This is a genomic window from Neisseria sp. P0004.S004 (genome assembly GCF_051963335.1).
Classification (GTDB): domain Bacteria; phylum Pseudomonadota; class Gammaproteobacteria; order Burkholderiales; family Neisseriaceae; genus Neisseria.
The window spans coordinates 57,672-113,717 of record NZ_JBQCUK010000001.1 but is presented as its reverse complement, the minus strand read 5'-3'; the positions used below and the strand labels follow the sequence as shown (position 1 = coordinate 113,717).

Genomic DNA, 56,046 nt, shown 5'->3' with positions numbered 1-56,046 from the left:
TTTCCTGAGCTCTCACGCCCCATAACCGCCCATACAATGTTTTTGTCCAAACGCTGTAATGCCGCATGCTTTTCAACTAATGCAGCGTATTGAGGGTATGGAGCGTCGGCAATCGCTGATGTTTGGTAAAAAGCAAAGAGTGATGTTGTCAGTATCAATATTCTCTTCATGTTTTTTTCACATCCCTTCCTTTATTTATTCTGAAAAGAAAAAACGAAAATCAAAGCAAATTGAGTAAAAATGCTTGGATTTTCGTTCTGTGGTATGTGTCCGGTTTGTGCCGAGATAAGGCAAAATTAAACTGTATCAGACTGAAGGTGCTGGCTTCAACTCTGTTTAGAAACAATTATTTATATTTTATTATTTGGACTTTTAATCCGTTGGTCGAGCGTTCGAATCGCTCACGACCCACCAAATATGAAAAACCTGCTTTGAAAAAAGCAGGTTTTTTTGCGTTTGGATTTTAGAATTTTGTTGAGCATATTTTGTTATTGAAACAATCCATAGCACATCAAGCATCAGGCCGTCTGAAAGATATTTTCAGACGGCCTGAAGTTTTATAGGAATGGTTTTGAGAAATAAGTTTGTCTACTTAGGGTAGACAAACGTTTAAAACCTAACTTGAGTCTGCAACTGCCTACGATAAACCAATACGGCAGCAGTCAGCGTGACAAAAGAGAATGCTGACAGTAGAAGCAGATAACGGCTGATCCCGTCCAAGCCGCTGCGGTTGAGCAGCAGTTCTTGAAAAGCCTTTAAGCCCCATGCCATCGGGGAAATCCAGGTGAGTTGCTGCATGGTTTCAGGCATGACGTGTGCAGGGACCATAATGCCGCCGATTGCCGCCATCAGGATGATGCCGCCGCCGCCGAGTACGACAGCGTGTTCGGTAGATTTGGCGCAGACGCTGATTAACAGCGCGTAGCCGAGTGCGGCGGCGCTGACGGCGGCGGACAGCAGCGCGTAGGAAACAAGGCTGCCGTTGAGTATGAGGGCGGGGACGCCGATTTCGGGCAGCAGGTAGCGGCCGAGCAGCAGCATTCCGACAAATTGAAGCTGGTTAATCAGGAAGTAGGGAACCAGTTTGGCGGCAATCAGGCTGGACGCAGAGGCGCGGGCGAGGCGCAGGCGGGTGATGGTGTTGGTCTGGCGTTCCAGCGCCATGACGTTCGACAGCGGTATCATGATGAAAAACATACCGAAAATCAGCCATGCGGGTACGCTGTGCTGTACGGCGTTGGGTTTTTCCACCGTGCCGCTGCCTGCGCTCAGATAGTGTTCTTCCAGCATTTTTTTATCTAAAAAGCTGCGCACGGCGGTGAATTGTTCGTCGTTTTTTTCATCGACTTTTTTCTGGATGTCTTTGCGGATGGAGCGGGGCAGTTTTTTATTGTCGATTTTGATGCCGTCGTTGTTGTCGAAATAGGCGTCCAGCCGCGTTTCGGTGTAGTGCTGCTGCAAAACGCCTTTGACCGCCGCCAGCCATGAAGGCTCGGTATCGGGCGGTACATAGATTTGCAGGGCTTTGTTGTCGGCGATTTTGCCGGAAGCGGGGTTCGGGTTGTGCAGCACCAGTTGGAAACGCTTGTCGTGCAGGCCGTTTTGCGCGTCGGTCAGTTTTTCAGACGACATCCGCGTAACATGAATCTGCTCTTTTTCCAGCGCAGCGGCCAGTGCGGTATTGACGCTGTCGTCTGCCGCGCCGACCAGCGCGATGCGGCTGTCGGTGTGCGGGTCTTGGTCGCGGCTCAGCGCCAACGACATAATCAGCATAAAGGCGATGGGCATCACAAACAACACGGCCAAACCGTGCAGGTCGCGGCAGAGTAGTTTGAGTTCTTTGAGGAGGGAAGAGGTTGTCATTGTGGGTTTTGCTTATCTGTTGCCGGTTCGTCTTTGCGCAGGAAATCAAGGTAAAACGTTTCCAGCGAACCGTGTCCCTGCTGGAAGTAGCGGATTTGCGCGCCGCTTTGTTGCAGGGCGGCGTAAACGGCGGCGGCATCGTGCGCCGTTTCCATCATGCTGCGGCTGTCTACTTGCTTTGCACCCAAGGCGGCCAGCGTTTGAGGCGGCAGCGGCGGTTCGACGGTAAAGCGCACGACACCGGTTTGCGTACTTAAAAGCTCGTCCAAACCGCCGTGGTACACCAGCTTGCCGTGTTGCAGCAGCGCGATTTTGTCGCAAAGCTGCTCGATTTCCGACAGATAGTGCGAGGTGTAAACCACTGTTACCCCCTGCCGCGTCAAATCCGCCACGCTATCGAGGATAAAGCGGCGCGACTGCGGATCGATGCCGACCGTGATTTCGTCGAGGAACACCAGTTGCGGCGTGTTAATCAGGCCGATGGCAAAATTCAGACGACGTTTAAGCCCGCCCGAAAGATGCTTCGCCGCTTTGTTTTTATGGGCGGTCAGGTCGGTCTGTTCCAACAGCGCGTTCAGACGACCTTTGTCGCGCACTTTGTAAAGCGAGGCAAAAAACAGCAGGTTGTCCCACACCGAAAGCTGCGGATAAAACGCAAAATCCTGCGGCACCAAACCGATTTTCTGCCGCTCGCTGCGGCTCAACAGGCGCAAAGGCTTGCCGTCAAACAAAATTTCGCCCTGCCGTACTTCCTGCAAGCCTGCCAAAAGCGACATCAGCGTCGTTTTCCCCGCACCGTTGTGACCGAGCAGCCCCAAACATTCGCCGTCGGCAATGTCGAACGACACATTGTCCAGCGCGGCGGTTTCGGCTTTGGGATAACGGTGGGAGAGGGATTGGATTTGAATCATGGTTTCAGACGGCCTTTCAAGCGATATTTAAATCGCAGCACCCCATAAATAGCGGCGCTGGAATTTGCCGTCCTTAAATATAAAGCAAACGTTGAAAGGACTGCCGTCCGAACCTTGTCTGCCAAACAGATAAAGCGTCTTATCGCTGCCGCGGTAATAGGCTTCCCAGCCTTGATATACATTGCTGCCGCGTGCGGTGGCCGCAAAATCGGGCGAGAACAGTCCTTGCAGTTCGGCAGCGGGAACCGCTTGACCGTTTAGCGTGATGCGTTCAAGCGCGAACACGCTTTTGGGAATGTCGTAGTCTGTACCATAGAAAGGTTTGCCTCGATAGAGCCGCGCGGTGTATTTGTCTTTGTTGATGCCCGAGAAGTCGCTGAGTTTTGGATAGATGCGGCGGGCTACGATGTGTACCGTTTGTCCGTTGCCGGACAAAGTCAGTGTATCGTCATGACCGGATTGTTCGCGCAGGCGGACGAAGTTTTTGTCGGAGGCGGGAAATATCAGACGGCTGTAATGGATGAAACCGTAGTCTTCTGCGGCAGGTTGTTGCAGCTGGGCAGTACAGAAACTCAGGCTGCCTTCACCGCCGTCACCCAAACATTCCAACGGTGTGCCGTTGGGGATTTTTGCCAAAACTTTGGCTTTCAAATCGGGGCTTTCGCGTAAGTTGGTGTGTCCGTCGGCATCATGAACCAAGGCAAAGCCGTCCGGCGGCGCGGCATGGGTTAAGGCGGAACACAAGAATAAGACAGTAGCTAGGTAACGCATTTTTAATTTCTTTTAGTTTTCAGACGGCCTGTAATGTCAAAATAATTCACGGTAGATTAATTAGTACCGCATAAATCTCCATTATTTCAACAATCCCCGCCACAACGCTTCTTCATCATCCGCAATCTTGCGCAAAAACGCGGCAATGTTGCGGCAGCCGTTTTCGGACGGTTTTTTGCATTGTTTCACGCACATGGCTGCGAATTGGCGCCATTGGTCGCCGATGGCGGTCATTTGTTCTGAGGCCTTCTGAAACGCAGGTTCGTTGCAGATATGGGTGGCCTGCTCGAGGAAGTAGGCGTAGATGTAGCGGAAACCTGCGCCGCCTGTGCCGATTTCTTCCTGCATCCGCACCAAATGGCCGAGAAACAGTTTTTGGTATTTTTCATTTTGTTTGGCGGGCAGGGATTCGATTTTTTTGGCTAGTGTGCGGATGCCTTTGACGCCGATGAAAAAGACCGGCGCGAGCATGTGTTTGGCGTTTTTGCGTATGGCTTTGCGGATAATGGCGGGCAAGTCTGCCATGATTTGTTCAGACGGCCTGTTGTCTTCCAAGGTGTACATCATGCCTTTTGCCGCCAATACGCCTTTGGCAAAGCGCGCCCGCTGCAAATCTTCGGCGGCGCAGCGTTGTACGGTTTCAAATACGGGGTCGCTGATGAGGTAGTCGTTGCCGTCTTTGCCGTACACCAAAAGATTGTGTGCGTTGAAATGGAAGCGCATTTGCGGCGGGAAGTAGGGCAGCCAGAAGACGGAGGTTTGCAAACCGGCCAGTTTGCCTGAAGACAGCGCGGCATCCAATGCGGCTTGTCCGCTTTGTGCGTCGGAAAATTTGCGGATGGATAATTTCAGCCCCAATGCTTTGCAGGTGTTTTTGATGATGCTGCGCGGCGCGGTACGGTAGGAAACCAGCGGCATGCCGTTTAATTTGATCAGCGGCATCCAGACAAACGTCAGCGCGTGGGCAATGCCGAAAATCATGGCTTCGTCTAAATTGTGGCCATGGTATTTGAGCAGAGTGGACATCACACCGCTTTCGCAATGGGCAGTATGCTGGTGTGGAAATTCTTGTGTGGTCATAAAGTATTGGTTTTCGTGCAATGTTTTCAGACGGCCTGAAGCGGTCGGAATGGGTTTGTTGTTTTGGAAATCAGCGGGCTTCTTTGGCCGCTTCCTGCTCGGCTTTGTGGCGGCGCAGAAATTCGATGGCGGCGGCTTTTTCGGCTTCGTTGCCGTATTTGGCATCACGTTGGGCGCGGCGCAGTTCGGCGCGTTCTTTGGCTTCTTCGATTTGGCGCGCTTTGAAGTCTTCGCGGTTGTCGGAGGAGACGAGTTTGTCCTGTTGCGATTGCGCTTTGGCCATGGCTTTGGCAATCAAATCCATGGGGTTGAATGCAGCGCTTGGTGCGGCTGTTTGGGTTTGTGCCTGTGCGGCCTGTTTAGCTTTGACGGCAGCTTCGCGTTGCGCCAGCAGGGCTTTGCGTTCGGCATCGTCGCGCTGTTTGCGCGCGGTATGGCGTTCAAAACGGCTTTGTGCGTGTTCGGCGGCAGCAAAGCGCGGTTCGGCAGAGGTGCTGAAACGGCGTGCTGACGGCAGGAAGGGCTGCGATACGGGAACCATGTCGATGCAGTCGACGGGGCAGGGGGTAACGCACAAGCCGCAGCCGGTGCATTCGTCGCTGATGACGGTGTGCATCAGTTTGGATGCTCCCATAATGGCATCGACAGGGCAGGCGCGGATGCAGGCGGTACAGCCGATGCAGACGGCTTCGTCAATCAGGGCTACGGCTTTGATTTGTGTTTTTGCCGGCGCGAGGTAGGGTTTGCCCAACAGGTCGGCAATGTCTTTCATGACGGTCTCCCCACCCGGCGCGCACAGGTTTACCGGCGCTTCCCCTGCCAACAGGGCGCGCGCATAGGGTAAGCAGCCTTCATAGCCGCACTCACGGCATTGGGTTTGCGGCAACAGGCGGCTGATGCTTTGGATGGGAATGGTCATCATGGATAGTCAAAATCGAAAAGGCGCATTATATCAGATTGTTGCGTTTATTTTGGCGAAACCTGTTTTGCTTATTTTAGCGAAACTTGCTACGCTCGTTTTAGCGAAACTCGCTGCGCTCGTTTTCAGACGGCCTGAGTCGGGTTTGCATTATAATTTTAAAATTGATTTATTCGGGTAATTAGAAATGACGGCTACACTTTGCCCTTGTCAGTCGGGGCGTGTTTATACGGAATGTTGCGCACCGTTTCATGCGTGTGAGGCGGCGGCCTCGACGGCGGAAGAGTTGATGCGTTCGCGTTACAGTGCGTATGTTTTGCAGGAGATTGACTATATCGTGGACACGACCGTCCCTGTGCAGCAGAATTTGTTGGACAAGCAGGATTTGGCGGCATGGAGTAAGCAAACGCAGTGGTCGGGATTGAAGGTTGTCCGTCATGTACCGTTTGGCAAGCTGCATGCTTTGGTCGAGTTTGAGGCGTATTTTGAAGAGAACGGGCAAACCGAGTGCCATCATGAGTTGTCGGCGTTCGTGAAAATAGACGAACGTTGGTATTTTATTGATCCGACCGTTGCTTTGCCGACGATGAAACAGCCTTGTTTGTGCGGTTCGGGCAAAAAGTTTAAGGCGTGTTGCGGACAGTTTTTCAAGTAGTGATGTGAACAGGCCGTCTGAATGTTCAGACGGCCTGAGCTGTTTTTGCAGATAAAAAAAACCATTCATACTAAGGGAGAAGTATGAATGGCCAATACATTGCGGGAAAACGTCTTACTTGCTGCACCGCCCAAAAGGGATGAAAGAGCGGTGTTGTGTCAGCAATTGGTATTCTACCGTTTTTAGTATTAAATGCTGTTAAGAAGTGAAATTATTTCAATAAATTGCAAGATAATCGTGATATTTTGAAGATAAACGGTATCTTCACTGATTTTCGCGAATCCATTTCACCCATTGTTTGAACAGCTCGGGTTGCAAAGCGGCGATGACGGAACGCTTGAAAACGTGCTCGCCGCTCCAGAAATCATCGCCTTCCAAAGTGGTCAGGCAGCCGCCGGCTTCTTCAAAAATCAATGCGCCGGCAGCGTAGTCCCACAGTTTTTGTCCGCCGTGGATGTAAATATCGTAGCGGCCGCTGGCAAGGTAGCACCAATCGAGCGTGCTGCTGCCCATGCTGCGTATCGTGCCGAATGGAGCGAGGGTGTTCATGCGGCTGGCGAGTTTGCCCGAGCGCAGGTATTTAATTTCCACGCCGGCAATGGATTCGCTGAGTTTTTTTTCTACCGAACGCAGCGGCAGCGGCGTACCGTTGAGAAATGCGCCTTTGCCGTGTTCGGCATAGAAACATTCGCCGCTGACCGGATTGTAAATCACGCCCAGCTCGGTGCGCCCGTTTTTAACCAGTGCGACGGATACGGCAAAATGCGGCAAACCGTTGACGAAGTTGTTTGTGCCGTCGATGGGGTCGACAATCCACAGGCCGTCTGAATGTTCGTTCCACAATCGGGTTTGCTCCTGAACGCTCATCTCTTCACCCAACATCGGACAATCTTCCAATAAGGGCAGGGCGGCGGCAAAGGCGGTTTGTGCGGCCAAATCTGCTTCACTCAAAACCGAACCGTCTTCCTTGCGTCGTGACGGCGTGTTCAGAAAACGCGGCATGACTTCGGTTTGGGCGATGTGGCGGACGACTTTCTGTAAACGGTATAGCACGGCATATCCTTGTTTTTTGCAGTTTTGCGCGACAGTGGATTAAAATTCGGGAAGTTTTCAAATTATAGTGGATGAAAGCGAAAGCAGGCAGGAGCATATCGCCGTGTTTCAACTTCATTCATGAAATTTTAAATTTAAATTATATACATGAATAAAGCAGGAAACCATGCCCCGATTTTATGTTGATTTTGCCTTAAGCCCCGACAGCGTGGTCGAATTGCCCGATAATGTGGTGCGCCATCTGAATGTATTGCGCGTGAAAAATACGGAAGAAATCGTGTTGTTCAACGGCAATGGCAAGGCATATCCGGCTTTGCCCGAGGTTTTGGAAAAGCGCCGCGCCAGCGTGCAGATTTTGCGTGAAGAGGCAACGGACAACGAATCGCCGCTGAACATTACTTTGGTGCAGGCGGTATCCGCCGCCGAGCGCATGGATTTCACTTTGCAAAAAAGCGTGGAATTGGGCGTGGCGGAAATTCGCCCGGTCATCAGCGAACGCTGTGTCGTGCGCTTAAGCGGCGAGCGCGCTGAAAAGCGGGTGGCGCGTTGGCAGGAAATCGTCGTTTCGGCGTGTGAACAAAGCGGCCGCAATATTGTGCCGAAGGTTTTGCCGCTGGTGACTTATGCGCAGGCTCTGCAGCAGTTGCCGCAGGAAACGGCCAAACTGTTAATGAGCTTGAACCGCGCTCAAAAACTGAGCGATGTTCAGCCGCAATCCGGCAAAGTCGTGTTTATGGTCGGCCCGGAAGGCGGTTGGACGGAGAAGGAAGAGCAACAGGCGTTTGATGCCGGTTTTCAATCCGTTACGCTCGGCAAACGGGTGTTGCGTACCGAAACCGCCTCACTTGCGGCCATCGCCGCCATGCAGACGCTTTGGGGCGATTTTGCATAAAGTTCGGGCCGTCTGAAAACGAGCGTAGCGAGTTTCGCTAAAACAAGTTGTTGCTTCATGATATAAAAATGGGAGTTTAAAAAATGTCTTACACCTTTACGCTGGCCGAGCACGAGCTGGAAGCGGAATTGAAAAAGTTAATTGTGCAAGAGGCCGATAAGGCCGACGATGTGGATATGGATGATTTCACCGACGATGCGCTTTTGTTTGGCGATGACAGTCCGGTCGGTTTGGATTCGCTTGATGCGCTGCAAATCAGCGTCGCCTTGCAACAGTATTTCCAAGTGCGCCTGCAGGGCGACCGTATGGTGCGCAAACATATGATGTGCGTACGCGATTTGGCAGCGTTTATCCGCGCGGAGCATGGCGCGTGAGTTGGGTTTGCGGTACGGCGGCCACGTTTGCCTTGAATCCGCAAACGGATTTCAGACGGCCTGATGCGGTGTCTTATACGTTTTTAAACCAACCGCAGCAGGCTGCTTATTTCCGTGCATTTGCCGGCAATCACTTGGGGCGGAAGGAACTTGCGGATATTGCCGAACAACATTTGCGTCGAGCCGCCGAACATGCAGGCTGGCCGTCTGAAAGTTGGCATGATGCGCCGGTGTTTATCGGTTCCAGTTCCTATTCCATCTCCGAATATGAAAATGACTATCTTGCGGGCAATAGGGCGGCAGAAGAACACAGTCTGCTTTATCTTGCCGAAGATTTGCGCCGTCGCAGCGGCAATCGGCAGATTTTCAGTTTCGCTACTGCCTGCACTTCATCCGCCCATGCGCTGATTCAGGCAGATAACTGTTTGCGCGGCGGGGCGGAGCGTGCCTTTGTGCTTGGTATTGAAAACCTCAACCGGCTGACTTTGCTGCATTTTCACAGCTTGGGTTTGCTGGCCGAACAGTATCAGCCTTTTGGCGGAAACGGTTTGATTTTAGGCGAAGGTGTTGCCGCACTTGCCTTGTCTTCCGTCGCGCCCGAATCTTCTTCAGGCCGTCTGAAACTTATCGGACACGCTGCCAATACAGGCAATGACCTGATTCAAAGCGATGGCCAAGCGCAAGAACAGGTGATGCGCCGCGCTTTGGGTGTTGCAGGCATCGCTCCTGAAAACATTGCAGCCGTTAAAACACACGGCATCGGCACGGCTGACAGCGATGCCGCTGAATTGGCCGCGCTGGAAAATATATTCGGTACGCTGCCGCCTCTGATGGCGTTCAAGCCGCAAATCGGACACACGCTTGGCGCCACGGCAGCCCTTGAAACAGCCCTGCTTTTATCTGCTTTAAAACAAGGTGGAAGCAGCGATTATCAGGGGCGGGGAATTCGTTTTTCCGAGTACGCGGCTTCACCTAAAGGCGGCTTTTTCTGTTTGGCCAATCAGTTTGGCTTTGGCGGCAGCAACACATCTTTGGTATGGCAATGGCAACCGTAAATCCTAATATCCGTATTACTGCCGCCGTGCGTTTTGATACGGACGCCGGCACCGGCAGTAAAATCCTCAAACAAACGTTAAAGCAGCAAAGTGGTATAGATACCCGCCGTCTTAGCCGGTTGAGTTTGATTGCCGCGCTTGGTGCAGGGCAACTGAAAGAGCAATGCAAAATTCATTCTGATTGCGCCGTTTTTCTCGGTACGCCGTTTTCTTCACCATCCGTGTTTGAAAAAATGGCGGATAATGTATTGAACCATCACGCCGCGATGCCGTTTGACTTCATTGCCAATCTGCACAACGCCCCCGTTTTTCATGCCGCGCAAGCGTTAGGAACGCATGGTGCAACTTTGGTCGTAGCTGTCGACATAGATACTTGCTTTCATCCATTGTTGCTGGCGATGCAATCTTTGCAAAATGGCGGACAAGCTGCGGTTGGTTGGGCATATGAACATCAAGCAGCTCATGCCGATACTCATGAAGGCAGTATTTGGATGTTGCTTGAATCCGGTGTAGAGCAGGGTGTTCCCGTTGTGTTGAATGATGAAGGCACTCAGACTGATAGGCCGTCTGAAAAGCCGCAATATTATTGGCAAAGTATCGCTGATTGGATAGAAGCAGTAATGGCGCACGAGGGTAGGGATGTGAAAAAATGTACTTTGGTGTGATCGACAAATGATTTTAGAGAAAGTATTTGTCTTTTGAATAAATAAGGTTTATACCATTAAAAAGGCCGTCTGAAAATATTTTCAGACGGCCTTTTTGTATCAAAAACCAATTAACGAGACATCTCGCCTTGAATAGCGCGGATATTCGCTTGACGGGCGTTGATGGTACGGGTCAGTTGTTGGATTTTAATCTGATCACCTTTTTGTTTGGCCGCATTCAGCTGTGTTTGAAGGCGGGTAATAGCGGCCTGTTCGTTGCGTACTTCGGTTTGCAATATTTGTTTGCGGGTTTCCTTAGGACTTGGCTTAGGTGCCGGCGTAACCACAGGGGCAGTGCGGATCACAGGGGCTTTGTATTTGCTGTATGAAGGAGCGCGTGATTTGTCCGGACGGTTGCGCAAGATAATATTCAGACGCGGATTGGCGGCTTCGGCTGTGTTGGTTACGCTGGTAATCGGAATATGGGGCAGAATTTTGATATCGTTGTAAACATTGCTCGGATCGAACGGAATATCGGCAGCCGGCTTATATGCCTTAGGGAAAGGCGTTTGCGCAGAGGTTTTGCTTTGATCTACCGGGGAAACCGTTGCAGCCGGTTTATTTGGTACATTTGATTCTACTGTTGGCGTAACAACGGTTTTAATCGTTTGTTCGTTAGCCGTGTTTGTGACGGCTGTTTTTACAGTTTTGGTGTTTTTTGCATTACGTCGGGTCGGAGTTTGGGCTTTGCCTTTACGCTTGGTTTCAACTTTGATAGGTGTTTTGTCAAGTATTTCATCTGAGGCAGTTACGGTTTGGTTATTTTGTTTGGCCGTAGTGCGATCAGGTGTTTTCGGTAAAACAACAGGATTCTGAATAATTGTTTGGGGGGCTTGAATCGCAGATGCTGTCGGGTGGGTTTGCGTAATAGGAATGGTAATGGAGTCGGGTATATTGTTTGGAGTTTGATCAGCCACAGTTTGAGGTTGTGTGGTATCAGGTATGACGTTGAGAACGTCAGTAGTGTCAATTTCAGGTTTTATTGTAGATGGGGTTGTATCACCGAGAATGGCAAGGCCATCAGCAACATTTTTATCAATTTGAGAAGTTAGACGTGCTTGTGCCATCGGAATGGAAATAGGTGCAGGAATACCGTTTTTATTTCGAACAGCTATAACAGGGGTTTGTACGGCAGGTGTTGCACGGGGGGTATTGATGTAGTCAGCGGCGGTGGCTTTGAATTCCGTTGTCTGTACTGTTTTTAAAACCGGCGTGTCGCTTGGAATTGTAACGGTTTTACCGCTTGCTGTTTCAGATTCGGTGAATACGTTTGGTTCTGCAGCAACGCTGCTTTCCACGGTGTTGTTTGTGTCAACTGCGCGGCAGGTATTGTTGAGTGGGTATGAAGCATAAACAGAGATGCCTTCAACATTGCAGACATACTCGGCAGCGTTGGCGGCGGCGGGGAGGGTCAGGCTGAGGGCAATAGCGGTTTTGCAGAAAAACGGTTTCATAAAAGCAATAGAATCAGGTTGTTTGTTTAAAGTGCAATTATACTATGTACATTGTCAGCAACAGCCAACTTATTTTTAGGCGGTGTAAAACTGCGGCTGAAAGGTTGAAAATCGAAATAAAAGGTCTTAGGCCGTCTGAAATTTTCTTTCTCTAAAGTTTCAGACGGCCTTTGTTTTCATCGAGTATTAAGCGTTCAACAGGCTTTCGTCCAATGTCAGCTCTTCGTTTTTATTGACGGCTACTTTGCGTGCCAAAACGTTTTGGGCGATTTCGTGCGCTTCGGCAAGCGAGTGCATCAAGTAGGTGCCGCATTGGTATTCGTTCAACTCGGGGATTTTGCTTTGGTCTTGAACGGTCAAAACATCCTGCATTGAAGCGAGCCATGCGACGGCTACTTTTTGCTCGTCGGGCGTGCCGATGAGGCTCATGTAGAAACCGGTGCGGCAGCCCATCGGGGAAATGTCGATGATTTCGACGCCGTTGTCGTTTAAGTGGTCGCGCATAAAGCCGGCGAACAAATGCTCCAGCGTGTGAATGCCTTTTTCGGGCAGGATTTCTTTGTTGGGAATGCAAAAACGCAGGTCAAATACGGTAATGGTGTCGCCTTTGGGCGTGGTCATGGTTTTGGCCACGCGTACGGCAGGGGCGTGCATACGGGTGTGGTCGACTTTGAAACTGTCTAGTAGGGGCATTTGGGTATCCTTTGAGGTAAATAGATTTTTAGCGGGTGAGATTTAAAGATTCAATCACAATTCGGCAATATTGACTGCTTCGCCCGAAGCCGCGCTCAGTGCTTCGTTCAAAACATCGTAGAAATCCCGTCCGTCGCGTGTTGCCAGCCATTTGCCGTTTTGCTCGGCGAAATGGTAGCCGCCGCTTTTGGCGGCAATCCACAATTCTTGGTTGGGCGTGTGGCGGTTGACGATGATTTGCGTGCCGTCTTCGGCTTCGATGGTCAGCACGTTTCCTGCAAACTGGCAGTCGAAATCCCAGCCGTTTTCATCGATTTGGTCTTCAATGTGTTCAAACAATTCTTCGCTCAGGCGGATGAATTCGCTTTCGGTCATCATGGCTTTTTGTGTGGTTTTTGTTTAAGATACCGAATCTTGCCACATTCGTAATGATGAAGAAAGTTTTACTGATGAAATACGGCGTATTTTTTGCAGCGGCAACGGCTCTGCTGCTCTCTGCCTGCGGCTACAAAGGCGATCTCTACCTGCCCAAAGAAGGCGACAAGGCGCGCTTCGGCGTGATTCAGACCGGCTTGAAATTCGATACGGCAAAAGAGCCGATCACTCAAACCAACGATTAAAAAAGACTTCACAAACATGACCTTATCCTGCGAACAAATCCCTTATTCCCACCTTGCCGAGGAATTCGGCACGCCGCTTTATGTGTACAGCAAATCTGCGCTGACCGAGGCGTTTGAAAACTACCAAACCGCGTTTGCTGCTTTGAATCCGCTTGTCTGCTACGCGGTTAAAGCCAATGGCAACCTGAGCATCATCAAACACTTTGCTTCTTTGGGGAGCGGGTTTGACATTGTGTCCGGCGGCGAGTTGGCGCGTGTTTTGGCGGCCGGCGGCGATGCGGCGAAAACGATTTTTTCCGGTGTGGGCAAGAGTGAGGCAGAAATTGAATTTGCGCTGAATGCAGGCGTGAAATGTTTCAATATGGAAAGCATTCCCGAAATCGACCGTATTCAGAAAGTTGCTGCGCGTTTGGGTAAAGTCGCTCCGGTTTCCCTGCGCGTCAATCCTGATGTCGATGCCAAAACCCACCCTTATATCTCCACCGGTTTGAAAGCCAACAAATTCGGTATTGCCTATGCCGATGCGCTTGAGGCCTATCGTCATGCTTCCCGACAAAGCCATTTGAAAATCATCGGTATCGACTGCCATATCGGCTCGCAATTGACCGACCTCAGCCCGCTCATCGAAGCCTGCGAACGTATCTTGGCCTTGGTCGACCAACTGGCAGACGAAGGCATTGTGTTGGAACACTTGGACTTGGGCGGCGGTGTCGGCATTGTTTACCAAGACGAAAATGTGCCTGATTTGGGTGCGTATGCCAAAGAAGTTCAAAAACTGATCGGCACACGCCGTCTGAAACTGGTCCTCGAGCCAGGCCGCAGCTTGGTCGGCAATGCCGGTTCGTTGTTGACGCGCGTCGAATTCGTCAAACATGGCGAAGAGAAAAACTTTGTGATGGTCGATGCAGCGATGAACGATTTGATGCGTCCGGCGCTTTATGACGCCTATCATCACATTGAAGCGGTCGAAACCAAAGACATTGAGCCTCTAAAGGCCAATATCGTCGGCCCGATTTGCGAAACCGGCGACTTCCTCGGCAAAGACCGAACCATCGCCTGCGAAGAAGGGGATTTACTGCTTATCCGCAGCGCCGGTGCGTATGGTTCAAGCATGGCGAGCAACTACAACACGCGTAACCGTGCGGCGGAAGTATTGGTTGACGGCAGCGGATACAAACTTATCCGCCAACGTGAAACCGTCGAGCAGCAAATGGCCAACGAATTGGCTTGTTTGTAAGGTTTGATTGTTTAAAAGGCCGTCTGAAAGCTTGATTGACTTTCAGACGGCCTTTGTTATGAAAGAAAAGGGCATGTATCCAACACGCCCTTTTTTAGGTCATCAATAATGCGGCGGAATCTCGTCGCGCAGGCTGTACGGTTCGCGTTCGCCGTTTGCACCTTTGTCCTGCATCCGTTGATACAGCAGCCGCAACTGGCCTTGCTGCAAATCCAAAACCTGCTGCATCTTGGCGATGGTGTCGTTCAGGCTGCCGATTAAATCTTCCTGCAAGGCCGTCTGAATTTCCAGCTCGGTGACGCGGTGTTCCAATTCCTGAATATCGCTCATATTACAGCACCATCGCGGCAATCCAGCCTGCAACCATCAGCGGGATATTGTAGTGGATAAAGGTCGGGATAACCGAATCGCGGATGTGGTCGTGTTGACCGTCGGCGTTCAAACCCATGGTCGGGCCGAGCGTTGAGTCGGAAGCGGGGGAGCCGGCATCGCCCAGCGCGCCTGCCGTGCCGACAATGGCCACGGTAGCCATTGGGGAGAAACCCAAGCTGATGCACAAAGGCACATAAATCGCGGTAATAATCGGCAAAGTGGAGAAAGACGAGCCGATGCCCATGGTTACCAGCAGGCCGACAAACAGCATGGTAAAGGCGGCCATGCCTTTATTGCTTCCGAACAAAGCCATGCTGCGTTCGACCAAAGGCTGGATGTCGCCGGTCGCGTTCATGACGGCGGCGAAACCTTGTGCCGCAATCATAATAAAGCCGACCATGGCCATCATTTTGATGCCTTCGCCGAACACATCGCTGGCGGCGGAACGGTTCATCACGCCCAACATCATAAACACGGCAAAGCCCAACATCGCACCCAATACCAACGAGTTTTCATACAAAAGCTGGATGGCAAAGCACACGGCAATCGCTACGGCCGCTACCAAGCTGCGATAGGTTGACGGCTCTTGTTGTTGCACCGCTTCACGGTTGTCTTCCGTATCGGCGGCGTTGTTTTGATAAATGCGCGGCTTGCGGTAGTGCAAGAAGGCCAGTAGCAAACCGGACACCATGCCCAAAGCCGGAATCGCCATTGCGTGCATCACATTGATGCCGCCGGTGTCCATGCCTGCCGAGCGGATGTTGCCCAACATGATGTCGTTCAAGAAGATGGCGCCAAAACCGTAAGGCAGGAACATATAAGTCGTTACCAAGCCAAACGTAATCACGCAGGCTACCAAGCGGCGGTCGAGCTTCAAGCGGTTGAACACCAACAGCAGCGGCGGAATAATCATCGGGATAAACGCGATATGAATCGGCACAACGTTTTGGCTCATCACGCCCATGCACAAAATAATCGCCAGCAGCATCCATTTGACCGCGCCTTCGCCTTTCGCATTGCCTTCGCCGCCGTTGAGCTTGCGGATAATCACGCCGGCGAGCTGTTGCGGCAGGCCGGAATGCGTGATGGCCATGGCAAACGCGCCGAGCATGGCATAAGACAGCGCGATTTGCGCCCCGCCTTTCAAGCCTTCGTTAAAAACAGGAATAATCCCTTGCTGCACCACATCGCCGGCCGCGTTGGTCACATTCTCCAAAGGCATACCGGCCACCAATCCGCCGACAAACGCGCCGACAGCCAAGCTGAGCACCACATGCACGCGCGATAAAGACAGCGCCAGCATGATGATGACCGCAATTACAACCGCATTCATATCGTTCTCCGTTGTTTCAGACGGCCTGTTATGTAAAAACAGGCAATCGTCTGTTTACATATTACAAATAAACATCATAACCCAAGCAGGAAGCCTTTGCAAAAAACGGCAGGCCGTCTGAAACCCGGAGCATCGGTTTCAGACGGCCTGCCGTGAACCCTTATTCTGCGTTTTAATATGGCGTGCGGTTTTTGCGATAAAAATAGCCAAAAAACACGCGCTTCCTATTCTTTGCATAGGGTACCAATGTTAAAATCGACACAATGTCTCGGTTTCAGGTTTGTCACTGAAATTAAAGCATTTATTGCTAAAACCCAATTCAATCATACACAAACAAAGGAAAGAAGTGATGGATATTCTGACGCGGCTGCACAATCTTCCGCCCTCCCGCTTTCATTACAAACTTCTGGTTTTGGTCGGCATAGGCTGGCTGTTTGATGCCATGGATACAGGCTTGGTGTCGTTTGTATTGCCGGCTTTGGGCAAAGATTGGGCGCTGGCTCCGGCGCAGTTGGGTTGGATTGTCAGCATTGCCTTTGTCGGCATGGCTCTGGGCGCGGTATTCAGCGGCTGGCTGGCGGACAGGTTCGGACGGAAAACCGTTTTTGCCGGCACGATGGTGGTGTACAGCATTGCCACAGGTTTGTGTGCGCTCGCGCCTGATTTGACGGTTTTGCTGGTGTGCCGCTTTTTTGTCGGCGTCGGCTTGGGCGGCCAACTGCCCGTCGCCGTGTCGCTGGTTAGCGAATATGCACCGCCGAAAGTACGCGGCCGTTTTATTGTATTGCTGGAAAGCTTTTGGGGCTTGGGCTGGCTCTCGGCCGCGCTGGTGTCTTATTTCTTTATTCCGCAAACCGGCTGGCACAGCGCGTTTTTATTCGGCGCCTTGCCCCTGTTTTATGTGCCGTTGGTGTTGAAATTCGTTCCCGAATCCGTGCCTTACCTGCTTTCCCGCGGCAAAACCAACGAAGCGCACCAGTTGGTATCCGCGCTGGAAATTCAATCGGGCATCACGCCGCCGACACAAGCTGTTGCCGCACCGGCCGCCCCGCGCGAACGCATCCGCTTTGTCCAACTTTGGCAACATCCGTTTGCACGGCGCACGCTGATGCTGTGGCTGGTTTGGTTCGGCATCGTGTTTTCGTATTACGGCATTTTCACTTGGTTGCCCAAATTGCTGGTCGAGCAGGGCAATACCGTGGTTAAAACCTTTGAATATGTGCTGGTGATGATTGTTGCGCAACTGCCCGGCTATATTGCCGCCGCGGCTTTGGTGGAAAGAATCGGCCGCAAAGCAACGCTGGCAGGCTTTTTGGCCGCGTGCGCCGCGTGCGCATGGTTTTTCGGGCAAAGCACCACGGCGGCCGAAGTCATGATTTGGGGTAGCCTGATGTCCTTCTTCAACTTGGGCGCATGGGGCGTTTTGTACACCTACACCCCCGAACTCTACCCCTTGCGCTTCCGAGCCTTCGCATCCGGCTGGGCAGGTGCCATCGGCCGCGTCGGCGGCATACTCGCGCCTATGGTAGTGGCGGCGATGGTGGGCAACAGCGGCGGCTTCGGCAATATCTTTATGATGTTTGCGCTGGTTATGCTGCTGATTGTGGCGGTAATCTTGGTATTGGGTGAAGAAACCAAAGGCCGTACGCTGGAAGACATCAGCCAATAAAAGATAGATATGAAAAGGCCGTCTGAAAAATATTTTCAGACGGCCTTTTTCATTTGCGTTTGTAATTTTAATACATCTATTTTCTGTTTTTATCTTAATTATCGAGGAAAGCGACGAAGAATGACCGTCTTTGTTTTTGTATAGATAAAATATTATACTTCAGAGAATTAAAATGAATAAACGATAAAATGGCCGTCTGAAAAGTTCAATCATGGTTTGTGATGTAGGTCAAAGCAAAATGTAACTAAATTACCTATAGTTATCGTAGTGAAAATTTATTGACCTTATCGCCACCTTTTATTAAGGAGATACACCATGAACGCATCAGCCGACAACGTCGTCAGCCCAGCCGTAGCCGAGGTAAACAGCCTGGTTGACAAGGGTTTACGGGCATTGGACGAGTTTCTTAAGCTCGATCAGGAGCAGATTGACTTTATTGTTGCCAAAGCCTCTATCGCCGCGCTGGACAAACATGGTGTGCTCGCCATGCACGCGGTGGAAGAAACGGGACGCGGCGTGTTTGAGGATAAGGCGACGAAAAACCTGTTTGCCTGCGAAAACGTCGTGCGCCGCCTGCGCGATTTGAAAACCGTGGGCGTCATCAGCGAAAACGATGTAACCGGCATTACCGAAATCGCCGATCCGGTCGGCGTGGTTTGCGGTATCGTGCCGACAACCAATCCGACTTCCACTACCATTTTCAAATCCCTGATTGCACTGAAAACCCGCAATCCGATTATTTTCTCGTTCCACCCGTCCGCCCAGCAGTGTTCCGCCCATGCAGCGCGTATCGTGCGCGATGCGGCGATTGCGGCCGGTGCGCCGGAAAACTGTATCCAGTGGATTGAAAAGCCGTCTATGGAAGGCACTTCCGCGCTGATGAAGCATCCGGGCGTGGCAACGATTTTGGCGACCGGCGGCAATGCGATGGTGGAAGCCGCGTATTCTTGCGGCAAACCTGCGCTCGGCGTCGGGGCGGGCAACGTACCTGCTTATGTTGAAAAAACGGCGGACATCAAACAGGTGGCGCACGATATTGTGATGTCGAAATCTTTCGACAACGGCATGGTGTGCGCCAGCGAGCAAGCGGTGATTGCCGATAAAGAGATTTACAAAGAGTTGGCCGAAGAGTTCAAATCCTACGGCGTGTACTTTGCCAACAAAAAAGAAAAAGCCATGCTCGAAGAGTTTATCTTCGGCGTAACGGCGAATTGCGCCAGCTGCGGCGGCGCGAAACTCAATTCTGCCGTCGTGGGCAAACCGGCGGCATGGATTGCCGAGCAGGCCGGGTTTAAAGTACCTGAAAAAACCAACATCATCATCGCCGAATGCCGCGAAGTCGGCCCGAACGAGCCGCTGACCCGTGAAAAACTTTCGCCTGTTTTGGCCATGATTAAGGCGGATTCGACCGAACAAGGTTTGAAGTTCGCCGAAGAAATGGTTGCCTTTGACGGCTTGGGACACTCCGCCGCCATCCATACCGCCGACGAAGAATTGGTCAAAACGTTCGGCTCCCGCGTCAAAGCGCTGCGCGTGATTTGGAATTCGCCTTCCACCTTCGGCGGCATCGGCGACGTGTACAACGCCTTCCTGCCTTCTCTGACCCTCGGTTGCGGCTCTTACGGTAAAAACGCCGTCGGCGGCAACGTCAGCGCAGTCAATCTGTTAAACATCAAAAAAGTAGGCCGTCGGAGAAACAACATGCAATGGTTCAAAGTGCCCGCCAAAATCTATTTTGAACGCGATTCCATCCAATATCTGCAAGACATGAAAGACTGCGAAAAAGTCATGATTGTGACCGACCGTTCGATGGTTGATCTGGGCTTTGTCGATAAAATCACCTACCAGCTCCACCAACGCAAAAACAAAGTGACCATCCAGCTGTTTACCGATGTCGAAGCCGATCCGAGCGTCCAAACCGTCTATAAAGGCACGGATTTGATGCGCAGCTTTCAGCCAGACACAATCATCGCGTTGGGCGGCGGCTCGCCGATGGACGCGGCCAAAGCCATGTGGCTTTTCTACGAGCAGCCGCAAGTCGATTTTGAAGACTTGGTGCAAAAATTCATGGACATCCGCAAACGTGCCTTCCGCTTCCCTGAATTGGGCCGCAAAGCCAAATTCATCGGCATCCCTACCACATCGGGCACAGGCTCCGAAGTCACGCCGTTTACCGTCATCAGCGACGGCGACAAAAAATACCCCATCGCCGACTACTCGCTGACCCCAACCATTTCGATTGTCGATCCTGCGTTTACCATGACCGTACCGGCAAGCGTAACCGCCGATACCGGTTTGGACGTATTGACCCACGCGGTAGAAGCGTACGTTTCCGTACTGGCGAACGACTTTACAGACGGCCTCGCCCTGCAAGCCATCAAGCTCGTGTTCCAATACCTCGAACGCTCCTACAAACACGGTGCGGCCGATCCAGAAGCGCGCGAGCATATGCACAACGCCTCCACCATCGCAGGCATGGCGTTTGCCAATGCGTTCTTGGGCATCAACCACTCGATGGCACACAAAATCGGCGGCAAATATCATGTTCCGCACGGCCGTGCCAACGCCATCCTGCTGCCGCACGTCATCCGCTACAACGGCACGCGCCCGCAGAAAACCGCCACTTGGCCGAAGTACAACTACTACAAAGCCGACCTGAAATATCAGGAAATCGCCCGTACCTTAGGCCTGCCATGCAGCACACCGGCAGAAGGCGTCGAATCCTTCGCCCGTGCTTGCCACGAACTGGCGGTCAACGTTGGCATCAAAATGTCGTTTAAAGAGCAGGGCATCGATGAGAAAACCTTCCTCGACGGCAGAAAAGAGCTGGCCATGATGTCTTTTGAAGACCAATGCACCCCGGCCAACCCGCGCCTCGCCATGGTGGCCGATATGGAAGAAATCCTGACCAAAGCCTATTACGGCGAATAAAATCGGTGAGTTAAAAAGGCCGTCTGAAACCTGAATATAGGGTTTCAGACGGCCTTTCGTATTAGAACTAAAGTTGATACTTATTGTATGTGGAATTTAATTTGCAAACATTAAGAATAGTCATCATGAAATCAGAAATTTTAAAACAATTTGGCAAACATGTTCGTCATTTAAGACAACTCCAGGATTTAAGTCAGGAAGCATTGGCTGAAAAAGCGAATATGCACCGGACTTATATCGGAATGATAGAACGTGGAGAGCGTAACCCCGCCCTATTAAATCTTATTCGTTTGGCTAGCGCATTAGATATTTCTTTACCTGAACTTTTAACTTTTAAGGACCATGTTAATGACGGAAACTGTGATAATGAATCTAACTGATTCATATGGTTTTTTTAGAGAAAACGTCGGAAGGACGCTAGGAGATCTAAAACTTGAATATCAAACCAGATTCCCCAAGTTCACCTCTGAAATGAAGATAAATAAAGGCGGCGTAGGGCAGTTTATCGAGAAATTGATAGGACTTAAGAATACAAATGCTTTGACAGATTTTTCTGATGGTGAGCTAAAAACCAATAAAGCAGATAAAGATGGTGCGCCACTAGAGACTATGTTTATCTCGCAGATTTCTAGTAACTTTGATCAGTTAATCAGCGATCAGATAAGCTTTGAAGATAGTTGGATATACCAAAAAATAAAGAATTTGCTATATGTTCCTATTTGTAAAGTCGACAACAATCCTGACAAATGGTACATACAGTCAGCCTATCATGTGCAAATAAATGAAAGGGGTGAACTTTTCAGACAGTTATCTGCTGATTTCACGCAAATTAAAAGTAAGCTGTTAGCTGATATTAATTCCGGCGACGGATACATTCATACATCAAACGGTAGTTTTATACAAATCAGATCAAAAGATTCCAAGCCATACCATCCTATATTTTCTGCACAATATAATCGGAATATTTCAAATAAGAATCATGCATTTTATTTTAAAAAAGAATTCATGCGGGAAGTTCGTGAAATGGCCAGACAGGGTAGGGATGGTGTTGTTCGAATAATTTAAAATAAGATGGGGCTACAGCTTTTGTTGTAGCCTTTTCTTTGCCAATTCAAAAAAATCTTCTTCTAGTTCGCAACCACAAAATTTCCGACCATGTTTTAAGGCAGCAACGCCTGTCGTGCCGCTGCCCATGAAAGGGTCAAAAATTAAATCTCCGATGTTTGAAGCTGAGAGTATGCAGCGTTCAAGCAAGGGGAGTGGTTTTTGTGTCGGATGTTTGCCGAATGTTTTTTCGGCTTTATTGGGAGGAGGGAATGTCCAAACACATTTCATCTGTTTGCCATTATTTTGTGCTTTCATCATTTCATAATGAAACGTATGTTTGGCTTTTTTATTTTTCTTTGCCCATAAGATTGTTTCTGTCGAATGGGTAAAAAAACGGCAGGACAAATTAGGGGGAGGATTGGGTTTTTCCCAAGTAATATTGTTCAAAATATGGTATCCGATGGTTTGCATCAGGTAGCCGATTAAATAGACATTATGGAATGTGCCGCAAACCCAAATTGTGCCATTTGGTTTTAATAAGGCGTAACACAGTCGAAGCCATTCTTCGTAGAATTCCAAATCTGCCGCCATTCCTTTGGATTTATCCCAGTTACCCTTATTAACGGAAACCATTTGTCCACTTTGACAACTGAAGCCATCATTGGAAAGAAAGTAAGGCGGGTCTGCGAAAATCATATCAAAACAGCCGTTTGGATGTTTTTCCAATATCTTCCGCATGACGTTAAGGGAATTTTCGTTGTAGAGGACAAGGTCGTCTGAAACAAATTTTTTCAAACGACTTTGATAAATGGCAGCTTCTTCAGCCAGTTTGTCAAAATCACTCATAAATTGCCAATAATTCTCCGACTTTCTTACGACTGCTGCCTTTGGCGGCAATATTGCGCTGTACTTCAACCGTTTTTAGAATGGCAGAAGAATAAATATCTCTCGTAAATTCAGTATCATGATTTGAAATCAAAACGCCTTGAGAGTTAGGCGCAATTTGTTGGGCTGACTGGGCAAGACGGATTTGATCGTCTAAATTGAAACCTTCTTTGGCGTAAGTGGTAAATGAAGCGGTTGGGCTTAAAGGTGCATAAGGAGGATCACAATAAACAATATCTGTATTGTTTGTCAGAGATAGGATTGTTTGAAAATCTCCGCACATTAATTCAACTCTGTCAGATTTTTGAATGAAACCTTCCATTTCTTGTTGGGGAAAGTAAGGAGATTTGTAGCGTCCAAACGGCACATTGAATGCCCCTTTGCTGTTGTAACGGCATAAACCGTTAAAAGCATGGCGGTTCAAATAAATAAATAGCGCTGAACGTTCGTGTAGATCTTGGCTGAAGTTGAATTGTTCCCGCAATTCATAGAATCTTGAATCGCTATTGTTTTCAGAAGTAAAGAAAGAGCGGGCATAGTCTATGAATCCGAATTTTTCTTCTTTTAGGATACGGAATAAGCCGATTAAGTCAGCGTTAATATCATTGAGCAGATAATGTTCGAAATCCAATGCAAGAGATAAAGCGGCAGAACCGCAAAAGGGTTCAATCAGACGTTTTCGTGCAGGAGTAGGTAGATTGTGTTCGATAAAGGGGACAAGTTTATGTTTGCCACCAGCCCATTTTAGGAAGGGTTTTGAAGCCATTAGGATGCCAAGTACAAGCGTGGTTGATTGGCTTCGAATTGTGCCAAAACATCGTGAGGAATACAACGGATTTATGTTTTTGGGACGTGTGTAGAGTGATTCTAAATCCAATGGAATCTTTCCATACCAATGTGTTATTGGACTTATCAGCTTAATCTACCTTAAAAAGGCCGTCTGAAAACCTGTTTCCAAGTTTCAGACGGCCTTTATCTATGTGGCTAAACCTTAAAAGCGGTTTAGACGACGATATTCACCAAGCGTCCGGGAACGACGATGATTTTCTTCGCAGGCTTGCCTTCCATGAATTTCACTGCGCCTTCGTTGGCGAGGGCGGCGGCTTCGAGGTCGGCTTTGGAGGCGTCGGCGGCGACGGTGATTTTGCCGCGCAGTTTGCCGTTGACTTGAACCATCACTTCGATTTCGGATTTAACCAAAGCGGCTTCATCGACTGTCGGCCAGCCTGCTTCCCACAGTTTCGCGCTGTTCAATTCGCTCCACAGGGTTTCGCAGATGTGCGGCACGATGGGCCACAGCAGGCGTACGACGGCTTCCAATACTTCTTGGGCGACGGTTCGGCCTTGTTCGCCGCCGGTGTCGGTTTTGTCGTATTGGTTGAGCAGTTCCATCACGGCGGCGATGGCGGTGTTGAACTGCTGGCGGCGGCCGTAGTCGTCGCTGACTTTGGCGATGGTGGAATGCAGTTTGTGGCGCAGGTCTTTGAGTTCTTTAGACAAACCGTCTTGGCTGCCTGCAAACGCTTTGACCGCTTCGCCTTGTTTCAGGTATTCGTAAACGGTACGCCACAGACGACGCAGGAAGCGGTGCGCGCCTTCGACGCCGCTGTCGCTCCATTCGAGAGACTGTTCGGGCGGTGCGGCGAACATCATAAACAGGCGGGCGGTGTCCGCGCCGTAGGCATTAATCAGTTCTTGCGGATCGACGCCATTGTTTTTGGACTTGGACATTTTTTCCGTGCCGCTGATGACGACGGGCAGTCCGTCGGCTTTGAGGACGGCGGAAACGGGGCGGCCTTTGTCGTCGAAAGTCAGCTCGACATCGGCAGGGTTGATCCAGTCTTTGCCGCCTTTGTCGTTTTCACGGTAGTAGGTTTCGCAGACGACCATGCCTTGCGTGAGCAGGCGTTCAAACGGTTCGTCCACGCTGACCAAGCCTTCGTCGCGCATCAGTTTGGTGAAGAAGCGCGCGTATAAGAGGTGCAAAATCGCGTGTTCGATGCCGCCGATGTATTGGTCGACCGCGCCCCAGTATTTCGCGGCTTCAGTCGATACCATGCCTTCTGCGAACTTGGGCGACATGTAGCGGAAGAAATACCAGCTCGATTCCATGAAGGTGTCCATGGTGTCGGTTTCGCGTTTTGCCGCACCGCCACAGCATGGGCAGGTGGTTTCGTAAAACTCGGGCATTTTTGCTAGCGGCGAACCCATGCCGTCGGGTACGACGTTTTCAGGCAGGACGACGGGCAGTTGGTCGGCAGGGACGGGGACGTCGCCGCATTTTTCGCAATGGACGATGGGAATCGGGCAGCCCCAGTAGCGTTGGCGCGAAATACCCCAGTCGCGCAGGCGGTATTGGGTTTTCGGTTCGCCTGCGTTTTGGCTTTGCAGCTTGGCGGCGATGACGTCGAAGGCCGTCTGAAAATTCATGCCGTCCAAGTCGCCGCTGTTGACCAATACGCCGTTTTCTTTGTCGCCGTACCACTCTTGCCATTGGTTTGCGTCGAATGCGTTGTCACCGACGGCAATGACTTGTTTTTTCGGAAGATTGTATTTGGTGGCGAACTCAAAATCGCGTTCGTCGTGCGCCGGAACCGCCATCACCGCGCCGTCGCCGTAGCCCCACAATACATAGTTGGCAATCCACACTTCCAGCTTGTCGCCGTTGAGCGGGTTGACGACGTAGCGGCCGGTCGGCACGCCTTTTTTCTCCATCGTCGCCATATCGGCTTCGGCAACCGAGCCGGCTTTGCATTCGGCGATAAACTCTTGCAATTCGGGTTTGTCGGCGGCTGCGGCGGTTGCCAGCGGATGCTCGGCGGCAACGGCAACATAAGTCGCGCCCATCAGCGTGTCGGGACGGGTGGTATAAACTTGCAGGAATTTCGCGTAATCGCCTTCCAAGCCTTGTTTGCTGTCGTCTGAAACGGCGAAGCGCACGGTCATACCGCGTGATTTACCGATCCAGTTGCGCTGCATGGTTTTAACTTGTTCCGGCCAGTGTTCCAGCTTGTCCAAATCGTTGAGCAGCTCTTCGGCGTAATCCGTGATTTTGAAGTAATACATCGGGATTTCGCGTTTTTCGATCAACGCACCCGAACGCCAGCCGCGCCCATCGATGACTTGCTCGTTGGCAAGGACGGTTTGGTCGACCGGGTCCCAGTTTACCGTGCCGTTTTTGCGATAGACGATGCCTTTTTCAAACAGCTTGGTAAACAGCCATTGTTCCCAGCGGTAGTATTCGGGTTTGCAGGTGGCGACTTCGCGTTCCCAGTCAATCGCAAAACCCAGGCTTTTGAGCTGGGTTTTCATGTATTCGATGTTGTCGTACGTCCATGCGGCAGGGGCGACATTGTTTTTCATCGCCGCGTTTTCCGCCGGCATGCCGAACGCGTCCCAACCCATAGGCTGCATGACGTTGAAGCCGTTTAAGCGTTTGAAGCGGCTCAATACGTCGCCGATGGTGTAGTTGCGCACATGCCCCATGTGCAGCTTGCCGCTGGGGTAGGGGAACATGGAGAGGCAGTAGTATTTGGGTTTGGAAGCGTCTTCGGAGACGTTGAAAATACGCTCGTCGTCCCATTTTTTCTGCGCCGCAGGCTCGATGGCGGCGGGTTGGTAATGTTCTTGCATGGTCATTCTGTTTTTCGCTTGAAAACGTTGGAAAAAATAAAGATGGGATTATAGCAGGTTGTCGGGCCTGTCGGTTTGACAAAGGCCGTCTGAATGTTTGGATGTCGGAAAAGCACAATTTCAGACGGCCTTGAAAATACTGACTTGAGTTTTTGATACTCGCCCACATATCCCACCCAGTTTGAATTCATTCTTAACACTATCAAAATTATGAGCAATAAAGATTTTTACGAAACACTTGGTGTTGCCCGCAGCGCTAGCGACGATGAAATCAAAAAAGCCTACCGCAAGCTGGCAATGAAATACCATCCCGACCGCAACCCTGACAACAAAGAAGCGGAAGAAAAATTTAAAGAAGTCCAAAAAGCTTACGATACCTTGTCAGACAAGGAAAAACGCGCCATGTACGACCAATACGGCCATGCCGCGTTTGAGCAGGGCATGGGCGGCGGCGCGGGCGGATTCGGCGGTTTTGGCGGGTTCGGCGGCGCGCAAGGCTTCGATTTTTCCGATATTTTCAGCCAAATGTTCGGCGGCGGTGCCGGCGGCCGCCAGCCGGATTACAGCGGCGCGGACTTGCAGGTCGGCATAGAAATTTCGCTTGAAGAAGCCGCCAAAGGCGTGAAAAAACGCATCAACATTCCGACTTACGAAGAATGTGATGTCTGCCACGGCTCAGGTGCCAAACCGGGTACATCCGCATCGACTTGTTCTACCTGTCACGGCTCAGGTACGGTACACGTCCGCCAAGCCATTTTCCAAATGCAGCAGACTTGTCCGACTTGTCACGGTACAGGCAAAGAAATCAAAGATCCTTGCGTCAAATGCCGTGGCGAAGGCCGCACCAAAACCAGCAAAACGGTTGAAGTCAACATTCCGGCAGGCATCGACGATGGTCAACGCATCCGCTTGAGCGGCGAGGGCGAGCCGGGTCAACACGGCGCGCCGGCAGGCGATTTGTACGTCAATGTCCGCGTGAGACAGCACAAAATCTTCGAGCGCAACGGCTTGGACTTGCATTGCGAATTACCGATCAGCTTTGCTATTGCCGCATTGGGTGGTGAAGTCGAAGTGCCGACTTTGGACGGCAAAGTCAAACTGCACATTCCGAAAGAAACGCAAACCGGCCGCCGTATGCGCGTGAAAGGCAAAGGCATCAAGTCTCTGCGTTCCAGCTCGACCGGCGATTTGTACTGCCACATTTTGGTTGAAACTCCGGTTAACCTGACCGACCGTCAGAAAGAGTTGCTGGAAGAATTTGAAAAAATCTCCTCCGGTCTCAATCTCAGCCAAACTCCGCGCAAGAAATCGTTTTGGGAAAAAGTAGGCGAAAAAGTAGGCGATTTGTTCTCCGATAATTAATCGTTGTGAAAAAGGCCGTCTGAAACCTGCTTGAATGAGGTTTCAGACGGCCTTTTGTTTTTCTTTTTGTTGCTTCAAGCCATGGTTTGCCTTACAATTCGCGCTTCACTCTTACGGGAGTAGCCATTCGGCGCAATGCCGAAACCGTTGTCAACATAATCGGCTTGTGCGGCCGTGGCAGCGGTATCTTCTCTGCTTTATCGGAAGACAGGCAAGACGTAAGCGTTGTCCATACCCTTGCGGGCGGTATGCACAGCGCTTTTTGTTTGCCCGCTTTTCGGTTGAGTATCTTAAATCATGGAAGCTTTTTTCTCTTCGACGCTGGGCGTTGCCATTGCCGAAATCGGCGATAAAACGCAATTGCTCGCGCTCTTTTTGGTAGCACGTTTTGCCCACAAAAACGCGATTGTTGCCGGTATCTTTGTTGCAACCCTATTGAACCATCTCATTTCAGCCGCACTCGGTGTCTGGCTGGCATCCGCTATTTCGCCCGAAGTCATGAAATGGGTGGTCGGCGGCAGCTTTATTGCGGTCGGTTTATGGCTGCTGCTGCCGGATAAAGATGAAGATCCTGACAGCAAGTGGCTGAAATACGGCGCATTTACGGCGACGGTCGTCCTGTTTTTCTTGGCGGAAATCGGCGACAAAACGCAGATTGCAACGGTTCTTTTGGCGGCAAAATACCAATCTATCCTGCTCGTCGTGGTCGGCAGTATTGCCGGTTTGATGATTGCTTCTGTGCCTGCCGTGTATTTGGGCGAAATGCTGATGCGCAAAATTCCGGCCAAAGCAGTGCGCATTGCCGCATGTATTTTGTTCTGCCTGCTGGGTATTTTGACCCTGCTTGGCGACGGTATCGTGTTGAAGGCCGTCTGAAATGTGGGACATTGTTTTTGAACACAAAGACTTTGTAGTCATCAATAAGCCTTGCGGGGTATCGGTGCACAGCGAATCGGAAGGGGACGTTTGCCTGACCGCATCGCTGGCGCAGCAGCTTGGCGTTGAACGCGTGTGGCTGGTTCACCGTTTGGATAAAGCCACCAGCGGCCTGTTGCTGTTTGCGCTCAACCGCGACAGCGCGGCCGCTTTGTCGGCACAGTTTGCCGAAAAAACCATGCGTAAAACTTATTTGGCACTCGGTACGCACAAGCCGGCGAAAAAGCAGGGTTGGGTGAAAGGAGGTATGGCGCGTTCGCGGCGCGGTACATGGAAGCTGACGCGTGATGAGGATAATTTTGCCGTTACCCGTTTCAGCAGCCAAAGCCTGAAGCCCGGTTTGCGCCTGTTTGTGTTGCAACCGTTTACCGGCAAAACCCATCAGCTGCGCGTGGCCATGAAAAGCATAGGCAGTCCGATTTTGGGCGATACGCTGTATGGCGGCGATGAGGCGGAACATCTGTTTCTACACGCTTGGCGTTTGGTTTTCGACTATCGCGGCGAGCATTTCGATATTCGGGTCGCGCCCGATAAAACATGGCCGTCTGAAATCGATTTGTCGGCGTGTTTGGGTTCGGATGAATCCGAAGAGAAGCAGTGAAATTTTTGTATATATTAAAAAAGGCCGTCTGAAAATTGTAGACGGCCTTTTGATTGTTTCAAGTTTACATTTCCAATTCGCTCAAGCCCGGCAAATCGGCAAAACAGCGGTCATGCGTGATTTGGCAGAAGTTGTCCAGATAGCCTTTGTTGGCGTCTTCCGTGCGAATGGCGGCATAAAGTTTGCTTTGCAGGCCGTCTGAAGTGATTTTTCGATGAACGACGTAGCCTTTTTCCAAATACGGCATGACCGTCCAGTAGGGCAGGGCGGCGATGCCGCGTTTGCTGGCAACCAATTGAATAATAGCAATGGTCAGCTCGCTGTGGCGGCGCGGCGGATTAATGCCTTTGGGCAGCAGCACTTTTTTAGGCAAATCCAGCATTTCATCGGGGACGGGATAAGTAATCAGGGTTTCGTCGATAAAGTCTTCCGCTTCCCAAACGTTTTTGTCGGCAAGCGGGTGGTCTTCTGCGCAGATGCCGACCATTTCATAGGCAAACAGAGGGCGGTAGCTGATGCCGTTGAGCGGCTCGGCTTCGGAAACGATGGCAAGGTCGGCGCGGTGTTGCAGCAGCAGCCCGACCGGATCGGCTTGGAAACCGGAAACGATGTCCAATTCAACTTGCGGCCATAAGGGGCGGAACTCGCCCATGGCAGGCATCAGCCAGTCAAAGCAGGTGTGGCATTCGACGGCAAGTCTGAGTTCGCCGGCTTCGCCTTCGATAATCCGCACCAAATCACGTTCGGCGGCGGCAACCTGCGGCAACAACTCGCGTGCCAGTTGCAACAGGCGCATACCGGCCGGGGTGAAACGCAAAGGCGTGGATTTGCGTTCAAACAACGGCGTTTCGTAATAATTTTCCAAGGCGCGGATTTGGTGCGACAGGGCGGATTGGGTCAGGAAAACCCGTTTGGCGGCAAGGGAAACGCTGCCGGTTTCTTCTAAAGCCAGCAAGGTTTTGAGATGACGCAATTCGATAATAGAGTCCATGTGTTTTCAGACGGCCTGTGGGTAAGGTGGCGTATATTAAAATAATTCATGATGATGTGCAAATGATTAATGTTGGGAATGATTGCTGAAATCGGAATGTAAGAATTTGAGGCATAAACAGATTTTGCGGTTAGAATGCGAAGCTGTTTTTGAAGATAGATATAAGGAGCGGAATATGGCTTTACGCCGCGAAATTCTGGCTTGGTGCGATGAGACTTTGCAGGTCGGGCTGTTTAAGGACTATGCGCCCAACGGTTTGCAGGTTGAAGGCAAAGAAGAAATTGCCAAAATCGCCACTTCGGTTACCGCCAGCAAAGCGGCAATTGATTTTGCCGTAGAGCAGGGGGCGGATCTGCTTTTGGTTCACCACGGTATGTTTTGGAAAAGCGAGCCTGTCACGATTACCGGTTGGAAAAAAGCACGCATTGAAACCTTGCTGCAACACCAAATCAATATGGCGGGCTACCACCTGCCGCTGGACGCGCACCCACAATTAGGCAATAACGCGCAGTTGGCCGAGAAACTCGATTGGGTGCTAGAAAAACAATTCGGCGAGCAAAACCTGTTGAATACAGGCCGTCTGAAAACCACGCAAACATTGGCGCAGTTGTCTGAACGCATTGAGGCGGTATTTGACCGCAAGCCGACCGTTATCGGCGATCTTGAACGCGAAATCAAACGCATTGCCTGGTGCAGTGGCGGTGCGCAGGGATTTTTTCAGACGGCCGCAGACGAAGGTGTTGATGCGTATCTGACCGGTGAGATTTCCGAAGCGCAATATCATCTTGCCAATGAAACGGGTGTGGCATTTATCAGCGCCGGACATCATGCAACAGAACGTTACGGCGTCCGCACCTTAGGCGATGCCGTGGCAGAAAAATTTGGTATCGAAGTGGTTCACTTTGATGAAAACAACCCTGCCTGAGTATTGAGCAATATCATAAAAACTTTACCTTATTTTAAATAATGCTTTGAGTATTACAACAAACTAGGTAGAATTACGCTGTTTAATGGCTCGGTATTCCCAAAATTTTAGGACGACTGAATAATGGATAATCAAGAAATCAACAACGGTCGCCGCCGTTTTCTGACACTGGCTACTTGCGGTGCAGGCGGTGTGGCGGCTCTGGGCGTAGCTACGCCCTTCGTGGCCAGCTTCTTTCCATCGGAGAAAGCTAAGGCTGCCGGTGCTGCTGTCGAAGTAGATGTCAGCAAAATCGAAGCAGGCCAAATGCTGACTGCCGAATGGCAGGGCAAACCAATTTGGCTGGTCAACCGTACAGATCAACAGCTCAAAGACTTGAAAAGTTTGGATGGCGCAGTTACAGATCCTAATTCCGAAGTGGATCATCAGCCCGAAAACTGTAAAAACGAGACCCGTTCGATCAAGCCGAACCTCCTCGTCGCTATCGGTATCTGTACCCACCTGGGTTGCTCTCCGACTTACCGTCCCGACGTTGCCCCTGCGGATTTGGGCGCAGACTGGAAAGGCGGCTTCTTCTGCCCTTGCCACGGTTCGAAATTCGACATGGCAGGCCGCGTATACAAAGGTGTTCCTGCACCGACCAACTTGGTTGTACCGCCTTACAAATATCTGAGCGATACAACTGTTTTGGTGGGCGAAGACTAAAAATAAGGAACGATAATTATGGCAAACCAAACCAATAGCAAAGCAAAAGCATTGTTAGGCTGGATGGACGCTCGCTTCCCTCTGTCTAAAATGTGGAATGAGCATTTGGCTCAATACTATGCGCCGAAGAACTTCAACTTCTGGTACTACTTCGGCTCTTTGGCCCTGCTTGTCCTTGTGATTCAAATCGTCAGCGGTATTTTCCTGACCATGAACTACAAACCGGACGGCAACCTGAACGCCTACCATCTGCCTGCTGCCTTTACCGCAGTAGAGTACATCATGCGCGACGTGTCTGGTGGCTGGATTATCCGCTATATGCACTCCACCGGCGCATCTTTCTTCTTCATCGTCGTTTATCTGCACATGTTCCGCGGTCTGATTTATGGTTCGTACAAAAAACCTCGTGAATTGGTGTGGATTTTCGGTTCCCTGATTTTCTTGGCATTGATGGCAGAAGCCTTTATGGGTTACCTGTTGCCTTGGGGTCAAATGTCCTTCTGGGGTGCGCAGGTAATTATTAACCTGTTCTCCGCCATCCCTGTTATCGGTCCTGATTTGTCCACTTGGATTCGTGGTGACTTCAACGTTTCCGACGTTACTCTGAACCGCTTCTTCGCCCTGCACGTTATCGCCGTACCGCTGGTGTTGCTCGGCTTGGTTGTGGCTCACATCATCGCCCTGCACGAAGTGGGTTCTAACAACCCTGACGGCGTTGAAATCAAGAAAAACAAAGACGAAAACGGTATTCCACGCGATGGTATTCCATTCCATCCTTACTACACCGTTAAAGACATCTTGGGTGTCGTTGTATTCCTGATTGTCTTCTGTTCTGTGTTGTTCTTTGCACCTGAAGGCGGCGGCTACTTCCTCGAAGCGCCAAACTTCGATGCAGCGAATGCGCTGAAAACACCTCCGCACATTGCGCCGGTATGGTACTTCACTCCGTTCTACGCAATTTTGCGTGCGATTCCTTCCTTTGCCGGTACTCAGGTATGGGGTGTAATCGGTATGGGTGCAGCAGTTGTACTGATCGCCTTGTTGCCTTGGTTGGATAAAGGCGAGGTTAAATCTGTCCGCTATCGCGGCCCAATCTTCAAAACTGCGTTGGTTCTGTTCATCATTGCCTTCATCGGTTTGGGTATTTTGGGTGCAATGGTAGCAACTGATACTCGTACTTTGGTTGCACGTATCCTGTCTTTCGTCTACTTTGCATTCTTCCTGGGTATGCCGTTCTATACCAAACTGGATGCCAACAAACCAGTTCCTGAACGCGTAACCATGAGCACTACTAAACAAAAAATTATGTTCTTTGTTTACGTCGGTATTACCGTTGTCGGTGCTTACTTGTTTGCAACCAATATCTGATGAGGGCAGCGAAAATGAAACAAACTCTGAAAAACTGGTTTGCTGCCTTATTGCTGGCAGTGCCTATGAGTGCAGCCGTCGCCAGCGGCGGCCATGCAAACTACGAAAAAGTCGATATCGACCTGCGTGACCAAGTCAGCCTGCAGCACGGTGCGCAAATTTTTACAAACTACTGTTTGTCTTGCCACTCTGCAAGCGGTATGCGCTTCAACCGTCTGAAAGACATCGGTTTGACTGAAGATGAAATCAAGAAAAACCTGATGTTTACAACAGACAACGTTGGTGATGTCATGGTAGCGGCAATGGATCCGAAAGATGCCTCCAAATGGTTGGGTGCGCCTCCGCCAGATTTGACCCTGATTGCCCGTTCTAAAGGTGCAGACTACCTGTACGCTTATATGCGCGGTTTCTATAAAGACCCAACTCGTCCGAACGGTTGGAACAATACCGTTTTGGCCGGCGCAAGTATGCCTCACCCATTGTGGGAGCAACAAGGTGTTCAAGCCGTTGAGTTGGATGCCAAAGGTCAGCCCGTTATGATTAAAGACGAGCATGGCAACCTGACTCCTAAACTGTATTGGGAATCTACCGGTCTGCACAGCCGTCGTCTGCCTAACGGTAAAGTAATCCAAAAAGAGTATGATGCTTATGTGCGCGATTTGGTAAACTACCTGGTATACATGGGTGAGCCTGCTCAATTGCAACGCCACCGTATCGGTTACATGGTTTTGACATTCCTGTTTGCCGTAATGTTGCCGTTGGCGTACTTCCTGAAAAAAGAATTCTGGAAAGACGTTCATTAATTCTTTTGAATCAAAAAAGGCAAACCTGTTTCAGGTTTGCCTTTTTTGTTTGCTTAATCAATTTATGTCGAATTAATGCAAATCTAAAAATTACTTAATGTAAACAGTGTGTTATTTTAAATTTATGGATTAAGTATTTGAAATTATGTATAATTCTTTCTGAATTTTTATAAGGCTTAAGGCCGTCTGAAAAGATTGATCAGGAGTAGAAGATTATGATGACTTTGTATTCAGGTATTACTTGTCCATTCAGCCAACGCTGCCGTTTTGTGCTGTACGAAAAAGGCATGGATTTTGAAATCAAAGATGTGGACGTGTTCAATAAACCTGAAGACTTGGCTTTGATGAATCCGTATAACCAAGTACCGGTTCTAGTTGAGCGTGATTTGATTTTGCACGAATCAAACATTATCAACGAATACATTGACGAGCGTTTCCCTCATCCTCAGTTGATGCCGGGCGATCCTGTTATGCGCGGTCGCGGCCGTTTGGTACTGTACCGTATGGAAAAAGAATTGTTCAGCTTGGTGCAAGTGTTGGAAAACCCTGAATCTACCAATAAAGAACAAGCCAAAGCGCGTGAAGCCATTGGCAATGGTTTGACACTGTTGGCACCGTCTTTTACTAAAAACAAATACATCTTGGGCGATGACTTCTCCATGATTGATGTTGCCTTATCTCCACTGTTGTGGCGTTTGGACTATTACGACATCAAACTGGGTAAATCTGCTGCGCCTTTGCTGAAGTACGCCGAGCGTATTTTCCAACGCGAAGCCTTTATTGAAGCATTGACACCGGCTGAAAAAGCCATGCGCCGTTAAAGGACGGATCTATGGCAACTTCAACCAAACCGTATTTGTTGCGTGCTTTGTATGAATGGTGTTTGGATAATAACCAAACACCGCATATCGTGGCTTGGGTAAATGAACATACCCGTGTGCCGATGCAGTATGTACGCGACAATGAGATTGTTTTAAATATTGGCCCTACTGCCAGCCATAACTTGAATATCGACAACGAGTGGGTCAATTTTTCTGCACGCTTTTCCGGCGTAGCGCACGAGATTTGGATTCCGGTCGGTCATATTGTCAGTATATTTGGCCGCGAAAGTGGAGAGGGTATGGGGTTTGAGGTAGAACCATATCAGCCTGCTTCTATCGAAGCTGCAGTGGCCGAAGATAAAAAAGCTGAATCTGCGGAAGAAAAACCGAAAAAAGTATTGAAGCTTGTGAAGTAATTAAAGATAAAAGGCCGTCTGAAATGTTTCAGACGGCCTTTATTGATTGGGTATTGAAATGGCAAAATTAATGAGCAATCAGTTATTAATTAAGCCAAACAAAAAAGCTCTTGCGTTTAACAAGAGCTTTTTTGTTTAGTGGTGGAGGTAAGCGGGATCGAACCGCTGACCTCTTGCATGCCATGCAAGCGCTCTACCAACTGAGCTATACCCCCGAAATTTGGTGGCGAATCAGGGACTCGAACCCCGGACACAAGGATTATGATTCCTCTGCTCTAACCGACTGAGCTAATTCGCCGTTTCGTGAAGTCGCTATTATAGTTTTTTTTGAATATTTGGCAAGCGCTAATTTTGGTTTTTTTTATTTCTTATTGTTTTTAAAAAATAAAAAGTAGGTTGTCAGGCTATAGCTTATGGCAAATATCGCCGTGGCTAAAGCCTGCCCAGTCGATATCGATGTTTTTGCCAAAAGCGATCACTTTAAAAAGTTCGCCCATTTCATGCTGATGTATCAGTTTCTGTACTGCGGCGGCTGCTTGGATGTATTCAACTGAATCTGGGCTGCCGATTTGTGCCAGCAAATCGGTGATGCCGAGATTGAGCAGGAAATAAGATTGGGGCAGGTAGCCGATTAAGTCCAAACCTGATTCTATGCCGGCGCGTGCAATATCGGTGAAATTGACATGTGCAGTCAGATCGGTCAGGCCGATGTTGAAAAATGGGTCGTGGATGGTGTGGTGGCGATAGTGGCCGATAAATGTGCCTTCTTTGCGTTGCGGATGGTAATACTGGGCGGCATCGAAGCCGTAATCGATAAATATCATGCCGCCGCGCTGCAATTTGGCGGCCAGGGTTTGGATAAAGGCATATTGTGCCGGATGCAGCTCGCTTGTGTATGAAGGGAGGGGAGGGAAATACAAGGCGGCTGTTTGTATCAGTTCTGCTTGGGCCAATGGTCTGATGGCTTCGATTAGCTTGTTATTTTCTAAGCTGACGCCGATTTGTTGAAACCCTTCATCTTGATAAATCAAGCGTTCGACCGGCATGGCATCCAATACTTCGTTGCCGATGATGATGCCGTCAAAGTATTCGGGTAATGCGGTGAGGTGGATGACTTTTGCGGCTGCTTCGGGAGATGTGTGCTCAAGAATATGTTGACGTTGTCTTTCTGCAAGCTCTGCCGACAGCTCAATAATGTAGTAATGATTTAGGCCGTCTGAAAGATTTTGTAACAAAGTAGCGGCAAGATGGCCTGTGCCTGCACCAAATTCGTAGATATTGCCTGCTGTTTGCGGCAGTAATTCGGCAAGTTGTTTGGCAAGGGTTTGTCCGAATAGGGGGGAGAGGGTGGGAGCAGTGATGAAGTCGCCGTCCGTGCCGATTTTATGGCTGCCTCCGCTGTAATAGCCGTATTGGGGTGTGTAAAGGGCAAGCTCCATAAATCGGGAGAAAGGTATCCAGTTTCGATGTTGTTCAATTTCGTTTTTGATGAGCTTAGTCAGGTGTGCTGAAGAGGCTTGTGCGTCAGGGGAGGGGAGGGGGAGTTGTGGCTTCATGACTGTTAGATAATGTAAAAAATTTGAATTTGTTTGTATATTATAGCTGCTTACGGAATGGGTGGTAATTGAGTATAAAAATACTATATGTAGTATTTTTATAATATAAGTCATACTATATCTAGTATTTTATGCTAAACGAAATGCTTAGAAAATCCATATGTCATTCATTATTGCGTATATAAACTATTGAATTTTAAGCATTTAGTGTTTCATTTCAGATAAGAAACGGATTTGACCTGATTGCCAAAATTTCTTATAGTGTCGGTTAGTGGGGCATAGTGGGTGAAAGTGGTTACTTTTTCCTGAAAAGTGTCCTGTTGAAGCGAAAACGAAATATTTTAGGAAGGTGGGATTTTTAATCTCACTCTGTTTTATTTTAATCGAATTTGGGGTGTGATGTGTTTGGCGGTGCTCATGAATTGAGTATGGACAGTAAAGGGCGGTTGGCGATTCCTGCCAAATTCCGCGATATTTTGCTGCGCCGTTATACGCCTGCAATTGTGGTCACGCTGGATTCCCGAAAAAAATTATTGATGTACCCGGAGCCCGTTTGGGAGGAAAAAGCCGAGCAGATTCTAAAGTTGAAAGTAGCCGGCAATGAATCTTTGCAACGGTATCAAAATCTGCTGCTGCACAATGCGGAGATTTTGGAGTGGGACAGCGCCGGACGTGTTTTGATCCCGGCTAATCTGCGCAAACGTGTGGATTTTGAAAAAGAAGTTACTTTGGTTGGCCGTGCAAACCGTATGGAGTTGTGGGGCCGCGAACATTGGGAAGAGGAAATGAATCAGGCTTTGGATATCGATCCTGACGAATTGGCTTTCCAATTGAGTCAAACGGATTTGCAATTGTGAGTAAAGTTGAAAATTATCAGCATGTTACTGTCTTGTTGTATGAGGCGGTGGATGCGTTGGCAATCCGTGAAGACGGGATTTATGTGGACGGTACGTTCGGCAGGGGAGGGCATTCCCGGCTGATTTTGTCGCGTTTGGGCGAGCAGGGGCGTTTGGTTGTTTTTGATAAAGACCCCGAGGCGATTGCGGTAGCCAATGAGCTGGCGGCGCAAGATAAGCGTGTCAGTGTCGTACACAATGGTTTTGAAACATTTCAGACGGCCTTGGATGAATTGGGCATCGATAAGATTGACGGTGCGCTTTTTGATTTGGGGATTTCGTCGCCGCAAATTGACGATGGCAGCCGCGGATTCAGTTTCCGCTTTGATGCGCCATTGGATATGCGGATGGATCCGACCCGCGGGATGTCTGCGGCGGAATGGATTGCAACCGCATCTGAACAGGATTTACACGAGGTTATTAAGAATTATGGTGAAGAGCGGTTTAGTCGCCAGATTGCGCGCGCCATTGTTGCGCAACGGGAGGAAAGTCCCATCGATACAACCCGCAAGCTGGCGCAGCTTGTGGCGCAAAACGTCCGTACTCGCGAGCGCGGACAAGACCCTGCAACGCGCACCTTCCAAGCAGTTCGCATCTTTATTAACCGCGAGCTCGAAGAGGTAGAGGCAGTTTTGCCGCAGGTTGCAGGCCGTCTGAAAGAGGGTGGACGCTTGGCTGTCATTGCGTTCCATTCTTTGGAAGACAGAATTGTGAAGCAGTTTATTAAAAAATATTCGCAACATGCGCCTTTGCCCCGTTGGGCAGTGGTCAAGGAAGCGGATTTGCCTCAGCCGCCTTTGAAGGCTGTGGGCAAAGCAATCAAACCGGGTTCGGCAGAGACTGAAGCCAATCCGCGTGCGCGCAGTGCGGTTTTGCGGGTGGCGGAGCGCAGCAGCGGCGAATTTTCGGTTGTTGACTAGGGAAGCGTTTCGGCATTGTCGCAAGGGATGTTTCTGTTGACAGGCCATCTGAAAGTTTGAAATGGGTAAGTTGAATATTTTATTACTGGTTTTGGTGACGGTTTCGGCCTTTGCCGTAGTGTTTAAGCAAAACCAGTCGCGCTTGCACTTTATCGAGTTGGATAAGGCGCAAAAACGGGAAATTCAGTTGGAACAGGATTACGCGCGCTTGAAGCTGGAGCAGGCAAGATTGGCCAACCACAAACTGATTAAAGTGGCGGCCGAAAAGCAACATCTGCTTCCGCCGGGTGCGCATAATACGGCTATGCTGGAACGCAAAAAATAAGAATATAGCCTTGTTTTCAAGGTGTTTACGGGAATTAATAGCTCACTGAGCAGCTAAGTCATGAGAAGTCCAACATGTTAATTAAGAACGAATATAAACCTCAAATGCTGTCTGGAACCACAAAAACAAAAAAACCGCTGACAAGTAACGGGCGTATCGGTTTGGTGCTGGGTGCCGTTGCGCTGGCATTTACCGGTCTGTTGGTGCGCGGGGTTTATCTGCAAACCAGTCAGCATGAGTTTTTGAAAAATCAGGGCGACCAACGTTTTGTGCGCACGCTTCCGCTGCCTGCATCACGCGGTATGATTACCGACCGCAATGGTGCTACATTGGCGTTGAGTGCGCCTACCGAATCATTGTATGCCATGCCTTCCGGTATGGAGGAAATGCCGACTGACGAGCAGTTGGAGAAACTGTCGGCCATTGCCGATGTGCCTGTTGAAGTGTTAAAAAATAAATTGTCTAAAAAAGACAAAGGCTTTATCTATCTGAAGCGTCAGCTCAGCTACGAAAAAGCGGAAGAAATCAAGGCATTGGGCATTAAAGGCATCGCCTTCCAAAAAGAATTGAAACGCCATTACCCGATGGGCAATCTGTTTGCGCACGTTATCGGTTTTACCAATATCGACGGCAAAGGTCAGGAGGGCTTGGAGCTTTCCCGTGAAGACAGCCTGCGCGGTGAAGATGGCGCGAAAGTCGTATTGCGCGACAACAAAGGCAATATCGTAGACAGCCTCGACTCTCCGCGCAACAGCGTACCTAAAAACGGCCAAGATATGATTTTGTCTTTGGATCAGCGCATTCAGACGCTGGCTTATGAGGAGTTGAACAAAGCTGTGGCTTATCACAAGGCCAAAGCGGGTACGGTTGTGGTATTGGATGCGCAAACCGGCGAAATTTTGGCTTTGGTCAACAGCCCGGCTTACGATCCGAATCAGCCCGGCCAAGCCAATAGCGAACAGCGCCGCAACAGAGCCGTAACCGACATGATCGAACCCGGTTCTGCCATGAAGCCGTTTACCATTGCCAAAGCGCTGGATTCCGGCAAAGTAGATACGACCGACACATTCAATACCCTGCCTTACAAAATCGGCCCGGCCACCGTACAAGACACCCACGTTTATCCTACTTTGGATGTGCGCGGCATTATGCAAAAATCTTCCAACGTCGGCACCAGTAAGCTTTCCGCCATGTTTACGCCTAAAGAAATGTATGATTTCTATCATGATTTGGGTGTGGGCGTGCGTATGCATTCAGGTTTCCCGGGTGAGACTGCAGGTTTGTTGAGAAGCTGGCGCAGATGGCAAAAAATCGAACAGGCAACCATGTCTTTCGGTTATGGCCTGCAATTAAGCCTGTTGCAATTGGCGCGTGCCTATACTGCCTTGACCCATGACGGCGAATTGTTGCCGGTCAGCTTTGAAAAACAAGCGGTTGCCCCTAAAGGCAAACGCGTTATCAAAGCCTCTACTGCGAAAAAAGTGCGCGAGTTGATGGTTTCCGTTACTGAAGCCGGCGGTACCGGTACTGCAGGTGCGGTGGATGGTTTCGACGTAGGTGCGAAAACCGGTACGGCGCGCAAACTGGTCAATGGCCGCTATGTGGACAACAAACACGTCGGTACGTTCATCGGTTTTGCTCCGGCTAAAAATCCACGCGTGATTGTGGCCGTTACCATCGACGAACCGACTGCCAACGGCTATTACGGCGGCGTGGTTGCCGGTCCCGTATTCAAAGAAGTCATGAGCGGAAGCTTGAACATCTTGGGCGTTTCCCCAACCAAGCCTTTAAGTAATGCCGCTACCGTCAAAGTACCGTCATAATCCAAACAATCAAAGAGATTTTGTTTATGTTCAGCAAGTTAACCCCCTTGGCTGAAACCAACTTTCCGCCTCTGCTGTGTGAAAACGCAGCAGGGCGTTTGTTGCATTCAGACAGCCGACAAATTAAACAGGGTGACATTTTCGTTGCCTGTCAGGGCGAATATACGGACGGTCGCAGTTATATCCCCGCTGCCATTGCCAACGGCGCGGCTTTTGTTTTTTGGGACGACGACGGCAAGTTCACATGGAATCCCGAATGGAAAGTGCCCAATCAAGGCATCAAAAATCTGAAACATCGCGCCGGTATGTTGGCGGCACAAGTTTACGGCAACGTTTCAGACGGCCTCAAAGTCTGGGGTGTAACCGGTACCAACGGTAAAACCTCCATCACACAATGGCTGGCGCAAGCCGCCGATCTTCTGGGCGAAAAAACCACTATTATCGGCACAGTCGGCAACGGCTTTTGGGGCGCATTGGAAGAGACCACACATACCACCCCCGCCCCCGTCGATGTCCAAACCCTGCTCTACCGCTTCCGTCAACAAGGCGCAACAGCCGCCGCGATGGAAGTCTCCAGCCACGGCCTTGACCAATCGCGTGTCAACGGCGTGCCGTTTCGCAGCGCAATCTTCACCAATCTCACCCGCGACCACCTCGACTACCACGGCACCATGGAAGCCTATGGTGCCATCAAATCGCGCCTGTTCTACTGGCATGGTCTGCAACACGCCATCATCAATATCGATGACGAATACGGTGCGGAACTTGCAGGCCGTCTGAAAAAAGACTGTCCCGATTTAGCCGTTTACGGCTATGGTTTCAGCGAACACGCCGACATCCGTATTACCAATTTCACCGCCTCTTCAGACGGCATGGAAGCCGTATTCCAAACCCCATGGGGCGAAGGAAAATGCCGCACCCGTCTGCTCGGACGGTTCAACGCGCAAAACCTCGCTGCCTGCATCGCCTTGCTTTGTGCCAACGGTTATCCGATTGATAAAGTATTGGATGTACTGGCAAAAATCCGTCCCGCCTCAGGCCGCATGGATTGCATTATGAACAGTGGCAAGCCCTTGGTCGTCGTCGATTACGCCCATACGCCTGACGCATTGGAAAAAGCACTCTCCACCTTGCAGGAAATCAAACCGCAGGGCGCAGCTTTGTGGTGCGTATTCGGCTGCGGCGGCAACCGCGACCGTGGCAAACGCCCATTGATGGGCGCAGCAGCCGTACAGGGTGCCGATAAAGTTGTCGTAACCAGCGACAACCCACGCTTGGAAAATCCACAAGACATCATCAACGATATTTTGCCTGCCGTGCCTAATCCTGAATGCGTCGAAGTTGATCGCGCAGTTGCCATCCGTTATGCGGTTGAGCAAGCCGCTGCGAACGACATCATTCTGATTGCCGGTAAAGGGCATGAAAACTATCAGGATGTACAAGGCGTGAAGCACCATTTCTCCGATTTTGAAATCGCAGAAAAAGCATTGGCAGAGTGCGGTTAAGCTATATCGAAAATGTTCAGACGGCCCGAACCTTAAGGCCGTCTGAAAAAGATTTAAACATATACAACAAAAGCAATACGACACACGCATTACGGCACGTCAGCCATTAAACCCATCACAGTTGTTTGTTTCAGAGGACTTTTTAACAATGCTGTCTGAACAACAAGGAGACCGATTTGATGCTGAAAATGCCGACAAAAACCTTATTAATCAGTACAGCCGTAGTTTTATTCGCAGGCTGTACAACCAAACAACTTCCGCGTCCTACTGCCGAAATCGAGCAGTTGAGGGCGCAACAGCCTCCTGCCGAGCAAAGCCTGCCTAATCCCGTTAAAGGCAAACGGTTTGACGATACCTGGGGCGCGGCGCGCAGTCAGGGGCGCAGACATGAAGGTGTGGATATTTTTGCCAAGAAAAACACGCCGATACGCAGTACCACGCCCGGTATCGTAACCAAAATCGGGCGCAACCGATTGGGCGGTAAAGTTATCGGTATTCAAGGGCCGGGTGCGTGGCATTACTATGCCCACCTGAATAAATTTGCCCGTATCCGCCTGTATGAGCGAGTAAAAGAAGGGCAGGTCATCGGCTATGTCGGTAAAACCGGCAATGCCAGAACCACACCGGCACACCTGCATTACGGCGTGTATCTGCCGAACGGCGCGGTGAATCCGTATCCGCTGATTAATCAGAGCAGATAGGCCGTCTGAACAAGATTTGAGAGTATGAACGCAAAGAAATTGGTTAAGGCAACGAATATCATCGGCATGGTGGCAGTCGTGCTGCTGGTGTACTGGGTATTTGTTCTGATTTTATCCAATGTTTTCGGGCTTAAGGTATTCCGCGAATACATTACGGAAATTTTCCTGATGAGTATTTTGGGGATTTTTGCCGTGATGGCGGGTGCCTTGATATTGAATATCATGCTGAATTTGACCCGTATTGCCGAGCGTGGACAGGAGGAAGAAAGCAAAGGCGGTCGGAAAACCTTATATTTGTTGTTGGCCGTATTTCCTGTTTTGGCCGCTTTGCTATTTGGCGGAAATTATCTGACGGTTCAGAAAAAACGTCAGGTTTTAACTCAATCGCTAGAGCGCATCGTCAAGGACAATCCATCGCAAATCAATGCCTTGACAGATTATCGTTTTGACTCGGCGTACATCAAAAAAGCGGCGTTAATCCTGGAGCTGATGTCGAAGGAAGATTCTGCCTTTAAAGCCGCTACGGTGATTGTGCCGGATACGATAGGTAATAAACAAGTTTATTTGGCTTTCTCAGCCGATTCCCAGTTAAGTGGGATTGATGAGCAGGCGCCCAATGCTCAGGGAGTAGGCGATAATAATGATTTTGTCGTCACTCGAAATGGCAATAAAGAAACAATCAGCAAAACGCAATATCTTTATGCGCCCAATCTGAGCGAGCGTGAATACTTGCAAAGAATATTTGCCGGACAAACAAATGAAATACGTTATGAGGCAAAAGACGGTAATTACAGCCTTTGCCACCCCTACCGACAAAACGGTAAAACCATTGTATTGTGTTTTTCTGATTACCAGCAGTACGGGAAAATCGGCAGTTGATAAGAGAAAGTGATTTATAGTATGAAAAGTTGGTTTTCCAATACATTTCCTGAATATAAAAAATTGCCCAAAAGCGGCAAATTTATGGCATGGCTGACTTTTGTACAGGGCGTGGTTTGGTTGATTCTGGCATCAATTCAGAGTGTACAAGGACTGATTAACAACATGGCATGGGCTGTGTTGTTTGGCGTTTTAGTTTTCGCTCTAGGTGTATTGGCGCTGTCTGCAGCATGGAATGCGTTTAAATTCCGTGAAGTAGGTTTTAAAAGAATGATATATGTGTACACGCCATGCTTATTGCAGATTGCTTTTGCAAGCGATGTATTTTCTTTTACATATTATATAGAAAGTGTACTGCAATTATCATTTAGCCTTATAGTACATAAACTTACTGTCGGTATAAATTTTGCCGCTATTCTTTTTATTGTGCTGGCAGGACGCAATTGTCGTCATTTAAAAATGGTTTCCCAAAATACGGATAAAAATGTGGAACCGTTAGAACAAGTAGAACAAGGACAAGAAACACAATCATGAAACCACTAGACCTTAATTTTATTTGTCAGACCCTCAACCTTCCGATGCCGTCTGAAAATCAACCTGTTTCGCGTATTGTTACCGATAGCCGCGATATTCAGGACGGCGACGTATTTTTCGCGCTTGCCGGCGAACGCTTTGACGCGCATGACTTTGTTGAAGATGTGTTGGCGGCGGGGGCAACGGCAGTTGTGGTTTCGCGCGAAGATCGCGCGGCTTTGAAAGGCGCATTGAAGGTTGACGATACGCTTGCGGCTTTGCAAAAACTGGCAAAGGCGTGGCGTGAAAATGTGAATCCTTTTGTCTTTGGCATTACCGGCTCTTCCGGCAAAACAACGGTTAAAGAGATGTTGGCCGGCGTATTGCGTCATCGATTCGGTGATGAAGCTGTGTTGGCGACAGCCGGCAATTTCAACAATCATATCGGCCTGCCGCTGACTTTGTTGAAACTGAACGAAAAACACCGCTATGCCGTCATTGAAATGGGCATGAACCATTTTGGCGAATTGTCTTTGCTGACCCGAATCGCCGGTCCGAATGTTGCTCTGGTCAATAACGCCTTGCGCGCGCATGTCGGTTGCGGTTTTGATGGCGTCGGCGATATTGCCAAAGCCAAAAGTGAAATCTACGAAGGTTTGCTTTCAGACGGCGTTGCGCTGATTCCGTGTGAAGATGCCAATATCGCTACATTTGAAGCGGCTACCGCGCAATTAAACGCTCAGACTTTCGGCATTGCCAGTGGCGATGTCCATGCAGAAAATATTGAGTTGAAACCGTTATCCTGTGAATTTGATTTGGTGTGTGACAATGAACGTGTTGCCGTGGTACTGCCGGTCCCCGGCCGTCACAATGTGCATAATGCCGTAGCCGCCGCTGCTCTGGCTTTGGCGGCAGGTTTGAGCCTTGCCGAAGTTTCAGACGGCCTGAGAAATTTCAGCAATATCAAAGGCCGTCTGAATATCAAGCAAGGCATTAAAGGCGCGACTTTGATTGATGATACTTATAATGCCAACCCCGACAGTATGAAAGCCGCCATTGATGTGCTCGCCGCTATGCCTGCGCCGCGCATTTTTGTGATGGGCGATATGGGCGAACTGGGCGAGGACGAAGCCGCAGCCATGCATGCCGAAGTTGGCGCGTATGCACGGGATAAAGGCATCGAGGCCGCATATTTTGTCGGCGATAACAGCGTTGAAGCGGCAGAGACGTTTGGTGCGGAAGGTTTGTGGTTCGCAGACAAAGATCCGTTGATTCAAGTGTTGAGCCACGATTTGCCTGAACACGCTACTGTGCTGGTCAAAGGCTCGCGCTTTATGAAGATGGAAGAAGTGGTTGAGGCATTGGTAGCAACAACCGCGTAAAAGGCCGTCTGAAATATGAAAAAGATTTTTCTATTGGCTGGTTTGCTGTTTGCCGCGTTTTATGCCGGAATGAAAGTACAGGCATTTATCTATGAAGATACCTGCTTGGACTTAGGGGGCGGAAAGAATCCCGGAAATTATCCGATTTGCGTGGTAGAGAAATAATCTTACTCAATAAGGCCGTCTGCAATTTCAGACGGCATACCGATTGATTTTTAATTGGGCATAAGCCCGCTGTAACAACAAAAACAAAAAAGGAAGTTCCATGTTTTTATGGCTCGCACATTTCAGTAACTGGTTAACCGGTCTGAATATTTTTCAATACACCACATTCCGCGCCGTCATGGCGGCTTTGACTGCTTTGGCGTTTTCCCTATTGCTTGGTCCGTGGACCATCCGCAAACTGACTGCGCTTAAAGTCGGCCAGGCAGTGCGCACCGACGGCCCGCAAACCCACCTCGTCAAAAACGGTACGCCAACCATGGGTGGCTCGCTGATTTTGACCGCCATTACTGTATCTACAATCCTGTGGGGCAACTGGGCAAATCCTTATATCTGGATTCTCTTAGGCGTCCTGCTCGCTACCGGCGCACTCGGTTTTTACGACGACTGGCGTAAAGTGGTTTATAAAGACCCTAACGGCGTGTCTGCCAAATTCAAAATGGTGTGGCAGTCCAGCGTTGCCATCATTGCCGGCTTGGCGTTGTTCTACCTTGCAACAAATTCCGCCAACAATATCCTGATTGTTCCCTTCTTCAAACAAGTTGCCTTGCCGCTTGGCGTAGTCGGCTTCTTAGTATTGTCCTACCTGACCATCGTCGGCACATCCAATGCCGTTAACCTGACCGACGGTTTGGACGGCTTGGCCGCATTTCCCGTTGTACTTGTTGCCGCCGGCCTCGCCATCTTTGCTTATGCCAGCGGCCACTCCCAATTCGCCCAATACCTGCAACTGCCTTACGTTGCCGGCGCAAACGAAGTGGTGATTTTCTGTACCGCCATGTGCGGCGCATGTCTCGGCTTTTTGTGGTTTAACGCTTATCCGGCACAAGTCTTTATGGGCGACGTCGGTGCACTCGCGCTCGGTGCGGCGCTCGGTACCGTTGCCGTCATCATCCGCCAAGAATTTGTCCTCGTCATTATGGGTGGCCTGTTTGTCGTTGAAGCCATTTCCGTTATGTTGCAAGTCGGTTGGTACAAACGCACCAAAAAACGCATTTTCCTGATGGCGCCGATTCATCACCATTATGAACAAAAAGGCTGGAAAGAAACCCAAGTCGTCGTCCGTTTCTGGATTATCACCATCGTCTTGGTGCTGATTGGTTTAAGTACCCTCAAAATCCGCTAAATCTCCAAAGGCCGTCTGAAAGTTTCAGACGGCCATTATGTAGGATAAGCATGCTTGTCTGAATCCTCTATTTCAAAAATAAATCCCGCAATAATCCACACAGAAAGTCCCCAAATATGTACCAATCTTTTGGCGGCGCAACCGGCATCCGCACCCTGACCGACCGTTTCTACGACTTAATGGAACTTGAGCCGAAATACCAAGCCTTGCGCCAAATGCACGGCGAAGACATGACCCTGATACGCGAAAAGCTCTACGAATTTTTCAGCGGCTGGCTCGGCGGCCCGCAACTCTTTGTCGAAAAATACGGCCATCCCCAACTGCGAGCCCGCCACATGCCTTTTGCCGTCAACGTACAAGTCCGCAACGAATGGATTGCCTGCTTTGCCCAAGCCATGAGCGAACTGGGTATCGACAAAGCACTTGCCGAGCCGGTTTTAATCCAAGTTTTTGCCATGGCAGATTGGTGCCGTAACCAAAACGAAGACGGTATCGAACCGCCTATGCCGCCGATGGAGGTTGACCCATGGGTACGTGCACCGGAATTGCAGCAGATTTTGAGTAGCTATGGTGTAAACGGATTTTTTGAGGGATTTGCAGATTAAGTTTGTTTGAAAATGCTGCTATGATATTAAAGAATATAAGAGAGAATGTAATATGAAGAATTGGTTGAGAAAGATAGCAGTTGTTTTGTTTGGATTTGGACAGATGGCTAATGCAAGTGATATCCCAAATTTCGCAGAAACAGAGCAGGATGCAAAACAAGGAAATGCAGCATCCCAATTTAATTTGGGTTTGATGTATTACTTGGGGAAAGGGGCGCCCAAAGATTATAAACAGGCAGAACATTGGTTCCGTAGAGCAGCAGAGCAAGGGGACGTGGATGCGCAGAGCAATCTAGGGGGATTGTATTATAAGGGACAAGGTGTTGCCCAAGATTATGAGCAAGCCAAATATTGGTTTCAAAAAGCTGCTGCACAAGGCTTTGCTAAAGCCCAGTATGATTTAGGAACAATCTATTTTTTTGGTAAAGGCATTGAACAAGATTATGATCAAGCAGCTCGATGGTATGAAAAGGCGGCAGAACAAGGGTATCTTGATGCCCAATACAATTTAGCCATTATGTATGATAACGGATTAGGTGTCGGTAAAGCTCCTGAGAAGGCGTTCCAATGGTATCGAAAGGCGGCGGAGCAGGGAGATAATCAAGCACAATATACTGTGGCTACAAGGTATATGCATGGTTTAGGCGTGCAAAAAGATTTTAAACAGGCGGTGCTATGGCTACATCGTGCAGCAGATCAAGAAAATATCAAAGCTCAATCAGATCTTGGCGTGGCTTATCATAATGGATTCGGTGTTCGTCAAGATGATAAGCAGGCCTTATATTGGTATCGTAAAGCAGCCGAGCAAGGAAGTTCTGAGGCCCAATATAATTTAGGTGTTATGTATCATTACGGACAAGGTGTTCCTCAAAATCAATCTGTTGCTAAAGAATGGTTTAGTAAGGCATGCCATAATGGATCGCAACAGGGCTGTGATGCTTATCAAAAATTGGATCAGACAGGATATTGAATCTTTTTAAAAGCCGTCTGAAAAAACTAGGATAGAACAGAAATAATAATTTGAATGTAATGGATTTTAAAATGAAGGTTTCGGTGAAAAAAATAATAATGGGTGTGATGGCTTGCTTTGGGTTAGGACAGCCAGCTTTAGCTGAAAGTATTCCAGATTTTAAGAATATGCTGAGAGCTGCGGAGCAAGGAGATCCAGAAGCTCAATTAAGTATTGGAGCAATGTATGCGAATGGACAGGGTATTAGTCAAGACAACAGACTAGCAGTGCAGTGGTTTCGTAAGGCAGCAGAGCAAGAGAATGCTAAAGCTCAATTTAACTTGGGTGTAATGTATCAGCTAGGGCAAGGTGTTGGTCAAGATTATGTACAGGCGGCAGAATGGTATCGTAAGGCTGCCGAACAGGGTGATACTGGAGCCCAAAATAATTTGGGTATGCTGTATCAGAATGGGCAAGGTGTTAGTCAAGACTATGCTCAGGCTGCGGAATGGTTTTATAGGGCTGCGAATCAGGAAAATACAGATGCTCAGTTAAATTTGGGTATGCTGTATGCTAATGGGCAAGGTGTTGGCAAAGACTATGAGCAGGCGTTGAAATGGTTTCGTAGAGCGGCTGGTCATGGAGATGCCATAGGTCAGTATAATTTAGGTGTGGCATATGCTAACGGGGAAGGAGTGCATCAGGATTACATACAGGCTATCGGATGGTATCGTAAAGCTGCGGAACAAGGGAATGTAGATGCACAATATAATTTAGGCGATATGTATGCGAGTGGGGAAGGTGTACGTCAAGATTATGTAGAGGCGATTAAGTGGTACAGAAAGGCAGCAGAGCAGGGAGATGCTCAAGCTCAGTTTAATTTGGGCATGATGTACCTTCAAGGGCAAGGAGTCCATCAAGACAATGCACAGGCAGTGCAGTGGTTTGGCAGGGCGGCAGAACAAGGGCATGCTAAAGCCCAATATAATTTGGGTGTAATGTATGCCAATGGGCAAGGAATTCATCAAGATGATGTACAGGCGGTGAGGTGGTATCACAAGGCTGCAGAACAAGGTGTTGCTCAAGCGCAATTCAATTTGGGTATAATGTATGATCAAGGGCAAGGAGTTCGTCAAGATGATGCACAGGCAGTGCATTGGTATCGTAAGGCGGCAGAGCAAGGATATGCAGAAGCCCAATATAATTTTGGTGTGATGTATGCCAACGGAGAAGGTGTTCGTCAGAACTATAAGATTGCCAAGGAGTGGTTTGGTAAGGCTTGTGATAACGGAATACAACTAGGTTGCGATGCTTACCGAGAATTGAATCAGAAAGGATATTGAATCCTTATTCAAAGGCCGTCTGAAAAACTTAGGACAAAACCAAAATGACTTTTCAAAATAAAAAAATCCTCGTCGCCGGGCTTGGCGGCACGGGTATTTCCATGATTGCCTACCTGCGCAAAAACGGCGCGGAGGTTGCTGCTTATGATGCGGAGTTAAAACCGGAGCGTGTGTCGCAAATCGGTAAGATGTTTGACGGGCTGGTGTTTTATACGGGCCGTCTGAAAGATGCGCTCTCCAACGGTTTCGATATTTTGGCGCTCAGTCCCGGCATCAGCGAGCGGCAGCCGGATATTGAGGCGTTCAAGCAGAACGGCGGGCGCGTGTTGGGCGACATCGAATTGCTGGCGGACATTGTGAACCGCCGCGGCGACAAGGTGATTGCGATTACCGGCAGCAACGGCAAAACCACGGTAACGAGCCTGGTCGGCTATCTTTGCATCAAGTGCGGTCTGGATACCGTTATCGCGGGCAATATCGGTACGCCGGTTTTGGAGGCGGAATTGCAGCGCGAAGGCAAAAAGGCTGACGTGTGGGTGTTGGAGCTTTCCAGCTTCCAACTGGAAAACACTGAAAGCCTGGGCCCGACTGCGGCGACGGTGCTGAACATTTCCGAAGACCATCTCGACCGCTACGACGACTTGCTCGACTATGCGCATACCAAGGACAAGATTTTCCGTGGCGATGGCGTGCAGGTTTTGAATGCGGATGATGCGTTCTGCCGCGCCATGAAACGCGCCGGGCGCGAGGTGAAATGGTTTTCGTTAGAACACGAAGCTGATTTTTGGTTGGAACGCGAGACGGGTCGTCTGAAACAAGGCGATGAAGATTTGATTTCTACGCAAGACATCCCGCTGCAAGGCTTGCACAACGCCGCCAACGTTATGGCTGCCGTGGCTTTGTGCGAGGCCATCGGTTTGCCGCGCGAAGCATTGCTCGAACACGTCAAAACCTTCCAAGGCCTGCCGCATCGCGTGGAAAAAATCGGCGAGAAAAACGGCGTGGTGTTCATCGACGACAGCAAAGGCACGAACGTCGGCGCGACCGCCGCCGCGATTGCCGGTTTGCAAAATCCGCTCTTCGTTATTTTGGGCGGCATGGGCAAAGGGCAGGATTTCACGCCCCTGCGCGACGCGCTTGCCGGCAAGGCAAAAGGCGTGTTCCTGATTGGTGTCGATGCGCCGCAAATCCGCCGCGATTTGGACGGCTGCGGTCTGAATATGACCGACTGCGCCACTTTGGAAGAAGCGGTTCAGACGGCATACGCCCAAGCTAAAGCGGGCGATATCGTGCTGCTCAGCCCTGCTTGTGCGAGCTTTGATATGTTCAAAGGCTATGCGCACCGTTCGGAAGTGTTTGTCGAGGCGTTCAAAGCTTTGTAAGGCCGTCTGAAAGATGAAAAGAGGGTTGGTTTTACCGTAAACCTTGTGTGTCATTGTCTCAAAGGTCGTCTGAAAACGTTAAGGCAGTTTCAGACGACCTTTTTGCAGCAACGGTAAACTTGTTCCTTGCCTTTATCCGGTGTTACTGTTTCTTAAAATTTGCCTATGCGGGCAAACAGCGAGGCGGCGGGCAGCTATGCCTGACCGACAAAACGTGTGTTTATCAATCCGAAAGGAAAACCCATGAATTTTCAAGACTACATCCGTTACGATGCCGTCGGTTTGGCAGAGCTGATCCGTAAAAAAGAAGTCTCCGCCGATGAAGTGTTGCAGGCTGCTTTAAACCGCTTGGACGAAGTCAATCCCAAGCTCAATCTGTTGGCGCACGATTTGCGCGAACGCGCGGCGGCGTGGCAGGGGTCGTCTGAAAATGCCGATACGCCGCTGGCGGGCGTACCGTTTTTGCTCAAAGACTTGCTGGCGGATTGGGAAGGCGCGCCGACATGGTCGGGTTCGCGTATGATGCAGCATTACATTGCCAAACAAAACAGCGATTTGACCCAAGCCTATCTCGATGCGGGGCTGCGCGTGTTCGGCAAAACCACTACGCCCGAATGGGGCGCGTATCCCGTTACCGAAACCGAAATTTACGGCATCACGCGCAATCCGTGGCATTGGGATTACACCGCGGGCGGCAGCAGCGGAGGCGCGGCGGTGGCAGTGGCTTCGGGCGTCGTACCCGCAGCGCACGGTAGCGACGGTGGCGGCTCCATTCGCTTACCCGCGCACAACTGCGGCGTGTTCGGGCTGAAACCCACGCGCGGCCGCAGCAGTTACGCGCCGAATGCATCGGAGGCATGGCAAGGTTTGGTATGCGACCATGTGTTGACCCGCAGCGTGCGCGACAGCGCGGTTTTGCTGGACATTGCCGCCCAAACCCAAGCCCGCGCCCTGTATGCCTGCCCGCCGCCGCCCGAAAACGGTTTTGCAGACAGCATGAAACTAGAAACAGGTCGTCTGAAAATCGCTTTTTGGAAACAGACATGGTTTGGCGGCGGTAACGACGAAGGCACGGAAGCCGCGTTCGCCCATAGTTTGAAACTGATACAAGACGCGGGACACGAATTGGAAGAAGCCACGCCCGATTTCGCGCCGCCCGAACAGCTCAACCGCGCCGCCCGCATCATCATCATGGGCGAAACGGCAAAACTGTTCTACCAATATCAATACGAAACCGGACAAAAACTGCCGCACTGCCTGCTTGAACCGACAACGTGGGCAATGATTGTGCAGGGGCGGCAAATCAGTGCGGGCGAAATGGCATGGGCGCGCGACGTGATGCTGGCGCAGGAACGTGCCGCCAAAGCATTTTTCACACGCTACGACGTGTTAATGACGCCCGTCTGCCCGCGCACCACGCCGAAAATCGGCGAGATGATGCCTCCGCCCGCCGCACAAAAAGCCATGCGCCTGCTGTTTGGCACGCTGCACTTGGGTTTTCTGTTGAAAAACAACCCGTTTTTAGAAAAAGAAGCCGCCGCCGCGCTGCAATACGTCGGTTATACGTCGCCGCTGAACATGAGCGGCAACCCCGCCATGAGCGTGCCGCTTTACCGGCATAACGAGCTGCCCGTTGGTACTCAGTTTGCCGCCGCTCACGGACGCGAAGACACGCTGCTCCGCCTTGCAGCGCAGTTGGAACAGATACAGCCGTGGGTGGAAATACCGCAGTTGGCTTAGGGTTTGTATTGGATAAAAAGTAGCCTATTTTTCTGAAGAAAAAATTTATACAAGGCCGTCTGAGAACATAAAAGTGTTTTCAGACGGCCTTTTGCCGGTATCAAAGGGTAGGGTAGGGCGCAAAGAACGTCGGAATCCGGCATCTTTAAAGATTCTGAATTGTTGGTTTGGAAATAAACCTTTAAAATAACGTTAATTCATTTTTTCAGACGGCCTCTTGCCCATTAGCAGGCCGTCTGAATATTTTATTCAAGCCGTTACGGATGTTTTCATGATTAGTCTTTCCAAAATGCTTGACCGGCCGATTGCGCGCGATGGTCGGAAGTTTGATGTTTCTCTCTTGTGGATAGTCGTTTTGATGACGACCTTCAGCTTGGTAATGATTTATTCGGCCTCTATTGCATATGCGGCATCGGATGGGGGTAGCCAGTTTTCTTTTGTGTCCAAACAGGCAATGTTTATCCTGTTTACGGTGGCCATGTGCTTGCCGCTTTTCCTGCTGAAAATGAGCTTTTGGCGGCGGATTATTCCGTTTTATTTTGTCGTTTCCGGTTTGCTGTTGTTGCTGGTTTTGTTTGTCGGCCGTGAGATTAACGGCGCGACGCGTTGGATTCATATCGGGCCGCTCAACTTGCAGCCAACCGAGTTTTTCAAATTGGCAACGGTTTTGTATTTGTCCAGCCTGTTTACGCGCCGTGAAGAAATGTTGCGCGATTTGGATTCTTTGGGTTGGTCGTCTTTGTTTACCGGTATTGGCGATTTGGTGTGCAGCCCTTTTAAAAGTGAAGCTTGGGTAAGGGTGAAGGAACGCTTCCGTAAATTTAAAACCCTGATTCTGCCGATTATGTCGGTGGCGGTCGGTTTGGTTTTGATTATGGGTCAGCCGGATTTCGGCTCGTTTGTCGTGATTGTCGTGATTACCATGGGTATGCTGTTTTTGGCAGGCTTTCCGTGGAAGTATTTTGCCGTATTGGTGGCGACCGTTGTGAGCGGAATGGGTTTGCTGATTTTGGCCGCGCCTTACCGCATGGCGCGTGTGGCGGCGTTTTTGGACCCATGGAGCGATCCTTTGGGCAAAGGCTATCAGTTGACGCATTCTTTGATGGCGATTGCGCGCGGCGGCTGGTTTGGCGAGGGCTTGGGCGCAAGTTTGGAAAAACGTTTCTATCTGCCTGAAGCGCATACGGACTTTATTTTTGCCGTTATCGGCGAAGAATTCGGCTTTTTAGGGATGCTGGTTTTGGTGTTCTGCTACGGCTGGCTGGTTTGGCGCGCGTTTTCCATCGGCAAACAGGCGCGTGATTCGGGCTTGATGTTCAGCGCGTACATCGCCAACGGCATCGGTATTTGGATTGGTATTCAAAGTTTCTTCAATATCGGTGTAAACATCGGTATCCTGCCCACTAAAGGCCTGACTTTGCCGTTTATGTCTTACGGCGGTTCGGCTGTCTTTATCATGCTGGTGTGCGTTACTTTGTTATTGCGCATTGATTATGAAAACCGCCAAAAAATGCGCGGTTATTCGGTGGAGTAAAACCATGAGCGGTAAAACTTTTATGCTGATGGCCGGCGGTACGGGCGGTCATATTTTCCCTGCATTGGCGGTTGCCGAGTCGCTGCAAAAGCGCGGCCATCATGTGATTTGGCTGGGCAGTCAGGATTCGATGGAAGAGCGCATCGTGCCGCAATACGGCATACGCTTGGAAACGCTGGCCATTAAAGGCATCCGCGGCAACGGCATCAAGCGTAAGCTGATGTTGCCGTTTACGCTGTACAAAACCGTCCGCGCGGCGCAGCAGATTATTAAGAAACACCGTGTCGAGTGTGTTATCGGTTTTGGCGGTTTCGTTACTTTCCCCGGCGGCGTGGCGGCAAAAATTTCCAGGGTGCCGATTGTGATTCACGAGCAAAACGCCGTAGCCGGTTTATCCAACCGCCAACTGTCGCGTTGGGCAAAACGTGTTCTGTATGCTTTCCCCAAAGCCTTTCAACATGAAGGCGGATTGGTGGGTAATCCTGTCCGTGCCGATATTGCGGCATTGCCTGTTCCTGAAGAACGCTTTGAAAACCGTCAAGGCCGTCTGAAAGTTTTGGTGATGGGCGGCAGTTTGGGTGCGGATGTGTTGAATAAAACCGTCCCGCAAGCTTTGGCATTGTTGCCGGAAGCAGCCCGTCCGCAAATGTATCATCAGTCCGGACGCAATAAATTGGGCAACCTGCAGGCGGATTACGATGCGTTGGGTGTGCAAGCCGAGTGCGTCGAATTTATTACCGATATGGTGTCTGCCTACCGTGATGCCGATTTGGTAATTTGCCGTGCCGGCGCACTGACGATTGCCGAGCTGACGGCTGCCGGTTTGGGTGCGTTGCTGGTGCCGTATCCGCACGCGGTGGACGACCACCAAACAGCCAATGCGCGTTTTATGGTGCAGGCCGAAGCCGGTTTGCTGCTGCCACAAACTCAACTGACGGCAGAAAAACTGGCCGAAATCCTCGGCGGCCTGAATCGCGAAAAATGCCTGAAATGGGCGAAAAATGCCCGTACGCTGGCGTTGCCGCACAGTGCGGACGATGTGGCGGAAATTGCCATATCCTGTACCGAATAAGCAGGCAGACTTTGTTCAAGGCCGTCTGAAAAGTTGATTAACGGCGTTTCAGACGGCCTTTATTGCTTTTGTTAAAATTCCTTTACAATAAAAGCATAGCGCAGAAGCGGATAGCCCTTTAAAATAACGCCTTTACGCACTAAAAACCAACCGGAACGCAACATTATGATGAAAAATCGAGTGACCAACATCCATTTTGTCGGAATCGGCGGCGTCGGCATGAGCGGTATTGCCGAAGTTTTACACAATTTGGGCTTTAAAGTTTCCGGTTCGGATCAGGCGCGTAATGCCGTTACCGAGCATTTGAGCGCTCTCGGCATCCAAGTTTATCCCGGTCATACTGCCGAACACGTCAATGGCGCCGACGTGGTTGTTACCTCTACCGCCGTCAAAAAAGACAATCCCGAAGTCGTTGCTGCGTTGGAACAGCAGATTCCCGTGATTCCGCGTGCACTGATGTTGGCAGAATTGATGCGCTTCCGCGATGGTATCGC

The 56,046-nt window shown here is 49.9% G+C and carries 56 protein-coding genes and 2 tRNA genes (2 of these 58 running past the window's edge); 39 read left to right on the top strand and 19 right to left on the bottom strand.

Going from position 1 to position 56,046, the window contains the following annotated elements:
* From ACTHRY_RS00525 to ACTHRY_RS00500, 6 genes are all read right to left on the bottom strand, one after another.
* On the bottom strand, positions 1-170 hold the 5' portion of the coding sequence (locus tag ACTHRY_RS00525) for a lytic transglycosylase domain-containing protein (protein ID WP_049323724.1). Its footprint begins 472 nt before the window's first position; 170 of the gene's 642 nt are visible here — the first part of the coding sequence; its start codon is at positions 168-170; its stop codon lies beyond the left edge, outside the window.
* A gap of 439 nt (positions 171-609) precedes the next feature.
* Positions 610-1,863 carry an ABC transporter permease gene (locus tag ACTHRY_RS00520; protein WP_049323070.1) on the bottom strand — a complete coding sequence of 418 codons (1,254 nt, stop codon included), beginning with the start codon at positions 1,861-1,863 and terminating at the stop codon, positions 610-612.
* Complete coding sequence (locus ACTHRY_RS00515; RefSeq protein WP_049323071.1) at positions 1,860-2,774, bottom strand: ABC transporter ATP-binding protein; 915 nt, start codon at positions 2,772-2,774, stop codon at positions 1,860-1,862. The genes ACTHRY_RS00520 and ACTHRY_RS00515 overlap by 4 nt, the downstream gene beginning before the upstream one ends.
* 27 nt (positions 2,775-2,801) lie before the next feature.
* Complete coding sequence (locus ACTHRY_RS00510; protein WP_049323072.1) at positions 2,802-3,545, bottom strand: SH3 domain-containing protein; 744 nt, start codon at positions 3,543-3,545, stop codon at positions 2,802-2,804.
* A gap of 81 nt (positions 3,546-3,626) precedes the next feature.
* On the bottom strand, positions 3,627-4,625 hold the full coding sequence (locus ACTHRY_RS00505; protein WP_049323073.1) for a BtrH N-terminal domain-containing protein: 999 nt from the start codon (positions 4,623-4,625) through the stop codon (positions 3,627-3,629).
* A gap of 70 nt (positions 4,626-4,695) precedes the next feature.
* A complete protein-coding gene (locus ACTHRY_RS00500) occupies positions 4,696-5,544 on the bottom strand; it encodes an RnfABCDGE type electron transport complex subunit B (protein ID WP_049323074.1) in 849 nt (282 codons plus the stop codon).
* 187 nt (positions 5,545-5,731) lie between these two features.
* On the opposite strand from ACTHRY_RS00500, the gene ACTHRY_RS00495 reads away from it, so the two are divergent.
* A complete protein-coding gene (locus ACTHRY_RS00495; RefSeq protein WP_049323076.1) occupies positions 5,732-6,199 on the top strand; it encodes a YchJ family protein in 468 nt (155 codons plus the stop codon).
* 264 nt (positions 6,200-6,463) lie between these two features.
* Here the strand turns inward: ACTHRY_RS00495 and ACTHRY_RS00490 are convergent, their stop codons facing one another.
* A complete protein-coding gene (locus ACTHRY_RS00490) occupies positions 6,464-7,252 on the bottom strand; it encodes an inositol monophosphatase family protein (protein WP_003748211.1) in 789 nt (262 codons plus the stop codon).
* A gap of 166 nt (positions 7,253-7,418) precedes the next feature.
* On the opposite strand from ACTHRY_RS00490, the gene ACTHRY_RS00485 reads away from it, so the two are divergent.
* The 4 genes from ACTHRY_RS00485 (at position 7,419) to ACTHRY_RS00470 (ending at position 10,238) form a co-directional block, all read left to right on the top strand.
* The gene (locus tag ACTHRY_RS00485) at positions 7,419-8,144 is read left to right on the top strand and encodes a 16S rRNA (uracil(1498)-N(3))-methyltransferase (RefSeq protein WP_049323077.1); all 726 of its coding nucleotides are present in this window, start codon (positions 7,419-7,421) and stop codon (positions 8,142-8,144) included.
* Between the two features lie 83 nt (positions 8,145-8,227).
* Positions 8,228-8,518 (top strand): acyl carrier protein, encoded by a 291-nt coding sequence (locus ACTHRY_RS00480; RefSeq protein ID WP_003748215.1) that lies wholly within the window; start codon positions 8,228-8,230, stop codon positions 8,516-8,518.
* Entirely contained in the window at positions 8,515-9,573 is a 1,059-nt protein-coding gene (locus ACTHRY_RS00475) for a beta-ketoacyl synthase N-terminal-like domain-containing protein (RefSeq protein ID WP_049323078.1), read from the top strand. The genes ACTHRY_RS00480 and ACTHRY_RS00475 overlap by 4 nt, the downstream gene beginning before the upstream one ends.
* Positions 9,555-10,238, top strand: a complete 684-nt coding sequence (locus ACTHRY_RS00470) for a hypothetical protein (protein WP_049323079.1) — start codon at positions 9,555-9,557, stop codon at positions 10,236-10,238. The genes ACTHRY_RS00475 and ACTHRY_RS00470 overlap by 19 nt, the downstream gene beginning before the upstream one ends.
* A gap of 110 nt (positions 10,239-10,348) precedes the next feature.
* Here the strand turns inward: ACTHRY_RS00470 and ACTHRY_RS00465 are convergent, their stop codons facing one another.
* The 3 genes from ACTHRY_RS00465 to cyaY all read right to left on the bottom strand — a co-directional run bounded on the left by ACTHRY_RS00465 (position 10,349) and on the right by cyaY (position 12,802).
* Positions 10,349-11,731 (bottom strand): hypothetical protein, encoded by a 1,383-nt coding sequence (locus ACTHRY_RS00465; RefSeq protein ID WP_440373946.1) that lies wholly within the window; start codon positions 11,729-11,731, stop codon positions 10,349-10,351.
* 186 nt (positions 11,732-11,917) lie between these two features.
* A complete protein-coding gene (gene luxS / locus ACTHRY_RS00460) occupies positions 11,918-12,424 on the bottom strand; it encodes an S-ribosylhomocysteine lyase (protein WP_049323081.1) in 507 nt (168 codons plus the stop codon).
* Positions 12,425-12,478: 54 nt separating this feature from the next.
* Positions 12,479-12,802, bottom strand: coding sequence for an iron donor protein CyaY (gene cyaY, locus ACTHRY_RS00455; RefSeq protein ID WP_049323082.1), 324 nt, complete (start codon positions 12,800-12,802; stop codon positions 12,479-12,481).
* A 50-nt stretch (positions 12,803-12,852) separates the two neighbouring features.
* On the opposite strand from cyaY, the gene lptM reads away from it, so the two are divergent.
* Together lptM and lysA are read left to right on the top strand one after the other, a co-directional pair.
* Positions 12,853-13,044 (top strand): LPS translocon maturation chaperone LptM, encoded by a 192-nt coding sequence (lptM, locus tag ACTHRY_RS00450; protein ID WP_428846630.1) that lies wholly within the window; start codon positions 12,853-12,855, stop codon positions 13,042-13,044.
* 16 nt (positions 13,045-13,060) lie between these two features.
* Complete coding sequence (gene lysA, locus ACTHRY_RS00445) at positions 13,061-14,281, top strand: diaminopimelate decarboxylase (RefSeq protein ID WP_049323084.1); 1,221 nt, start codon at positions 13,061-13,063, stop codon at positions 14,279-14,281.
* 102 nt (positions 14,282-14,383) lie between these two features.
* Here lysA and ACTHRY_RS00440 read toward each other — a convergent pair whose 3' ends face one another.
* Both ACTHRY_RS00440 and ACTHRY_RS00435 read right to left on the bottom strand, forming a co-directional pair.
* Complete coding sequence (locus ACTHRY_RS00440; RefSeq protein WP_049323085.1) at positions 14,384-14,611, bottom strand: SlyX family protein; 228 nt, start codon at positions 14,609-14,611, stop codon at positions 14,384-14,386.
* A 1-nt stretch (position 14,612) separates the two neighbouring features.
* Positions 14,613-15,986: a Na+/H+ antiporter family protein gene (locus tag ACTHRY_RS00435; RefSeq protein WP_036493460.1), complete on the bottom strand. Its 1,374-nt coding sequence runs from the start codon at positions 15,984-15,986 to the stop codon at positions 14,613-14,615.
* Between the two features lie 349 nt (positions 15,987-16,335).
* Here ACTHRY_RS00435 and ACTHRY_RS00430 point away from each other — a divergent pair, with 349 nt between their 5' ends.
* From ACTHRY_RS00430 to ACTHRY_RS00415, 4 genes are all read left to right on the top strand, one after another.
* Positions 16,336-17,655, top strand: a complete 1,320-nt coding sequence (locus tag ACTHRY_RS00430; protein ID WP_049322591.1) for an MFS transporter — start codon at positions 16,336-16,338, stop codon at positions 17,653-17,655.
* A 315-nt stretch (positions 17,656-17,970) separates the two neighbouring features.
* Positions 17,971-20,586: a bifunctional acetaldehyde-CoA/alcohol dehydrogenase gene (adhE, locus tag ACTHRY_RS00425; protein WP_049322590.1), complete on the top strand. Its 2,616-nt coding sequence runs from the start codon at positions 17,971-17,973 to the stop codon at positions 20,584-20,586.
* A gap of 125 nt (positions 20,587-20,711) precedes the next feature.
* Positions 20,712-20,966 (top strand): helix-turn-helix domain-containing protein, encoded by a 255-nt coding sequence (locus ACTHRY_RS00420; RefSeq protein ID WP_079453748.1) that lies wholly within the window; start codon positions 20,712-20,714, stop codon positions 20,964-20,966.
* A complete protein-coding gene (locus ACTHRY_RS00415; protein WP_065423767.1) occupies positions 20,953-21,651 on the top strand; it encodes a MutH/Sau3AI family endonuclease in 699 nt (232 codons plus the stop codon). The genes ACTHRY_RS00420 and ACTHRY_RS00415 overlap by 14 nt, the downstream gene beginning before the upstream one ends.
* Before the next feature lie 12 nt (positions 21,652-21,663).
* Here the strand turns inward: ACTHRY_RS00415 and ACTHRY_RS00410 are convergent, their stop codons facing one another.
* From ACTHRY_RS00410 to leuS, 3 genes are all read right to left on the bottom strand, one after another.
* Positions 21,664-22,479 (bottom strand): site-specific DNA-methyltransferase, encoded by an 816-nt coding sequence (locus tag ACTHRY_RS00410; protein ID WP_049322589.1) that lies wholly within the window; start codon positions 22,477-22,479, stop codon positions 21,664-21,666.
* The gene (locus tag ACTHRY_RS00405; RefSeq protein WP_049322588.1) at positions 22,472-23,284 is read right to left on the bottom strand and encodes a Dam family site-specific DNA-(adenine-N6)-methyltransferase; all 813 of its coding nucleotides are present in this window, start codon (positions 23,282-23,284) and stop codon (positions 22,472-22,474) included. Before ACTHRY_RS00405 ends, ACTHRY_RS00410 begins: the two co-directional genes overlap by 8 nt.
* Positions 23,285-23,520: 236 nt before the next feature.
* Positions 23,521-26,151, bottom strand: coding sequence for a leucine--tRNA ligase (gene leuS / locus ACTHRY_RS00400; protein ID WP_049322587.1), 2,631 nt, complete (start codon positions 26,149-26,151; stop codon positions 23,521-23,523).
* A 210-nt stretch (positions 26,152-26,361) separates the two neighbouring features.
* On the opposite strand from leuS, the gene dnaJ reads away from it, so the two are divergent.
* The 3 genes from dnaJ to ACTHRY_RS00385 all read left to right on the top strand — a co-directional run bounded on the left by dnaJ (position 26,362) and on the right by ACTHRY_RS00385 (position 29,050).
* Entirely contained in the window at positions 26,362-27,513 is a 1,152-nt protein-coding gene (dnaJ, locus tag ACTHRY_RS00395; RefSeq protein ID WP_049322586.1) for a molecular chaperone DnaJ, read from the top strand.
* 297 nt (positions 27,514-27,810) lie between these two features.
* Entirely contained in the window at positions 27,811-28,389 is a 579-nt protein-coding gene (locus tag ACTHRY_RS00390; RefSeq protein ID WP_049322585.1) for a TMEM165/GDT1 family protein, read from the top strand.
* 1 nt (position 28,390) lies between these two features.
* Positions 28,391-29,050, top strand: coding sequence for a TIGR01621 family pseudouridine synthase (locus ACTHRY_RS00385; protein ID WP_049322584.1), 660 nt, complete (start codon positions 28,391-28,393; stop codon positions 29,048-29,050).
* A gap of 64 nt (positions 29,051-29,114) precedes the next feature.
* Here ACTHRY_RS00385 and ACTHRY_RS00380 read toward each other — a convergent pair whose 3' ends face one another.
* Positions 29,115-30,041, bottom strand: a complete 927-nt coding sequence (locus tag ACTHRY_RS00380; RefSeq protein ID WP_049322583.1) for a LysR family transcriptional regulator — start codon at positions 30,039-30,041, stop codon at positions 29,115-29,117.
* A 175-nt stretch (positions 30,042-30,216) separates the two neighbouring features.
* On the opposite strand from ACTHRY_RS00380, the gene ACTHRY_RS00375 reads away from it, so the two are divergent.
* The 6 genes from ACTHRY_RS00375 (at position 30,217) to ACTHRY_RS00350 (ending at position 35,079) form a co-directional block, all read left to right on the top strand.
* Positions 30,217-30,966, top strand: coding sequence for a Nif3-like dinuclear metal center hexameric protein (locus ACTHRY_RS00375; RefSeq protein ID WP_036493445.1), 750 nt, complete (start codon positions 30,217-30,219; stop codon positions 30,964-30,966).
* A 123-nt stretch (positions 30,967-31,089) separates the two neighbouring features.
* Positions 31,090-31,671, top strand: coding sequence for a ubiquinol-cytochrome c reductase iron-sulfur subunit (gene petA, locus ACTHRY_RS00370; RefSeq protein WP_003681863.1), 582 nt, complete (start codon positions 31,090-31,092; stop codon positions 31,669-31,671).
* 18 nt (positions 31,672-31,689) lie between these two features.
* Entirely contained in the window at positions 31,690-33,039 is a 1,350-nt protein-coding gene (locus tag ACTHRY_RS00365) for a cytochrome b (protein ID WP_107857887.1), read from the top strand.
* A 14-nt stretch (positions 33,040-33,053) separates the two neighbouring features.
* Entirely contained in the window at positions 33,054-33,842 is a 789-nt protein-coding gene (locus tag ACTHRY_RS00360) for a cytochrome c1 (protein ID WP_180947878.1), read from the top strand.
* Positions 33,843-34,057: 215 nt separating this feature from the next.
* On the top strand, positions 34,058-34,663 hold the full coding sequence (locus tag ACTHRY_RS00355) for a glutathione S-transferase N-terminal domain-containing protein (protein ID WP_039861850.1): 606 nt from the start codon (positions 34,058-34,060) through the stop codon (positions 34,661-34,663).
* An 11-nt stretch (positions 34,664-34,674) separates the two neighbouring features.
* On the top strand, positions 34,675-35,079 hold the full coding sequence (locus tag ACTHRY_RS00350) for a ClpXP protease specificity-enhancing factor (RefSeq protein WP_049335344.1): 405 nt from the start codon (positions 34,675-34,677) through the stop codon (positions 35,077-35,079).
* 139 nt (positions 35,080-35,218) lie between these two features.
* Here ACTHRY_RS00350 and ACTHRY_RS00345 read toward each other — a convergent pair.
* The 3 genes from ACTHRY_RS00345 to ACTHRY_RS00335 form a co-directional block, all read right to left on the bottom strand.
* Positions 35,219-35,294: transfer RNA gene (locus ACTHRY_RS00345), tRNA-Ala, on the bottom strand.
* A gap of 6 nt (positions 35,295-35,300) precedes the next feature.
* Positions 35,301-35,377: transfer RNA gene (locus ACTHRY_RS00340), tRNA-Met, on the bottom strand.
* A gap of 106 nt (positions 35,378-35,483) precedes the next feature.
* On the bottom strand, positions 35,484-36,635 hold the full coding sequence (locus tag ACTHRY_RS00335) for a class I SAM-dependent methyltransferase (RefSeq protein ID WP_440373945.1): 1,152 nt from the start codon (positions 36,633-36,635) through the stop codon (positions 35,484-35,486).
* A gap of 401 nt (positions 36,636-37,036) precedes the next feature.
* Between ACTHRY_RS00335 and mraZ the strand changes: the two genes are divergently transcribed.
* From mraZ to murC, 19 genes are all read left to right on the top strand, one after another.
* Positions 37,037-37,492, top strand: a complete 456-nt coding sequence (gene mraZ / locus ACTHRY_RS00330; protein ID WP_003748265.1) for a division/cell wall cluster transcriptional repressor MraZ — start codon at positions 37,037-37,039, stop codon at positions 37,490-37,492.
* Positions 37,489-38,451, top strand: coding sequence for a 16S rRNA (cytosine(1402)-N(4))-methyltransferase RsmH (gene rsmH, locus ACTHRY_RS00325; protein WP_049322579.1), 963 nt, complete (start codon positions 37,489-37,491; stop codon positions 38,449-38,451). Before mraZ ends, rsmH begins: the two co-directional genes overlap by 4 nt.
* Before the next feature lie 61 nt (positions 38,452-38,512).
* Positions 38,513-38,776 carry a cell division protein FtsL gene (ftsL, locus tag ACTHRY_RS00320; RefSeq protein ID WP_003681879.1) on the top strand — a complete coding sequence of 88 codons (264 nt, stop codon included), beginning with the start codon at positions 38,513-38,515 and terminating at the stop codon, positions 38,774-38,776.
* 74 nt (positions 38,777-38,850) lie between these two features.
* Positions 38,851-40,599, top strand: coding sequence for a peptidoglycan D,D-transpeptidase FtsI family protein (locus ACTHRY_RS00315; protein WP_440373944.1), 1,749 nt, complete (start codon positions 38,851-38,853; stop codon positions 40,597-40,599).
* A 26-nt stretch (positions 40,600-40,625) separates the two neighbouring features.
* Positions 40,626-42,104 (top strand): UDP-N-acetylmuramoyl-L-alanyl-D-glutamate--2,6-diaminopimelate ligase, encoded by a 1,479-nt coding sequence (locus ACTHRY_RS00310; RefSeq protein WP_049322577.1) that lies wholly within the window; start codon positions 40,626-40,628, stop codon positions 42,102-42,104.
* Between the two features lie 179 nt (positions 42,105-42,283).
* Positions 42,284-42,805, top strand: coding sequence for a M23 family metallopeptidase (locus ACTHRY_RS00305; RefSeq protein WP_049322576.1), 522 nt, complete (start codon positions 42,284-42,286; stop codon positions 42,803-42,805).
* 24 nt (positions 42,806-42,829) lie between these two features.
* Positions 42,830-43,684 (top strand): peptidase, encoded by an 855-nt coding sequence (locus tag ACTHRY_RS00300; protein WP_440373943.1) that lies wholly within the window; start codon positions 42,830-42,832, stop codon positions 43,682-43,684.
* A gap of 21 nt (positions 43,685-43,705) precedes the next feature.
* Positions 43,706-44,218, top strand: a complete 513-nt coding sequence (locus ACTHRY_RS00295) for a hypothetical protein (RefSeq protein ID WP_049322574.1) — start codon at positions 43,706-43,708, stop codon at positions 44,216-44,218.
* On the top strand, positions 44,215-45,579 hold the full coding sequence (locus ACTHRY_RS00290; protein ID WP_049322573.1) for a UDP-N-acetylmuramoyl-tripeptide--D-alanyl-D-alanine ligase: 1,365 nt from the start codon (positions 44,215-44,217) through the stop codon (positions 45,577-45,579). The genes ACTHRY_RS00295 and ACTHRY_RS00290 overlap by 4 nt, the downstream gene beginning before the upstream one ends.
* Positions 45,580-45,594: 15 nt before the next feature.
* The gene (locus ACTHRY_RS00285; RefSeq protein ID WP_049322572.1) at positions 45,595-45,744 is read left to right on the top strand and encodes a hypothetical protein; all 150 of its coding nucleotides are present in this window, start codon (positions 45,595-45,597) and stop codon (positions 45,742-45,744) included.
* A 100-nt stretch (positions 45,745-45,844) separates the two neighbouring features.
* The gene (gene mraY / locus ACTHRY_RS00280) at positions 45,845-46,927 is read left to right on the top strand and encodes a phospho-N-acetylmuramoyl-pentapeptide-transferase (protein ID WP_036493428.1); all 1,083 of its coding nucleotides are present in this window, start codon (positions 45,845-45,847) and stop codon (positions 46,925-46,927) included.
* A 116-nt stretch (positions 46,928-47,043) separates the two neighbouring features.
* The gene (locus ACTHRY_RS00275) at positions 47,044-47,532 is read left to right on the top strand and encodes a group II truncated hemoglobin (protein WP_049322571.1); all 489 of its coding nucleotides are present in this window, start codon (positions 47,044-47,046) and stop codon (positions 47,530-47,532) included.
* 52 nt (positions 47,533-47,584) lie between these two features.
* Positions 47,585-48,502 carry an SEL1-like repeat protein gene (locus tag ACTHRY_RS00270; protein WP_049322570.1) on the top strand — a complete coding sequence of 306 codons (918 nt, stop codon included), beginning with the start codon at positions 47,585-47,587 and terminating at the stop codon, positions 48,500-48,502.
* A 59-nt stretch (positions 48,503-48,561) separates the two neighbouring features.
* Positions 48,562-49,824 carry a tetratricopeptide repeat protein gene (locus ACTHRY_RS00265; protein ID WP_053088379.1) on the top strand — a complete coding sequence of 421 codons (1,263 nt, stop codon included), beginning with the start codon at positions 48,562-48,564 and terminating at the stop codon, positions 49,822-49,824.
* 44 nt (positions 49,825-49,868) lie between these two features.
* Positions 49,869-51,206, top strand: coding sequence for a UDP-N-acetylmuramoyl-L-alanine--D-glutamate ligase (murD, locus tag ACTHRY_RS00260; RefSeq protein ID WP_049322569.1), 1,338 nt, complete (start codon positions 49,869-49,871; stop codon positions 51,204-51,206).
* A gap of 243 nt (positions 51,207-51,449) precedes the next feature.
* Positions 51,450-52,946 carry an amidase gene (locus ACTHRY_RS00255; protein ID WP_440373942.1) on the top strand — a complete coding sequence of 499 codons (1,497 nt, stop codon included), beginning with the start codon at positions 51,450-51,452 and terminating at the stop codon, positions 52,944-52,946.
* Between the two features lie 271 nt (positions 52,947-53,217).
* The gene (locus ACTHRY_RS00250) at positions 53,218-54,480 is read left to right on the top strand and encodes a peptidoglycan glycosyltransferase FtsW (protein ID WP_049322568.1); all 1,263 of its coding nucleotides are present in this window, start codon (positions 53,218-53,220) and stop codon (positions 54,478-54,480) included.
* 4 nt (positions 54,481-54,484) lie between these two features.
* Positions 54,485-55,552, top strand: coding sequence for an undecaprenyldiphospho-muramoylpentapeptide beta-N-acetylglucosaminyltransferase (murG, locus tag ACTHRY_RS00245; protein WP_049322567.1), 1,068 nt, complete (start codon positions 54,485-54,487; stop codon positions 55,550-55,552).
* A 165-nt stretch (positions 55,553-55,717) separates the two neighbouring features.
* Positions 55,718-56,046 carry the beginning of a UDP-N-acetylmuramate--L-alanine ligase gene (gene murC, locus ACTHRY_RS00240; protein ID WP_049322566.1) on the top strand. It continues 1,081 nt past the right edge of the window, so 329 of the gene's 1,410 nt are visible here — the first part of the coding sequence; its start codon is at positions 55,718-55,720; the stop codon falls past the right edge of the window.

Bases quoted from the DNA above. Each gene is read 5' to 3' on its own strand.
- ACTHRY_RS00380 (WP_049322583.1), bottom strand. From the start codon at position 30,041: ATGGACTCTATTATCGAATTGCGTCATCTCAAAACCTTGCTGGCTTTA.
- lptM (WP_428846630.1), top strand. From the start codon at position 12,853: ATGATGAAGAAAGTTTTACTGATGAAATACGGCGTATTTTTTGCAGCG.
- ACTHRY_RS00300 (WP_440373943.1), top strand. From the start codon at position 42,830: ATGAACGCAAAGAAATTGGTTAAGGCAACGAATATCATCGGCATGGTG.
- ACTHRY_RS00520 (WP_049323070.1), bottom strand. From the start codon at position 1,863: ATGACAACCTCTTCCCTCCTCAAAGAACTCAAACTACTCTGCCGCGAC.
- ACTHRY_RS00350 (WP_049335344.1), top strand. From the start codon at position 34,675: ATGGCAACTTCAACCAAACCGTATTTGTTGCGTGCTTTGTATGAATGG.
- ACTHRY_RS00465 (WP_440373946.1), bottom strand. From the start codon at position 11,731: ATGAAACCGTTTTTCTGCAAAACCGCTATTGCCCTCAGCCTGACCCTC.
- cyaY (WP_049323082.1), bottom strand. From the start codon at position 12,802: ATGATGACCGAAAGCGAATTCATCCGCCTGAGCGAAGAATTGTTTGAA.
- ACTHRY_RS00265 (WP_053088379.1), top strand. From the start codon at position 48,562: ATGGATTTTAAAATGAAGGTTTCGGTGAAAAAAATAATAATGGGTGTG.
- ACTHRY_RS00390 (WP_049322585.1), top strand. From the start codon at position 27,811: ATGGAAGCTTTTTTCTCTTCGACGCTGGGCGTTGCCATTGCCGAAATC.
- ACTHRY_RS00505 (WP_049323073.1), bottom strand. From the start codon at position 4,625: ATGACCACACAAGAATTTCCACACCAGCATACTGCCCATTGCGAAAGC.
- ACTHRY_RS00290 (WP_049322573.1), top strand. From the start codon at position 44,215: ATGAAACCACTAGACCTTAATTTTATTTGTCAGACCCTCAACCTTCCG.
- ACTHRY_RS00430 (WP_049322591.1), top strand. From the start codon at position 16,336: ATGGATATTCTGACGCGGCTGCACAATCTTCCGCCCTCCCGCTTTCAT.
- leuS (WP_049322587.1), bottom strand. From the start codon at position 26,151: ATGCAAGAACATTACCAACCCGCCGCCATCGAGCCTGCGGCGCAGAAA.
- murD (WP_049322569.1), top strand. From the start codon at position 49,869: ATGACTTTTCAAAATAAAAAAATCCTCGTCGCCGGGCTTGGCGGCACG.
- ACTHRY_RS00375 (WP_036493445.1), top strand. From the start codon at position 30,217: ATGGCTTTACGCCGCGAAATTCTGGCTTGGTGCGATGAGACTTTGCAG.
- ACTHRY_RS00385 (WP_049322584.1), top strand. From the start codon at position 28,391: ATGTGGGACATTGTTTTTGAACACAAAGACTTTGTAGTCATCAATAAG.
- ACTHRY_RS00295 (WP_049322574.1), top strand. From the start codon at position 43,706: ATGAAAAGTTGGTTTTCCAATACATTTCCTGAATATAAAAAATTGCCC.
- mraY (WP_036493428.1), top strand. From the start codon at position 45,845: ATGTTTTTATGGCTCGCACATTTCAGTAACTGGTTAACCGGTCTGAAT.
- ACTHRY_RS00440 (WP_049323085.1), bottom strand. From the start codon at position 14,611: ATGAGCGATATTCAGGAATTGGAACACCGCGTCACCGAGCTGGAAATT.
- ACTHRY_RS00275 (WP_049322571.1), top strand. From the start codon at position 47,044: ATGTACCAATCTTTTGGCGGCGCAACCGGCATCCGCACCCTGACCGAC.
- ACTHRY_RS00335 (WP_440373945.1), bottom strand. From the start codon at position 36,635: ATGAAGCCACAACTCCCCCTCCCCTCCCCTGACGCACAAGCCTCTTCA.
- ACTHRY_RS00365 (WP_107857887.1), top strand. From the start codon at position 31,690: ATGGCAAACCAAACCAATAGCAAAGCAAAAGCATTGTTAGGCTGGATG.
- ACTHRY_RS00315 (WP_440373944.1), top strand. From the start codon at position 38,851: ATGTTAATTAAGAACGAATATAAACCTCAAATGCTGTCTGGAACCACA.
- ACTHRY_RS00250 (WP_049322568.1), top strand. From the start codon at position 53,218: ATGATTAGTCTTTCCAAAATGCTTGACCGGCCGATTGCGCGCGATGGT.
- ACTHRY_RS00255 (WP_440373942.1), top strand. From the start codon at position 51,450: ATGAATTTTCAAGACTACATCCGTTACGATGCCGTCGGTTTGGCAGAG.
- ACTHRY_RS00510 (WP_049323072.1), bottom strand. From the start codon at position 3,545: ATGCGTTACCTAGCTACTGTCTTATTCTTGTGTTCCGCCTTAACCCAT.
- ACTHRY_RS00405 (WP_049322588.1), bottom strand. From the start codon at position 23,284: ATGGCTTCAAAACCCTTCCTAAAATGGGCTGGTGGCAAACATAAACTT.
- ACTHRY_RS00480 (WP_003748215.1), top strand. From the start codon at position 8,228: ATGTCTTACACCTTTACGCTGGCCGAGCACGAGCTGGAAGCGGAATTG.
- ACTHRY_RS00310 (WP_049322577.1), top strand. From the start codon at position 40,626: ATGTTCAGCAAGTTAACCCCCTTGGCTGAAACCAACTTTCCGCCTCTG.
- ACTHRY_RS00515 (WP_049323071.1), bottom strand. From the start codon at position 2,774: ATGATTCAAATCCAATCCCTCTCCCACCGTTATCCCAAAGCCGAAACC.
- murG (WP_049322567.1), top strand. From the start codon at position 54,485: ATGAGCGGTAAAACTTTTATGCTGATGGCCGGCGGTACGGGCGGTCAT.
- adhE (WP_049322590.1), top strand. From the start codon at position 17,971: ATGAACGCATCAGCCGACAACGTCGTCAGCCCAGCCGTAGCCGAGGTA.
- ACTHRY_RS00435 (WP_036493460.1), bottom strand. From the start codon at position 15,986: ATGAATGCGGTTGTAATTGCGGTCATCATCATGCTGGCGCTGTCTTTA.
- ACTHRY_RS00285 (WP_049322572.1), top strand. From the start codon at position 45,595: ATGAAAAAGATTTTTCTATTGGCTGGTTTGCTGTTTGCCGCGTTTTAT.
- lysA (WP_049323084.1), top strand. From the start codon at position 13,061: ATGACCTTATCCTGCGAACAAATCCCTTATTCCCACCTTGCCGAGGAA.
- luxS (WP_049323081.1), bottom strand. From the start codon at position 12,424: ATGCCCCTACTAGACAGTTTCAAAGTCGACCACACCCGTATGCACGCC.
- ACTHRY_RS00485 (WP_049323077.1), top strand. From the start codon at position 7,419: ATGCCCCGATTTTATGTTGATTTTGCCTTAAGCCCCGACAGCGTGGTC.
- ACTHRY_RS00500 (WP_049323074.1), bottom strand. From the start codon at position 5,544: ATGACCATTCCCATCCAAAGCATCAGCCGCCTGTTGCCGCAAACCCAA.
- ACTHRY_RS00420 (WP_079453748.1), top strand. From the start codon at position 20,712: ATGAAATCAGAAATTTTAAAACAATTTGGCAAACATGTTCGTCATTTA.
- ACTHRY_RS00410 (WP_049322589.1), bottom strand. From the start codon at position 22,479: ATGAGTGATTTTGACAAACTGGCTGAAGAAGCTGCCATTTATCAAAGT.
- petA (WP_003681863.1), top strand. From the start codon at position 31,090: ATGGATAATCAAGAAATCAACAACGGTCGCCGCCGTTTTCTGACACTG.
- ftsL (WP_003681879.1), top strand. From the start codon at position 38,513: ATGGGTAAGTTGAATATTTTATTACTGGTTTTGGTGACGGTTTCGGCC.
- ACTHRY_RS00355 (WP_039861850.1), top strand. From the start codon at position 34,058: ATGATGACTTTGTATTCAGGTATTACTTGTCCATTCAGCCAACGCTGC.
- ACTHRY_RS00360 (WP_180947878.1), top strand. From the start codon at position 33,054: ATGAAACAAACTCTGAAAAACTGGTTTGCTGCCTTATTGCTGGCAGTG.
- ACTHRY_RS00470 (WP_049323079.1), top strand. From the start codon at position 9,555: ATGGCAATGGCAACCGTAAATCCTAATATCCGTATTACTGCCGCCGTG.
- ACTHRY_RS00495 (WP_049323076.1), top strand. From the start codon at position 5,732: ATGACGGCTACACTTTGCCCTTGTCAGTCGGGGCGTGTTTATACGGAA.
- dnaJ (WP_049322586.1), top strand. From the start codon at position 26,362: ATGAGCAATAAAGATTTTTACGAAACACTTGGTGTTGCCCGCAGCGCT.
- ACTHRY_RS00270 (WP_049322570.1), top strand. From the start codon at position 47,585: ATGAAGAATTGGTTGAGAAAGATAGCAGTTGTTTTGTTTGGATTTGGA.
- ACTHRY_RS00305 (WP_049322576.1), top strand. From the start codon at position 42,284: ATGCTGAAAATGCCGACAAAAACCTTATTAATCAGTACAGCCGTAGTT.
- ACTHRY_RS00415 (WP_065423767.1), top strand. From the start codon at position 20,953: ATGAATCTAACTGATTCATATGGTTTTTTTAGAGAAAACGTCGGAAGG.